The organism is Flagellimonas sp. (assembly GCF_965233845.1).
Taxonomy (GTDB): domain Bacteria; phylum Bacteroidota; class Bacteroidia; order Flavobacteriales; family Flavobacteriaceae; genus Flagellimonas.
The window spans coordinates 2,482,674-2,540,344 of the sequence record NZ_OZ247584.1; the positions used below are offsets into that span (position 1 = coordinate 2,482,674).

The following is a 57,671-nucleotide window of genomic DNA, read 5'->3' on the forward strand; positions in this document are numbered from 1 at the left end:
ATTAGAAAGTACGAGTTACAGTTACAACACCCGTTTGGCATATCAAGGGAAACCCATGTAACCCAGGATACCATGATTGTCTGCCTGTCGCACAAGGGAAAAACAGGATATGGCGAATCCACTTCCAATCCCTATTACCACATTACGGTGGAAAGCATGAAGGCAGAGATAGCGGCAGTCCAAAACCAAATCGAAGCGTATGGGTTTGATACTCCTGAACGCTTCTACAGCCATCTGGAAAAGTTGGGACTGCAAAACTTTACACTTTGTGCCTTGGATTTGGCCGCCCATGACCTTTATGGTAAGTTATTGGACAAACCCCTTTATACTATTTGGGGAACCGATCATTCAAAATATCCTATTACCAACTACACCATTGGAATTGACACGATTTCAAAGATGGTGGAAAAATTGAAGGAAAAGCCATGGCCAGTTTATAAAATAAAGCTGGGAACACCAGATGATGTAGCCATTGTGAGGGAACTCCGCAAACATACCGATAGTGTTTTCCGTATTGATGCCAATTGTGCCTGGACCGCGGAGGAGACCATAGCGAATGCCCCACTGCTAAAAGAGTTGGGGGTGGAATTTTTGGAACAACCCCTTAGGGCGGATGATTGGAAAGGCATGGAAAGGGTTAAAAAGGAAAGTGTGCTTCCCGTCATAGCTGATGAAAGTTGCATAGAAGAAGGCGATGTTGAAAAATGCAACGGTTACTTCGATGGCATCAATATAAAATTGACCAAGTGCGGGGGACTTACCCCTGCCCTACGTATGATTGAGAAGGGTAAGAGACTGGGGCTAAAAATTATGGTGGGCTGTATGACGGAATCTTCCGTGGGTATTTCCGCTATTGCACAATTGCTTCCCCAACTGGATTATGTGGACATGGACGGTGCCATGTTGCTTAAGGAGGACATTGCCCATGGAGTAACCATTAAGAACAATGGGGAAATCGTATTCCCGACCACAGCTGGAAGTGGCATAACTCTAAAGTAGTGGCAATGACCATTGATTCTTACCCTGGGCGAACAATTCATAAAAACGGCAAGGAATATCTCTATTTTGGGGGAACAAGCTATTTGGGCCTTCAATTGGACAAGGAGTTTCAAGACCTGTATATCAAAAATCTAAGGAAGTACGGCACCAATTATGGAGCCTCCCGAAAATCCAATATTCAACTTAAAATCTTTGAAGAAGCCGAGACCCATTTGGCCGAAATGGTGGGGAGTGAATCCTGTATCACACTTTCTTCCGGATATTTGGCCGCGCAGTTAGTGGTGCAGACCCTTGTGAAACAAGGACATCCTGCCATTGCGGTTCCCAATGCCCACATCGCACTTTCAACAGGTAATGTCATTCAAACAGCCAGTTCTGAAGAATTTCATGCAAAGCTTACCGAATTTCTGAACTTGGAAAAGGACATTATCCCGGCCATCCTTTTTGATACTATCGACTTTTCCAAAGGACAGTATCCAGATTTCGAACTTTTACGGCAATTGCCTTTGGATAAAGTTATTTTAGTGGGGGACGATTCGCACGGAATGGGCATTGTAGGCGCAAAAGGGAGCGGCTGCTATAGCATGTTAAAGCAATTAAAGCCCGCCCAACTGATTGTTTGCGCTTCCCTGGGAAAAGGTATGGGTATTCAGGCCGGGGCCGTATTTGGCACCAAAAACACTGTGGACATGCTAAAGAACACTGCTTTTTTTGGTGGGGCAAGTCCTGCGTCTCCTGCTTTCCTGAGCACGCTTGTAAATGCTGGGGAAATCTATAAAAAAAGAAGGGCCCTGTTAATGGAACATCTTGAATACATGGAGGACGTACCCCATTTTAAACAACTCTTCTCTCATATTACAGGACATCCCACATTTGAGTTCTGTAATCCCGAACTGGCCAAATTTTTGGAACAAAACGGGTTTGTTTTCACCAATTTCAACTACCCGGATGATAATGGTCCCATCGTAAGCAGAATTGTGCTGAGTGCCCATCATAAAAAAGAGGATTTACGCAAACTAGTGGATTGTCTACATACTTTTATCCCTTAATGATCGAGTGGTGTCAATTGTGTACCTTGTACGTATCCAATTGAACCATAATTTAAACTGAACTTATGAAGTATCCATTCCTTCGGAAAAAAAGATGGTCTCTAATCATTCTTCTAACCATAATTGGTGTGTCCTGTACGACCGATTCGTCTTCAAAACACAATGGGGTTAAGATGATTATTGACTCGGTAAAAGAAGCACACGTACCCGATAAACGAGTCGCCATCTTTGAAATAGATGCCGAACCGACCAAAAATGGCTACATAGTAAAAGGCGTCACGAATATTCCTGAAGCACTGGAGGCCTTACAAACGGAGCTAAAAAAACAACAAATTGAATATATTGATAGTACCGAGGTTCTTCCGTCCAAAGCGCTTGAAGGTAAGGTACGTGGAGTTATCAAAGTTTCTGTTGCCAACCTGAGGGGACGACCTGCCCATTCTGCCGAAATGGTTACCCAGGCAATTATGGGAACTCCCATTAAAATCTTTCAAAAAGAAGGAAGCTGGTACCGTATACAAACGCCAGACCGGTATTTGGGTTGGGTAGATAGCGGAGGTCTCGCTTTAATGGACAAAACTCAATTTGACGCATGGCAAGGTTCTGATAAATTAATCTACACCAAAACCTTTGGAAATTCCTTTGAGAAAGCAGATAAGGCTTCCCAAGTTGTGTCCGATTTGGTTTTTGGCAACGTTTTGCAATTAACCGCGGAAAAAGATGATTTTTTTGAAGTGAACTACGCTGATGGAAAACAAGCTTACGTTTCCAAATCCGAAGCAGTGCCTTACCAGATATGGAAAACGCAACTCCCTTATAGCAATGAAGCCTTGGTGGCCACATCCAAAAAAATGCTTGGCGTGCCCTACCTCTGGGGAGGAACCTCAGCCAAAGGGGTAGATTGCAGCGGCTTTACCAAAACAGTATACTTTATGAACGGAATGATCATACCCAGGGATGCCTCCCAACAGGTCCATGAAGGGATTTTGGTTGATGTTGATGGAGATTTCAGTAAACTGGCACCTGGAGATTTACTCTTTTTTGGAAGAAAGGCCACGGATTCAACTCTGGAAAAAGCGACCCATGTGGGCATGTGGCTCGGAAATAATGAGTTCATACACTCGGCGGGGGATGTGCATATTAGCAGTATGGAGCCGAATGCTGAGAACTTTGATGAATTCAACCACAATCGATATCTCAGGACCAAACGGCTCTTAAACGAACAGGACGAAGGCATTCTTTATTTGACGGAGCAAAACGTATTCTAATTTTTGACCTTGGTGAACTTCAAAAAATGCAAAAGGCATCCCGTGGGATGCCTTTTTTGTGGTTATACCTCCATTCATCTATTGGTCCCACCATACCGGAACCGTAGGTTCCTCTTTGTTTGCAGAAACATGGTCCGGGTTCCGGGTCTCCTCCGTATCCGGATAGACAGCCCTAACCAGCCATTGGTTCGGGTATTCACTTTCCGCGCTGTCTTCAGGTAGCGCCAGATCCAAGAAAACATCCGTAGAAAAATCATACCGCCTAAAATCCACAAAGGTTTCAGGGTTCAGGAAATTGGCAATGTATTTCTCCTTCATTATATGGTTGAGCATCAATCCGGAAGCGCCCATTGCAATGGTTGGGTCGGCTAAATAATCCGTACCATCCACGCCCAATTTGTCCATGTTGGAGGAAATGCCTGCCAAATAGGCGTTGTAGGCATCATCCGTAGCACCTGTACTGGTCTCGTTACCACCGTTGACCAGAAATTCTGCTTCGGATTTAATGAACATAGCTTCCGCATATGTGATGATGACCAATGGGGAATCCAAGGAAGAGTAGTATCCGTTATCAGCAAAATCGGCATTAGCGGATTCTCCGTCTGAGGATAATCCAAGTCCCCCGGAAACATAACCGCGGTAGGGATCTCCAGGTTCACCCTCATTATCTGCATAAACAGGCAATCTTGGGTCCATGCTTACCGTTCCGCCCGTAAAGGGGTACAAAGTGCCATCCATATAGCTTACCAATTGGTCACCAATTTTATCGTGTGCATTACCGGTCTCAACAGCCAACACTTGTCTGGAGTGCCAAGGGTTTATGTTCCTTTCCTCAAAAAAGATTTGAAAATCGTCATCATTGGACTCAAAACCGTTCTCTATATAGGACAAGGCTTCAGTTGCAGCTGATGCTCCATCCACCTCGGACAAATGAAGGGCAAATCTGGCCCTGAGGGTGTAAGCCGCCCTCATCCATTGTTCAATATTGCCCCTGTACACAATATCGCCAGTTGATGTGGGAGAGAATTCAGATGCGTTGGCTTGGCCCAAGTCCGCTATGGCCTCTGCCAACAAAGCATCTATTTCTTGATAAACGGTTTGCTGGGCATCAAAGGCAGGGGTTGTGTTTTCCACACCCAGAGAAGCCTGGGAAAATGGAACATCATCCCAATTATCGGTTGCCAAGCCCATATTTATGGCCATCAACACCTTGGCAATTCCACTAAAGTGGTTGGAGTTGGATGCTTCTGCTTTTTTCAGGATTGTATTGATATTGGGCAATGCGTACAAATAAATCTGGCTCCATGCGGATGCGTTGGAGGTGGCACCGCTGGATGCTCCACCTTGGCCTGTAAAGTACTGTGTGTAATTGCCAAAGGTACGTTCCGTCCAATATTGGGCCAAAACCGTATGGTATATTGCAGGGCCTAAAAGGTCGTTCATACTAAGTTGTTCTTCCGTGGCCGAACCTGAAGGTGTGTTCACATCAAAATAGTCTTTACTGCAACTATAGGTCAACAAGGCCAAAAAACAGCCTATGGTTTTTATGAATATGTTTCTTTTCATCTTTCTTTTTTTAAAATTCAAAGGTTAGCCCAAGTGAATAACTTTGGGTTAAAGGCGTGGTAAGTCCGGTAAATCCATAGATATTACTTCCAGCACTGAACTGGTTGCCTTCTGGATCAAAACCTTCAAATGGTGTCCATAAAATAATGTTGTTCGCATTTGCATTGATTGCAGCTCTTGTCATCCCCATTCTGTCCAAAAGTTTTGCGGGAAGGTCAAAGCTCAGTCCTAGGGTTCTCAATTTTACCCAAGACCCGTCTTGCAATAAAACTTCCGAGGCCGCATTATAGTTATTGGCGTCTCTATAGAAATCATTGGCAGTGACCAATAACTCTTGGGTATTGGGTGTAAAACCACCATTGCCATCGTCCATAGCCCCCTGCAGAACTTTGGTTTCATCCCTAAACTCGGTCAGTTTCAGATTACCGTTTCTAATACCATTGCGTCTTCCCCTGTCGTACAAATCGCCCCCGGCTTTATATTCTACCAAGAAGTTAAGTCCTAGATTTTTGTACTTAAAGTAGTTGGAAAGTGTAAGGACATAATCTGGGAATGCGTTGCCCACCACCACTTTTTGATTGTCGCCCTCAGTATAAAAACCAGTGTTTTCCGATCCTGTGACCACCCACTTTCCTTCGGGTCCTACATAGCGTTGGCCATCTGGAGTGGTTTGGAACACCCATCCGTATAAAGTGCCCAATTCATCTCCTACCTTTGCTTTGGCCGTAATCCAATCATCAAAGAAAACTATTTCGTCCAGATCGTTTGGAACAGCGGTCACCTCGCTCCCATTGGTGAAGAAATTGGTAATGGCCTCCCAATCAAAGTCTTCGCTGTCTATAATCTTGTAGCTCAGCAGTAATTCATGTCCCCAAGTCTCAAAATCTCCTGCATTCCTAACCACGCTGGACAAGCCAGAAGAATATGCGGCGCCAACTGGAAATATTTGATCTGAGACCTTGGATTTATAGTACGAATAATCCAATCGTAACCGATTTTTCAAAAACCTAAGATCTGTGCCAATTTCCAAGGTATTGTTCCTTTCCGGAATCAAATCCGGGTCGCCAAACTGTGTACTGGCCCTAAATCCTCCTGCACCACTGAACGGAAAATCACTATCATTAATGAAATATTGGCCAATCTGCCCAAAATTTGGGCCTTTACCTACCTGCGCCCAGGAAGCCCTAAGCTTACCAAATGTGAAAAAATCACCATTGGGGTCTATCATATTATGGAACAAGTAAGATAGGCTGGCACTTGGATAAAAGAAGGATCTATTTTGTGGAGGCATCACCGAAATCCAATCGTTACGCCCGGTAAGGGTTAAAAACAAGACATCCTTATACTCAAATCTTAAATCTCCAAAGACACCCATGTTTCTTAACTGGGTAACTGTGGTATTGCCAAAAAGGTTCAAGGTATTGCTAATCTCATTGATTCCTGGAACGTTCAGACCTTCTCCCCTTATAAAGGAATAGTCGGTTTTTATATCGGAGAGTTGATGGCCCAAGGTCATTGATACCCCAAAGTCATCAGAAAAACTCGTGGTGAAGGTTGCCAAGAAGTTGGACTCGAGTCCTAAAAAATTGATGTTCTCATTTACGATAAAACCACCAACCTGACTTCCTACATCCACATCAGCAGGTACAAAACGGTTACGTAGATCCGAATAGTTGTCCACTTGTGCAGCATAGGTAATGTTGGCCCAAGCAGCGGGCTTCCAGTTAAAAGTTGCATTACCAACCCATCTGTTCACCTCGTCCTTGAGGTTACTTTTCTCGGCCAGGTATCTTGGATTATCTATAATTCCGTCCGAGTAATTTTTCTCTGACCCATCTGGTAGCAAATAGTCATTAATGTCAAAGGTTGCTGCCCAATAAGACAATGAGCTAAAGACAGACTTATCTCCTCCAACACCTCTGGCACCACCAGAGTTGGCATACGTTATGGAAGCCTTTATCCCAAACTTGTCATTAACCTTATGCCCCCCTTTTAATCTGAAATTGTGCTTGTCGTAAAAAGTATTGGGCAAGATACCTTCATCACTGCTTTTTCCGGCGGAAAAATAATAATCAAACGTATCGGAAGCACCACTAATGTTAACGTTTACTTGAGTGTTTACGCCAGTCTTGAACAAGTTGTAGGGGCTATGGAACTTATCATTGCTCAAGTCTACAACAGTGTCATCTTCCAAAGTGAAGCTATCATCTGTATACGGAACCCCCCATGCGTAGAAAGAGAATCCAGCATATCTGGTATATCCATCTGGGCTATTGGGGTCATCCACAGCAGGTATTTTTGTAGTCCTGTGGCCTTCCCTATAAATGGTTTGTAATTCTGGGGTCTTTTTTACCTCCCTTAAGGATGTTGATGCGCTAACCCCCACCCTGGTACGGCCTTGCCTTCCTTTTTTAGTAGTGATCACAATGGCTCCGTTGGATGCCCTTATCCCATAAAGGGATGTGGCCGCAGCACCTTTAAGTACGTTAAAACTCTCAATATCTTCTGGATTAATATCACTTGCCCTGTTGGAAAAGGCAAACTGTTCATTGCTCCCGGTTGCGTTAGATCCCGCACTGGGTAAAACGTTTCCCGCAAAGGTGTCATTGTTAAGGGCAATTCCATCCAAAATGATCAAGGGTTGGTTGTCCCTTCCCGGATTCACTGAGGTAACTCCTCTAATCAGGATATCCACACCACCACCGGCCGATCCTGATGTTCTATTGATTTGAACTCCAGCCACCCTTCCGCTCAATGTTTCCAGCGGGTTTACGTTGCCCGCGAGATTCAATTCCCCTACATCCACTTTTTGTACGGAATATCCGAGGGATTTTTCCTTTTTCTCAACACCAAAAGCAGTGACCACCACTTCGTCCAATTGTGTTGAATCTTCTTCCATGACAACATCGAGCCTGGTCTGCGAACCCAAGGTAATTTCTTGGGTCAGCATACCCAAGTACGAAAATCGCAGTACTTGTCCGCTTGAAGCGGAGATGGAATAATTTCCATCAAAATCTGTTGTTGTTCCATTGGCTGTTCCCTGAACAACCACCGAGACCCCGGGTAACGGTGCTCCCAATTCATCTGTAACACTACCTGAGATTGTTTGTCCGTAGGTAAGTGCTACAAAGAAAAATGCATAGCCTGCATACAATAGTTTCTTCATAAATGTAAGATTTGGTAATTCTACTTAGACCATAACCGCTGCATACACATTTCAATACTGAATGCCGTGCGCGTTAAGGGTCACTAAAAAAGAGATTGAACTATTTTCTTTTCATGTTTCATGAAAGCGGTATTTGAGGTAAGAATAACCGCAGAAAGGCGTAAAATAGTTATAAAATTCTACAATACATCCAAAAATGTTGTAAAAATATTGCTTCAATGGGTTTAAGAAAGAGCTATCATCTTCACCGGCTGGCTCTTACGTCTTTTCCTGGTTTTTCAGAAATTGAAAAATGTAGGGAAAAGTGAAATGACCCAAAAATCGAAAAAATGCCTCGGGCCTGGGATTTATTTAGGTGATTTTGATACTATCAATTTTAAGGGGTATTTATTGATTAGTTGTTAAAAAAATCATACCTTATATGTGGAAAACTGAATTCTAACACTAAACGCAATGCCATGAAAAAAATACTCGGATTGGCTCTGTTGATGTTCTTTCTGATATCAGCGTCAAAATTTGGCTCACCAAAAGCTCCAGCAATGCATTCAATTGAAGGGACTTGGGAACTTCAGAGTTTTTACAATTATGATGACGGTGTAAATATTTCTGATACCATTCCAACAGCGGATGGATATAGACAGGTAAAAATGTATTATAATGGAAAAGTTATGTGGTCCAGATATGCTCCCCAAGATTCCTTGGAATGGTTTGGGTATGGCACTTACCGAATTACGGCAGATTCCCTTATAGAAACCTTGGAGTATGCATCATCGCCCATGATGCGGGCCATGGATACCCTGCGCGTTTTTAATTTTGAACTAAACCTGACCAATGACACCTATAGCCAAATCAGTTTTGACGAAGAGGGTCAACGGACGTTTTCAGAAAACTATAAGCGCATTGATTAATTGAATTAGCGCTCCACTAAAAAAGGCACCGCTTTTTTGCGGTGCCTTTTTTATTATCACATATCTATCTTTTTTGGATATCAACAGCTATGATGCCACAGCCTCTTTGCTCTCCACAGCGGCCAAATAACGCTCAGCATCAAGGGCAGCCATACAACCTGTACCGGCCGCGGTAACTGCCTGGCGGTATTCCTTGTCCTGAACATCTCCACTCGCAAAAACACCTGGCTTATTGGTCTTGGTGGACTTCCCTTCGGTAATGATATATCCGGTTTCATCCATATCCAATTGACCTTTGAAAATATCGGTGTTGGGTTTGTGCCCAATGGCTATGAACAGCCCTGTAATAGCAATATCCTCTTTCTCCCCAGTTTGGTTATTGACCATGCGAAGTCCTTCAACCACTTGATCACCCAAAACCTCATCAACCTCCGTATTGTATTTAATCTCGATATTGTCCAGGCTATTTACCCTATGTTGCATGGCTTTGGAAGCCCTCATATAGTCCTTGCGCACCAACATGGTCACCTTTTTACAGATGTTGGCCAAATAAGAGGCTTCTTCCGCTGCGGTATCGCCCGCCCCAACAATGGCCACTTCCTGGTCTTTATAAAAGAACCCATCACAAACGGCACAGGCTGATACACCTCCACCTCTAAGGCGTTGTTCACTGGGAATGTTCAAGTATTTCGCTGTGGCTCCAGTGGAAATGATAACTGTTTCAGCCTCAATTTGCTTGCTATCATCCACAGTGATTTTATGTATTCCTCCTGGTTCATCACTAAATTCAACGGCAGTCACCATTCCAATTCGTACTTCAGTTCCAAATCGTTCCGCCTGCTGCTGCAATTGGACCATCATGGTAGGCCCATCAACTCCTTCTGGATATCCTGGAAAGTTATCTACTTCTGTGGTAGTGGTTAACTGGCCTCCTGGCTCCATTCCCGTATACATTACGGGTTTCAAGTCCGCTCTTGAAGCATAAATAGCCGCAGTATATCCAGCAGGACCTGAGCCTATAATTAATGTTTTTAATCTTTCTATCTGTTCTGACATAACAAAAATTCTCCTAAAATTTGTTCTACAAAAGTAGGTTTTTTGTACAGAAACTTACATTTCACTTTAGATTGAATTGGAATAGTTGTGCACAAATTTGTTGGAAAAATGTTGATGCAGGATAATGGGTAAAAAAAGGAAAAGAGTCCGGGTCTCGACTCTTTGTCCAAACATGCAGGTTAAGTGAATGAAGATATATTGTATGCTGATCCAAAACCGTCGGCCAAGGGGCTCAACCTCAAAACCCCTCAGCACAACGGAAACCTCGTAGTTGTCAGAATTAGGTAAGGAACGCTTGAAAAGTGTTCTCAAAATACTTTGTATCTGACTGTTCGGAGGTTTGAACCTAAATGTCTATGACCTTTCATTAATTCGTGAACAAACATAATACGCCCATCCATGAAAATGGCCTCCCAATGGACGGATGCCCCTTCTGCGTTTACGGATGACCGTTCTGGATCAATATTTACAAAATTGATCGTAGTATCTTTAGCAACTGAATGATGTAAAATTCCAACCCAATAGTTCAAAAGATTCGCTTACATAACTTATCATGAAGGAACATAAGTACCAAATAGATCTTAAATGGATAGGAAGTCAGGGAGTGGGTACTTTAGATTACCGTTCCTATAGTCGGGATTTTGAAGTAAGTGCTCCCTTAAAGAGCCACCTGATCCAAGGGTCTTCGGATCCAAGTTTCAGAGGAGATAAAACAAGATATAATCCTGAGGACGTTTTTCTATCTTCAATTGCATCCTGTCATATGCTGTGGTTTCTGCATTTGTGCAGCACGAAAAAAATTGTGGTGTTGGAATACCAAGACCAGGCAACAGGTACCATGACCGAGGAAAAGGATGGCAGCGGAAGGTTTAAGGAGGTGACACTACATCCAGAAATCGTTGTGGCAGCATCCGTGGATTTGGAACTTGTGGAAGAACTGCATAAAAAGGCCAACGAAATGTGTTTTATTGCCAATTCCTGCAATTTCCCAATTGGACATAAACCCAAGGTTAAAGTACTAGGAGAATATTGAGATATTTGGGTGGCGTACTCCGTTTATCTACCCATCCAGCCACCATCCACCACTATAATACTCCCATTCATGTAAGCGGCCGCTTCTGACGAAAGAAATACCACGGGGCCTGCAAAATCCTCGGGTTTTCCCCATCGTTCTGCCGGAATCCTTGCCATAATGGCTTTGGATCTTTCCGAATTTTCCCGAAGATCTTCCGTGATATCCGTGCTAATATACCCTGGTGCTATCGCATTTACGTTTACCCCGTGTTTGGCCCATTCATTGGCGAATGCCATGGTGAGCTGGCCTATGGCACCCTTACTGGCCGCGTACCCAGGAACGGTAATACCTCCTTGAAAAGTCAAGAGTGAAGCCGTAAACACAATTTTACCAGCTCCCCTTTTAACCATCTCCTTTCCTATTTCCCTGGTCAGGATAAATTGGGCATTCTGATTCACTTCAATCACTTCATCCCACAAGGCATCTGAGTGCTCCGTCACTGGGGCGCGCTTTATGGTTCCTGCATTGTTTATAAGAATATCGATGACAGGAAAATCCGATTTCACCTTGTTTATAAAGTTGTAGAGGGAATCCCGTTGGCCAAAATCACAGCTGTAAGCCGTAAAGTTTCTTCCAATGGACTGCACCTCCCGTTCCACATCGCTCCCAGAGGCCTCCAATGTAGCGCTCACCCCAATAATATCTGCTCCCGCTTCCGCCAAACCCAAGGCCATGGCTTTTCCAATACCTCGTTTACATCCTGTAACCAATGCAGTTTTACCCGCTAAGCTAAACTTGTTCAATATTCCCATACGCTTTTTTGAAACTTAAGATTGAATCCTATTCTTTATAATTCCTACCAAAGAAACCTAAAAAAGTCTATCTGTAGAAAACTTACGGCATTATTCCGTTGTCCATGGTAGAGTTAAGTTCGAAAATAAGCTGATTTTCAACATTTAAAAGCATCACTTTGGAAGAATCCTGTTCATCCAATCCAAATAAAACACAAAGCCAATGGCATGTTATAATCGGAACAACATCCCAAACAACTTTTATAATTGTGAAGAATGGGAAATTAGCCCATTGTTTTTTGTAAATTGGAATCCAACCAAACAAACAACCCATTCTTCGAATGAAAAAAAACCTCAACCTAATTTTAGGATTGGCATTCCTTTTATTGATGGTTGGATGTTCACCTAAAAAAGATCAACCTGAATTTTTGCTCAGAGCCAGTCACTTGGTAGGTGAAGACCATACGTGGTACAAAGCTTTCCAATATTTTGGGGAAATCCTGGAAGAACGTTCCAACGGGCGAATTGTACTGCAAAACTACCACTCGGAACAGTTGGCAAAGGAAGTAGAGGCCATTCGCATGATTCAGGCCGAAGTGATTGACATGACCATTACCAGTGCCATGTTAAGCAGCTGGGTGGAGGTGATGGTTTTCTGTGAAATGCCTTTCATGCTGCAAGATCCAAATGATGTTGACAAATTGGTCAACGGCCCGCTTGGGAAACGTATCGAACAAGAAATGATTGCCAAAGCAGGACTGCGACCTGTAGGGTATTTTCGCATGGGTACCAGACACCTAACTTCAAATAGACCCATTAAGCATCCAGATGACCTAAACGGTCTGATCATCAGGGTACCCAATGTTCCAGCTTTTGTAAAGGCATGGGAGGCTTTAGGGGCCAAGGCAACCCCTATGGCATTTTCCGAAGTTTTCACCTCGCTACAGCAAGGTACTATTGAAGCCCAGGAAAATCCCTTCGCCCAAATCAAGGTTTCCGGTTTTTATGAAGTACAGGATTATTTGAACCTCACAGGACATGTGGTCAGTTGGGTATATCCGTTGATTGGGGAAAAACAGTTTCAAAAATTTCCGGATGACCTCAAAGAGATTTTTCTTGAAGCTGCTGCGGACATGCAGGCCTATGAAAAGAAGATCTTCATGGAATACGAGGAAAACGCCCGACAAGAACTTGAAGCCCTGGGGATGACTTTTGTGGAGGTAGACAACAAAGCCTTTATAGACAAATGCGGAGATGCCATTTTCGATACTCTATCTCCAGAAATGCAGGAAATCTACACCCAACTAAGAAACGATCTAAAACAATGAAAATAGTACAAAGACAGGTTGGAAAATTGTTGAAGTGGGGTACGCTTCTGAGCACGCTGGGCTTTGTGGCCTCTACGCTTATACAAATCTATGCCCGTTTTTTTATGGCCAAAGCTCCTTCTTGGACAGAGGAGGCCGCTCGCCTCTTTTTCATTTTTGCCATTGGTTGCGCTTCAGGTTTGGCCATGCGGGGCAGTTACTATGTCCATTTCGATTTCCTATACGAAAAGCTCCCATCAAAATTGAAATTGCTGATCATGAAGGCCATTTATATATTGATTGTGGTTCTCTTCGTGATTTTCACCTATCACAGCTTTCAATTTGTAATGGACGGTTGGATTGAAAAATCGCCAAGTCTGCGATTTCCTATGGCCGTGGCCTTTATTGGGGTTACGATTATGGGGCTGGCCATCTCCTATTATGCCCTAGCTAAATTGATTTCCCTTTTCAAAAAATAAAAAATGATCTGGATTCTACTTGCTGTTTTTATCATCTGTCTTTTATTGCGTTTTCCGATTGCATTCTGTCTGGGTCTCTCTTGCTTGGTTTTTCTATTGCTGAAAGGCATTCCCCTTATAGTAATGCCCATGAAAATGTATTCGGGCATCGACGTATTTGTGCTTTTGAGTATACCGGGTTTCATAATTGCGGGAAATTTGATGAACCATGGGGGATTGACGGAAAAAATCATAGGCTTCTGTAACCATCTGATTGGTCATGTTCGAGGCGGCCTTGCGCTGGGTAATATTGGAGCTTCCATGCTTTTTGCCGGAATTTCGGGCACAGCAATTTCGGATACGGCCAGTATTGGTTCGGTAATGATACCTGCTATGAAAAAGGAAGGCTATGATGCCGCCTTCTCTGCCGCTGTCACTGCTTCCTCTTCTACAGTAGGGCCAATCATACCTCCCAGTGTTCCCATGATCATTGCTGCAACTTTAAGCGGACTTTCTGTTGGGAAATTGTTTTTGGCAGGTGCCTTGCCAGGTTTCCTATTGGGTTTTAGCTTAATGGTCCTCACCTATTTCATCGCCAAAAAAAGAAATTATCCCAAATTGGAACGGAGTACGGCCAAGCAAATACTGAAAGGGTTTGTAGAAACTTTTTGGTCGCTGTTAATGACCTTCATCATTCTTTTTGGAATTATTGGTGGAGTATTTACCCCAACAGAGGCTTCAATTATTGCTGTGATCTACGCTTTTTTGGTGGGCAGTTTAGTGTACAAAAAACTCACCTTCAAAACGACCATGGTCGTAATCCTGGATTCCATGAAAACTTCCGCTTCGTTGATGGTGCTTATAGGTTTTGCCAATCTGTTTGGCTGGATTCTGATTACAGAACAGCTCCCTCAATTGATCTCCTCGGAAATCATCAATTTTTCGGAGAACAAATATGTGGTCCTGTTGCTGATCAATCTCTTGCTGATTTTTGTAGGCACCTTTATGGAAACTATTGCCGCCCTCTTAATCCTATTTCCCATTCTGCTGAAAGTTGCCACGGCCGTGGATGTGGATCCTATTCATTTTGCCGTGATAGCCCTGCTCAACCTCATGATCGGTCTGACCACCCCTCCTTTGGGTGTGTGTCTTTTTGTATCCTCCAGTATTGGCAAGGTTTCCATAGGAAAAGTGAGCAAAGCAGGCTTCCCCTTTTTATTGGTAAGCCTGTTGATCTTAACTTTGGTAACCCTTTTCCCCGATCTATCCCTATATCTCCCTAGGCTGTTTATGGACTAGTAGCTGGATGTATCTGGATACCCATTACTTTTCAGACAAAACATTGATTTGGTGTTTGGCGTCGCTAAGCATTTGTTCCAATTCCCCCGGTTTTTCGGTTATGTTGAATTGATTGACCAGTGTATTCAAAGTCGCCAATTCTTGCTCCATATTTCTACTTATGAAATCCTCTCTTAAAACCCGGACTTTCTCAGCATCTTGAATGCCTTCCCTCAAAGTCTCAAAACGAATGGAACTTCTATTACCTGGATAAACCAAGTACGTATCACCTGCTGGCCAAGTCTTGAAGCGCGAATCCTGAAGTGGGTTTTCCACCCAACTGTTGTACGACCAGTGCAAGAAACCATCAAATTCAGCTGCTATGCTGTACCAGCCGATAAACACCCCTTCTGATGGGTCGGAAAAGGTAAACACATTGGGGAATTTGTCCGCACAGCAAACATAGTGTGTACTAATATATCCCCTTTGCTTGCGGAGGGATAAATCTTCGGCATCAACGGTAGCGCCAAAAGCCACGGAAAGATCCTTCATCTGGTCTGGATAGAGCTTATAGCTTTTGTGATTGTCCGCTAACGAAAAACCAAGTTCCGGTGCATGTTCCTCCAAAATCCCCAACATGGCTTTCATTTCTTCGGGCCCTCGTTCATCCATGGCCATTCGGGCAATACCGTACCATCCCTTTTCCATCAGATGTGATTTGAACTGTTCCAGGAATGGTGCCCAAATTTCTTCATATATCTTTGTTCCTGGAGCTGCCTTAACCTTGATTTCTTTGTTTTCCCTTTCATCAAAGTAGTAAATCTCATTGCCCCAAGGCACCATGGAATAGCAGTTGATTTGTTGTTTGATACCTAAATCCATCATAAACTGCACCCAGTTATCAAATATTGTAAAGTCGTAATGCCACGTACCGTCCGCTTTTTTTCTCCAATCAATCATCGCTTCAAAGGGATCAAATGTTTGACCTCCCCAAGGTCTTTTGTTCAAAGAAACCGTGATTACCTTTTGCCCTGCATTTGCCAATCGTTCCATCCCAGGTTTCACCAAGGCCCAGTGTTCATCGGACCATGCCTCAACGCCGAAGTACCTAGCTACCGCGTAGGGGTTTTGCCATAAATCCAAATGAAACTTCCATTCTTCAGGTTTGGGTAAAACCCGATCTTGCACGGTCAACTCTAGCGTAAAGTCTTTATTTTTCTGTCCTTCAACCTCTAATTCCAATGTACTTTTATAAAGTCCAGGTTTCGCATCAGATGGTACGTCAATGGTCAACCATAGAGGTCGTGTTTCGCCAGCCTTTACTGCATAAGAAGCAACGGTATCCAAGGCATCGGCAGCCAAGGAAGCCGCATAATCCTCCGGTTTTCTATGGCCGCATCCATCTGCAAATTCATCCGTGATCACGTATTTCACAAAACGAGCTTTAGAGGATTCAACACCAATTTTATCACCTGACCCAGACTCAAACTCGGATATATTTGCCCTTACATTGGAAATGGAATCGTTGGACCAGAGCACCAACTGTGCGGATACCCGTTCTCCTCTCCAAGCTGTGGCCTCCCAGGCGTTCTTAGGGGCTACATTGGGCATCTTACTTTTTACGAAGCGAATTCCAGTGGATGCAAAACTGGCATTTAACCCTTGTGGTGCCTTAGACCAATCAGATGCGGTATCCGGTGATGGATCTGCCGGCTCCTCATAAGTGGAGGCAACCGCTATTTTCGTTTGCTGTTGGCATGCGGTAAAACCAATTAGAAAAAATGAAAAAACGGAAAATAATAAAACCCTCATTATTAGTGATTTATGATTTGTGTTAACGTTACCACCAAAGATGGTGAATTACCACTACTTCTGCAATTTTCAGATGAAAAAAATGAGTGCTTTGCAGGAATTCCACACAGGTCCTGACCCCAGCCTATTTATTGGGTGAGGTGTCATTTTATTTTGTAACCTTTGCAAGATGCAGCAAACGAAGGTTTACTCCATAAGAAAAATAAAAGGTGTCGAACCCTCAACGACTTTCCCTAACAACAACTTATGGAAGTCTGCGGAAAGTCTACATGCCTTTCATCAACCCTGGGGACAAGAAAAATGCCCAGAAATCTTGTTCAAGGCACTACATGACGATGAATATCTGTACTTAAAGTACGTAGTGCAGGATGCCCATGTTCTTTTATACGATGGGGATAACGGAAAAATGGACGTAACCCAGTCCGATCGTGTTGAGATTTTCATTAGCGCAGACCCACAATTACAGACCTATTATTGTTTGGAAATTGATCCATCGGGAAGAATCTTGGATTATTCGGCCTCCTATCATAGGGAATTTGACTACCAATGGACTTGGCCTGACGGACATATTTTTGTTACCGCAGATATTGGTTCAACCGATTATCAGGTGGACATCAGAATCAGCAAACATTCCTTGAACCAACTAGGCTTGATACATAACAACGCATTTTATGCAGGTATCTATCTAGGCCATTGTGTTGCACTTCCAGATGAAGGAAAGCAGAATGCCAGATTAAATTGGCTCACCTGGATCGATCCTTTGGTGGAGGATCCAGATTTTCATGTGCCCTCATCCTTTGGCATCTTGGAACTCACATAGAGACCCCTACCTTACAGATAACTTTTTACGTTCTCGGAATTTATGATGTCAATGGGTAAAAGCTCAACCTTGGCCAACTCCTTATTGAATAAAAGTTTCTCCACAAGGCTACGAAGCCCCAAATAAGCTTGTTGTCTAGGAGCTTGATGTATTAAAAACTGTACTTGATCATTTTGCAAACAATCTACATTTTCCCGTAGAAGGTCATATCCAATTACCGGTTTTTTTATTCCCAATTTATGTAGCGCATTGGCTACTTCATAAGTCCTTGACGTGGTTACAAAATAAGCTTCAATATTGGGGTGTTTCCTAACGGTTGCACCAAAGTTGTTTCTAATTTCTTTGGAACTTAGAATGAGGGTTAAAATTTTATTTTCCTCATGCCGCTCTTCAAAAAAGGATCTAAACCCATTTTCCTTTTCCTGCATGTGGGTCGCGTTGTTGTACGCTTCTTCCACATGAATAATAGCTATCTCTCCAGGTTGGTCAATAAGATTGGACACCAATTTGGCGCCGACCCGTCCACTTAAAAACAAGTCTTGGCCTACATGATGGTGAACATGATCCCATACCGGACTATTGAAGGTGGTAGATAAAATATTCCTATCGTTCAACTCCTTTTGCAGTTGGGTACTTTCCTTGCCAAACAGGGGAACAAATAGCAGTGCATCAGGATTTTCTCCAAGGATTTTATTTCCTGCCCCTAAAAAAGATTTTGGTTCGGAAGGATCAAAAGTGTGCAGGGAAAAATTTAGGTCGAAAGCCGAAAATTCATCCATCAGTTCGGAAACCCCTTTCATGCAGGGTTCCCAATAAGGATCCTGTTTGGCGTCCGGGATAAGTATGTGGATGGTGTACACCACATTATTCCTTAAAGACCGAGCTATGGGATTAGGGGTGTATTCCAATTCCTTAAGTGCTTGGTTAACCTTGTCCAAGGCTTTTTTTGAAACCCTGCCCCTATTGTGTAACACACGATCCACCGTGCCGATAGAGACCCCAGCCAGCTTGGCAATATCCTTGATTGTGGTGTTTTTTTTCATCCTTGTGACAAATATATCCAAAAAAGAAACCGATGTATTGTGTACCTTAACACTAAAATTATGTTAACGTACACATTTTTTCCTATCTTGCCCCAAAATTGACCGTGTAAGTCCGATTTTTTGCCAAAAAGTAGGACCATGCAAAATCAGTATTGAACCGTTGCGAATGAAGGAAAAAATCATTGCTATAGCGCCTGGAAGAACATGTTTATTTGGGGATCACCAAGATTATTTGGGACTCCCTGTAATAGCCTGTGCTTTTGACCGGCATATAAGATTGGAGGCCAGTAAGAACAGTACGGACAAATTGGTCATCAACATGCCTGATATTGGAAAACAACGTATCCTTGAATTCGATGTTCAGGACAAGGAGGTTTCCAAAGGAGATCATCTATTGGCCACCTTAAAAATCCTTAATAATTATGGTTGCGTACCAAACTCCGGCTACGATCTAACCATTTCTGGAAACGTTGCCATCAATGCGGGAACCTCCAGTTCCAGTGCCCTTATCCTTACTTGGGCTCTGTTTCTGGTGCATGCCTATGGTTGCAACGTCCCTATAACAAAAGAATTTATCTCACAAGTTGCTTATGAGGCCGAGGTGACATTTCATGGTGCACCGGGAGGTAAAATGGATCAGTTTAGCATTGGCTTGGGCGGCATTATTTATTTGGAAACCGGCGATCAATTGGAATACGAAGTGTTTCACAAACCACTGTCAGGCTTAATTGTGGCCGAGTCCGGAATTCCCAAGGATACTACTGGTGTCCTAGGGGAACTAAAAGAAAAAGCTTTGCTCGCCATCAACAAGGTGAAGGAAAAATTACCCTCGTTCGACGTTGGCAAAATTTCCAAGGATGATCTTCCCAAATACAGAAACTATGTCCCGGACGACCTAAAAATATACTTGGACGCAGCCATATTGAACCATGATGTGACGCAACAAGCCTTGATTGAATTCCAGCTGCAAGAGTTGGATCCGGTTAAAATTGGGAAGCTTATGAGCCAGCATCATAACATCTTAAGAGATTATTTGGATATCACTGTTCCCCGTATTGATACTATGATCGAGGGAGCCTTGGGTGCAGGTGCTCTTGGAGCCAAGATCGTGGGTTCGGGCAGAGGAGGCAGTATTGTGGTCTTGGCAAAGGATGGAGAACAAGACAAGGTCATTAAAGCGTTAATGCAATCAGGCGCCAAGGATGCCTATGCTGTTCAGATAGATGAAGGCGCAAGAATTTTAGAACCTCAAACCAAAACATTGTAATTAATGAAAGAACACTCAAATCTTATTGTCTTAGCGGGCGGCGCATCTTCCAGAATGAAGAAACAGGTCTCTCCTGATAAAGGGCTTAGTGCCGAAGACATTAAACAAGCCAACGAACGCAGCAAAGGCCTTATTGCTGTGGGCAACGAAGGTAGACCCATGATGGATTATGTCCTATACAACGCCAAACGCGCAGGATACACCCATATTTATATTGTAATTGGGGAGCAGGGTGGCCTATTCAGGGAATTTTATGGTAACAAGGATAGGGACAATGAATTCCACGGGCTCAAGATTTCTTTTGCCATCCAATATATCCCAGAAGGAAGGGTGAAACCTTTTGGTACGGCAGATGCGGTTTTTCAGGCTTTGGAGCAATTTCCAGAGTTGAACAACACTTCCTATACGGTTTGCAATAGTGATAACCTTTATTCGGTAGAAGCATTGACCGCGCTTAGAAAGACCGATAGTCCCAACGCTTTTATAGGCTATGATAGGGATGCCATGTTATTTCCCATGGAACGCATTTCGCGCTTTGCCTTGGCCAAACTGGATAATGACGGGCATCTGTTGGACATTATTGAGAAACCCTCAGAAAGCGAGGTGGAGCGATATCGGGATGCTTCCGGTAAACTTCGGGTAAGTATGAATGCCTTTACGTTTAACGGGGCAATGATGCATCCCTATATCAAGAATTGCCCTGTGCATCCAGAAAGAAACGAAAAGGAACTTCCCACTGCCCTATTGAATATGCTGAAAGATCATCCTGGTTCTGCCATCGGGATTCCATTTTCTGAACATGTCCCTGACCTTACCGCAAAGGAAGATATTCTTGAGGTCAAGGAGTTTTTAAGAGAAAACTATCCAGAATTGGATTGGGAGTCGGCCTAAAAATATGAATGCAAAATTTCCAAAAGGAATTGAACAAAATGAATATAACATGCACGGTTTAACCAACAAAAAAACAGCACACAACAAGCAGATTACTGCTCCCATGGCCAATTTAAAAGATTTGGCCAGAATTTCAGGATTTTCCATTTCTACCGTGTCCAAGGCACTGAACAACAGTGATGAAATCAGTTCGCTTACCAAAAAGAAATTGCGAAAACTTGCAACAGATCACAACTACATTCCAAACAAAACAGCCTGTGCCTTGCGAAAGCAAAAAACGGACGTACTCATGGTTTGCCTACCGAAACAACAGTTGTGCAAATATTCAGCTGTAATTGAAGGAATTATTGATAAATCCCAAAACCTTGGGTATCAAACCTTGATTCATCAATTTGACCCCAAAACGTTACACCGAACACTGAAGCGGCTGGAACCCCAGAGAACCGTGGACGGTTTGATATTTCTTTTGGAACAAACAAATCCCACCACTGAAAACTTGCTTGATCAGCATGTGAAAGAAGGATTGGCTTTGATCAAACACACCCAAACCCTACCGCCCAATTCTGACATAAAAAAACAGCGTGGTATTGGCAGGAAACTTGGCAAGGCATTAATAGAACGAATTGACTGGAAAAACAATGCTCCAGAACAATTCTCCATAGTTTAAGAAATAGGTTTCAGCACATTTTACAAGATTCAGAATTTACTGCTGACTCACTATAAACTTCAGTATTTCCAAGAATCTGCTGTCCCATTTTAGCTTTCCATTTAACTCCTTCATCCTCCTCTCGTCCTGATCGTACACTGCCAACAAGCCCGCCGCTGTTTGGTTGTCTTCAGATTCCTTTTGGATTTGGGACAATACGGTGTCCCTATCTTTTTCCTTATCTAATTTTCCCAAAGACATTAGTTTGAACATGCTATTTCTAACGACATTCTGGTTGGAGTCATTACGGTAATCGGCAACCTGCTCAAAATAGCTACTAGCCTTATCCGTATTTTGAAGCTTTTCGTGGCAAAGGCCCAAAAGATAGTCGGCCATTCGGGTATCCGGGTTAAAAGGAGCACCCACTCCCAAGTTTTCAGGCCACTCTTTTGAGGCTTCCAGTAGGGGAATGGCTTTACTGAACTGTCCTTTGTCCATAAACTGTTTGGCTCTATAGATGTGCGCGTGGTCATAGATTTTTTTGCTCTCGGAAGCGTGTTCAAAAGGCAAAACATTCAAGCTTTCCAGTACTGCTATTGCCTTGGAATAATCTTCTGTGGACACCAAGGCCTTGGCATAGCTCAATCCTATGTTGTAATTGCTTGGGAATTTCTTGTAACCTTTCTTGGCAAGTACCGCCGCCTCAACGTTTTTATCATGATCCAAATAGAATAGAATGAAATCATCCCAACGTTTCCAATTGCCCTTGTTCAAAGCAAGGGAAGTTTCAAAATCCTTATGTAAATCCTCATAAGGAGCATCGCCCAGAATCTTGGCCCTGAAGCTGTAGAAGGTGTCGTTATCTGGTAAATCGCCACATTTCTTCAATAATTCAATGGCCTTATCTTCTAGTCCAACCGCCAAATAGTTTTGGGCCAAGTAGTATTTAAACTTCCAATGATCATGGGTAGAAACGGCCCATTCCAACACTGGTATGGTCTCCCGTCTATATGGAAAAACAAAATCAGGGGACTGGCTTGCCAATCCAGAAAGCAGTTGTTTACTCTTTTCCGAATTTTTGGAAGCATAGGCCAAATAAAGTTTTGATTTTATATCCGTGGAATTAAAATCCAATAAGTGCTCGACTATCTGATTTTGTCCCAAGTTCCGATATTCCATAGCCAGATCCAACAAAGTCTCTTTCGGAAATTCATTTTGGATGCCCTCTGCAACATGGTTTGAGGAACCCTGTTTGAAAAGAAATTCCTCATAAGTGGCGAAATGGTTTATAGGACTAATTTTAAATACTTTTTGTAGCTGTCTATTAAACGCTTCGGTATTGTTGTACTTTCTATACACTACCAATAAAACCTGCCTGGCATTTAGGTTATAGGAGTTGAATGCCAAGGCTTTTTTTGCATAACTCTCGGCTTTATCCAATTCGTTCCTGTACAGGTGTATTTCTGCCATTTGGGCATAGGAAACCGAGCGAAATTGTATGGATCTTGCCGCCCAACCAAAAGATTCCAAAGCGTTGAGCGCATCTTTTTGGGCCCAATAGGAAATTCCCGCCAGGTAATTGGCCTCAGGGTTGTAGGTATCCAATTGTAAAGCCGTATTGGCAAATTCCAGGGCTTTGTCATATCTGGTTTTTCTATATGCCGACTCAGCAGCTAGAATCAGGGCGCCGGGATGTGTCTTATCCAAGATGAACAATTCGGCCAATTTTTCATCCGCCAATGCATATTCGCGATACTTCATGGCTTCCGAAGCTTCATGATACAACTGCTCTACCTTGGAAGGCTTGATTTCTGGCTTATAAACAAAATCCCTTTGGAGCAAGGTTTTACTTACTGATGTATACTCCAATTTATCGGCACCAACAGCAATATCCAACGTATCTGTGTCTTTGCACGGGAAGGTTTTGGTGAAAATCTGCATGGGCTGCATTTCTAGGGATTCTCTCAAAACCTCCTTCTTATTCACAAAAATTTGAAGCGGTTCCTTAAATGCTTGTAGCGCATTAATTCCCAACGTAGCCGTCTCTCCATTCCGTTCCACGTTTAACACTCCATATGCGGAAGCGGCTTCCATCCCTCCTATTTCTTTGATAGGAAACCAGAGTTCCTGCCAGGAATCCATGACATAAGGGTCAAAATTGGCTTGGGAAACCGGATTTTTGGCTCCCGGGAAATATTGATTGAACAATCTTCCTGCCTGAAATTCAATATACTGACCATCGGCATCCGTGAGAAGATCTTCCCATATACCACCCGATCTTGACAATGCCCATAGCCATAATTTTTGTCCTGGCATTTCCTCATAAGGTGATAAATGTCCAAAGCCAACATTTCGGTCATGATAATAACCTCCAAAGTAATTTTTGTAATCCCCAACAATATGATAGGATTTTGAGGTGCCAAAATTGTTGTTTTTGTACATGGCCAGGTTTCTGCCCTTCTCATCAATGGGCCAATTTTTCCAAGTGCCATCGTGCTCCAGATATCCGTTGCCCGGGATAAAAAATTCCAAATCATTGGTTGCAGGGGCCGCGCCGGTCATCCAGTTGTAATAGGATTGATTTAATGGGGTTCCATTGTACCAAGAGGCATTGGTCTCAAAATATGCCTTGTCCTTCTCCAGTTTAATTTCCACCTGCCAATATGTTCCTGATGGCAAGTCCATATTACCTACAAAACAACTTACACTTCCGTCTTCGTTGGTCGCTGTTTTATAATCCACGGCAGTTGCTGTCCCAGGATGATGTCCTATAATCCCAAAGTTAAATTCTATACCACCAGAAGTCCATGGACCTCTCATGGCAATATTCCGAAACTTGACCACCTCATTCCGATACAAAAACTCATTGCCCGTGCTCTTTTCAATGGCTCCCCAGACCTTTCCCCCAATTTCCGGTAGCACATAGACCTCAATGTATTCGTTTTCCAATTTAACCACTTTCCATCCCTTTTTTTGGGATGTATGGGCGTATTCCTCAAATTTGAAGTAAGGGAATATTTTAGGGTTTTCCGTTAAAATGGGAACTGGGTTTGGTGCTCCAAATCCGTACGTATCCAATTGTCTTATCTCTTCACTTATTGTGGCGTTTTGTGCCATGGTGCTCAAAGAGACAATCCATAAAAGTGTAGTTATTTTTTTCAAAATTCTAGTTTTAGTGCTAGTCTTCAGCGGTTGCTCTGTAAACCAGCACAGGTTGATTGTTTCTTGCAAATAGTAGTAGCGGAGCTTCCGAATTTCCATTGATCATCACCAAATCGCGGACCTCACCAGCTACATTGAGGCCACTTTCGACATCTGCGACAGCTTGAAAGTCTCCTTGGCCATTGCCCAACAACAAAAGCCCATTGTTGGCATCATAACGGCCATATTTAACTCTGGTTCCGTAGAAATTCCCTGCCAAAACCAAATCTAGATTTCCATCTTTGTTCACATCCTTTGCCAGAATTGCGTAGATGGGTGAAAATTGGGTTTGGATAGGAAGTGGGGTCAGCTTGAACTTGCCATCCCCAAGATTTTCCATATAACTGGTAGAAAAATTGTTGGCTTCCAAAAGGTAGGCGTCTTCCAACTCTTCGGGAGAAAAAATATCGGTTATTTTCTGGCTGGCATAGTCTGAGTAGTTAACATATTTGGCTTTCAATCCGGCTAGCTGTTCCACCAAATCATCTTTTGAGAATACGGGATAGCTTTCCCCCATGAGGTAGGAACACAAAATGGGATCAATAGCTCCATTATCATCAAAATCCTTGGCGTACAATTGAACGGGTTCATCCGGTGAAGCTTTTAATTGCGAATTCCATCCGAAGTTGCCGATTATATAGTCTTGATCGCCATCATTGTCGAAGTCCCCTTCAACAATTTTGTTCCACCAGCCTTTGGAATTTTGGGTGTCGACAGCATCGGTTGCTTCTATTAATTTTCCATTCTCATTGCTAAAAAAGCGGATGGACATAAACTCGCCCACTAAAATCAAATCTTTAATTCCGTCTCCGTTGAAATCAGTCCATAGGGCATCTGTTACCATACCGATACGGGACAAATCCTTGTTTACCTCGTTAGTACTATCCTTGAAATTGCCATTTCCATCGTTCTCCAAAACATAACTTCTGGCTGCCATAGGATATTGGCCAGGTACTGACCTACCACCAACAAACAGATCTTGATCACCGTCCTGATCGTAATCATAGGCTCTCACGCAGGATCCATTGGTCAGCATTTTGGGCAAGGCGGACATCTTTTTGGTAAAGCTCCCGTTGTTGTTAATGTACAATCGGTCCTGAAGTTCAGGAGCCTCCTCTTCAAACTCATGACTTCCACTAACCACATAGAGATCCATATCCTTATCGTTGTCTGCATCAAAAAACAATGCTGCAGTATCTTCAGATGGCTCATCATCTTTGAACGTAAGTGCATTAGTCTCAGTAAAATCACCGGTTCTTCGCTGTACCAAAATTTTTCCAACACTACCTTTGGCCCCACCTATAAAAATATCCTCAAGGCCATCATTATTGATGTCCGATTTGGCAATTTTGGGCCCTTGGGTGGAAAGTTGGTGAGGAATAAGCGATTCCCTCTTGAAGTCCACAAACATATTTTCGATATGGTTAAAAACCAATAAGCTATCGGAAGTTATATCTGAAAAATACTGGGTTTGTGAGGTTTCCTCAGTAGCTTCTGCGACAGCTGCATCCGTTTGCGCCAACTGCAGCGTTTGATTGGCCTCAATGTTACTTTTTACGGTAACCGTCCCATCAGGCCATATGACCTTTAGATTATCTACCATCTGTACGCTTCCCAAACCAAAAATTAGGGAAGGATCTACGGAGGATTGAAACCCCCTGGCAGGATACAACTCCTGATGCAATAGCAAGGTATCTGATTTAAGAATTACTTTGGCTCCCACCGCCAAGGTATTCCCGTCCTTGCCTTGAAGCTGTATTTTTAGGTAGTTGTTGTTCTCTAGAAGCTCACTGTTATTACGATAAATGAAAGCTTCATCGTCTGTATTGTTGACCACCAAGTCATAATCCCCATCATTGTCCAAATCCACATAAGCCGCGCCGTTGGAAAGGGATTTCCCATCCAGCCCCCAATCTGCCGTCACTTTTCCAAAAGTTAAATCCCCTTTGTTCCGGTAGGCGTAATTTTCTTCGATGGTGGAAGGAATGTTTTCCAATAAATCCTTAATGGCGGTTTCCACGCCAGAATCCATTTCTTCCAAGCGCTTTTGAACCGCAAAATTCATGAAATCCATATTGGTATAGTCCCGCTTAACACCGTTGGTCACGAATAAGTCCTTGTAACCGTCATTATCAAAATCCGCAAAGAGTGGTGCCCAGCTCCAATCGGTGGCATGTATTCCCGCCAACTGCCCAATTTCTGCAAAGGAATTCCCCTGGTTCAAATGCAGCATGTTTCGCATATACTGATGATGAAAATCGGAATCCACAAGAAATTGGTGCTTGTCATAGTTATCCGGGCCAGAGACCATTTTTTGTCTGAAGTTCCCCTCTGGAAGCATATCCAAGGTTACAACATCCGGCTTCCCGTCGTTATTGATATCCGAAATATCAGACCCCATGGAAAAATGCGAGGTGTGCCCTATAAAGTCCTTTAGACTTTCGGTGAACGTTCCATCCCCATTATTCAAATACAAAAAGTCATGCTCGTGAAAATCATTGGAAATATAAATATCGGGCCATGTGTCGTCATTGATGTCGCTGACGGAAACACTTAATCCAAATCCCAATACACTGGACATGATTCCAGCCTCTTGGCTGACATCAACAAATTTTCCATTGTCATTTCGGTACAAACGATCCGCATAATCCGGATATGACTTATCCCTTAGTTTATTGGAGGCATTTTTAAGGCTCGAATACGGCTGCACGGAATGATTTAGTACAAAGACATCCATGTCTCCGTCCTTGTCATAATCGAAAAAATTGCCCTGGGTCGAATACCCAAAGTCGTCCAGACCATATTCCGCTCCCCTTTCTGTAAAGGTTAAATCCCCATTGTTGATAAAGAGCAGGTTTCTCCTCTTTTCCTTGTCCTTGGCTGCTGAGCGGCAGACATAAATATCCAAAAGACCATCCCCATTTACATCTGCCATTGAAGTTCCGGTATTCCAGAGCCCTTCTGCAAATACGCCAGCTTTTTCAGCAATTTCCTCAAATTTAAAATCCCCTTTGTTCAGATATAGTCGGCTTCCAACCATACTTCCTGTAAAGTATAAGTCTTGCAGCCCGTCATTGTTGATATCACCGACGGCCACTCCTCCCCCATTGTAAATATTACCATAGGTAAGAATGTTGAACTCATCCGTTTCGGTGACCAGGTTTTTAAATTTAATGCCGGTATGGCTCGAGGGCATTTTGGAAAACAATTTGCTGGAATCTATTTTTTTGCATGAAACAAGCATACAGAACACCAGCAGCAAAGCTTTATAATGGGAACTCATATATTTTGGATTGGTTTATGTCTTTTAAGATAGTACAATAAAAAACCTGTGGGGTCGCCACAGGTTTTTTTTCTCCCCTTTTTAGAAATTAGGTCCTCCGGTATCCCACCAGAGTCGCGTTCCTATTTCATCGGGGCCACCTAACTTAGTCGTTGCATCAGCGACACCTTCAGGATTGTTGGTCCGTTCGCTGTCTATAAATGTCATTCTTCTTAAGAAATCATCATCTGCGATAACCCCCCAATCCGAGTTACTATCGTTCTGATAATTGAACGGAAGTTTGGGATAATCGGTTCTACGATGGTCTACCCAAGGTTCCATGGAATCTGTGTAAGCAGCAATCCATTTTTGGGTAATGATTTTCTCCAATTTGGTTTCATTATCAGCTGCTTCATCCCAAGCAATAGTGTTTGTGATTCTGTTTGTGAATGCATTAACACCAGCATCTGCCTTTGGATCTGTATAATCCCATGGAATGCTGGTATCATCCGCCAAATAGTCGTCTACGCCACCTGCACCCCAGAGCTCAAAGGAAGTCCGGACTCCCATTTCATAGTTCGCTCCAGCATCTCCTGCTCCAGCCCAACCGCGTAGTGCGGCTTCCGCCATAAGGAAATATACTTCATCTGCACTGATCATTTTACGATCTGTTACTACTGCAGGATCGTTGAACGAAAGATCAATAGTGGAATAACTCAGCCTATCATCCTTGGCTCCCAAAGTGGCACCGTTACGGATTCCTTTGTAAGGCCAATCTGGGTGATCGGCAACAACAGCGGGATCGGTTGCCTCATCAAAAAAGGCACTTACCCTTGGGTCTCCATACCCACCTAAGATGGATTCCATACTTGCACTCATTCGGGTATCGTTCCACTCAAAGCAGATGACCGCTGGGTGATACTTTCTTCCATAATTGGAAATATTGAAGTTCTCCGCATTGGTCAAAATTAGCCCTGCGGAATCTGCCAAGGCTTTTTCTCCCTCAGCTTGCGCCTTGGCTGGATCTACCTTGGATATCCTGATGGCCAAACGAAGCCTCAAGGTGTTTGCCATCTTGGCCCAAGCGGCAATGTCACCACCATAACTGGCATCAAAAGCGCTGAAACCTCCAAAATCGGTATTAGCTTTCAAGACACCTATTATACGATCCAAATCTGAGAAGAACGCATTGTAGAGCACTTGCTCGCTATCATACTCCCCTGTTTTACCCAAACCGAATTCAGTATAAATAATAGGCCCTTGGTACACTGTTAGACGGTGCATGGACAGGATCTTGATCAAATTGGCCAATTCGATAAACACCTCATTACCCTCTTCTTGCGAAGCAATGTCAATTACCTGGTTGGCAGGGGCCATTACGTTGTTGTACTGCACGCTCCAGTACCTGTTCCAACGCAAGTAATAGGTCGTATTGTTCACCCCACCCACAAAAGGTGTTGGAGTGGCCAAATGTCTTGCAAAGGAATCATTGGTCAAATTATGGTCAATCTGAATACCATAAAGGTTGGACAACAAGCCCGGGAAGAAAGCACCAATATTGTTGAAATCCTGTTTTAATGATTCATCAGAAATCTCGTATGGATTGGTATTGGTCTCTTCAAAGTCGCTGGTACAGGCACCTAGTGCCAGCACCATTGATAATACATATATATACTTCTTCATATCCATTTTTTAAAAAGTTACTTTAAGGTTCAGTCCATAATTCCTTGTAGAAGGTAGATTGAAGTTATCCAATCCAACAGAATTTCTATTGGTACTCATGGCCAATTCCGGATCAAATGGTGCATCTTTTTTGAAAAAGAATAAGTTGTTACCAATAAAGGCAATGGAAGCTGACTGTATGAAAGGCATATTCAATTTGGCCAAGTTAATATCATAAGCCAAAGACAATTGTGCCAATCTAATATTGGTTCTATCATACACATAAGCTTCACCTACACCATTACGGTCTCCGATGAAACGGAACCATTGTTCTGGGTCTACGCTGGTTACCGCAGCTCCCGAAGATTCCACAACACCATTAACCGCAACACTTCCTGCATCACGTGCATCCGCTGTACGCTGTGAAACTCCTGCACCGTCCAACATGGATTCTGTTTGGCTAAATACCTCACCACCAAATACTGCGTTGATCAAGGCACTTGCACTCCATCTTCCAAAGGATACTGTATTGTTCCAACCTAAGGTAAAGTCCGGATCAAGGTTACCTATCAATTCATAATCTTGGGTTCTTAGCGGATTACCGTTATCGTCGAACAGGATTCTTCCTTGATCATCCCTACGGAATTTCAATACATACAAATCATTGAATCGTCCACCTTCAACCAATCTAGATCTATAGCCTTCAGATGATCCCAAATCAATAATCCTTTCGTCATCTGGACCTATATCCACAATCTCACTTCTGTTCCTTGTAATGTTGAAAGCTGTATTCCACTCCAAGTTGTCATTTCGAATTGGAGTACCATTCAACGAAACCTCAATTCCTTTGTTTACAATTTCACCAGCATTAATGAATTTCTGGGTGTATCTACCTTCAGACTCTGGGTCAGATGCATCTAAAGGAACGGTAATAAACTGATCCTCGGACTTAATATGATAATAGGTGAAATCAATTCCCAGTCTATTACCAAAGAAGCGCCAATCTGCACCAATCTCGGTACTTGTAATGATTTCCGGTTCAGCATCTGTAAATGGCTTGGTCGTATTACGTGTTAAACTACCAACTGGATCGGAAATACTGTTCTGAGGGTTGATCCTGTTAAAAGGCACCTCATTGGCCACCTGGGTTTGGGAAACCCTGAATTTTGCAAAACTGATGGCCTCTGGCATTTCAAACATTTCACTGACAATAGCCGTTAAACCTACGGATGGATAGAAGTAGGAATCATTTCCTGTAAGTGCCAAGGTCGAAGCCCAGTCATTTCTTCCACCCAAATCCAAGAACAACATTTCTTTATAACCCAATGTGGCATTGGCAAACAAACCTTGCTTCTTGATCACTCCATTGGTTACCGAACGAACCGGTGTCTGAGTCAAGGCCAAATTCTGGAAATTAAATTCATTTGGATAAATGAGTCCGTTACCACTACTTGGGGTTACCCGTACACCATCTCCATAATCAGTTTCCGTATAACTACCTCCCACAAGTGCCGTTAGACTAAAGTCATCAGATAAATCGGAATCATAAGTCAAAATGGCATCAGTATAGATCAAACGATCTTCGTATTTGTGATAATCCCAAGTACCATTGATGTTTACATTGGTTGGGTTGGAAGTAGCAGCGTGCTTTTGCTCCCTTGTAACATTGGCATAATCATAATTACCCCTAACCTGAAGGTTAAGTGCATCCGCCAACTGATAGTTCAACGTTAAGTTGGCAATAACCCTTCTGTTGTTCTGGTCCCTAGGTTGGTTGTTAATTATCCAATACGGATTGGACTGGTGGTGATCATTTACAAACCAGTTTTGGGCCATTAGATTTCTACTTTCATCAAAAATCTGGTAGTTGACCCTGGTATCTTCAAAATCACGATTCCTTGGGAAGAAATACAGACCTGTCAATGGGTTGAGGTAATATCCTGAAGGTAATCTGTTTTCGGAATTCTCTATGGACAAGATAATATTCGAACTTACGGTCAACTTATCATCCAATAGTTTGGTAGATTGTTTAAAGGATACATTATTTCTAGAATACGTGTTATCTGGAGTAATCCCGGTAGCTGTTGTATTGGAATACGAGAAATAAGCCGTAGTCCTGTCGTTTCCACCACTCACGGAAAGTGAATTAATAAAGTTGGCTCCTGTAGAAAAGAAATCATCCACGTAGTTACTGGCATAGTTACCAGGAGTTGTATCCCAGCTTTCCTTGGCTTCTCCTACCGCGCCATACTTAAATTGAAGATCTGGCGTCTCAATAACACTTTCAAATGTAACACCTGAGTTCAGGGATACCGTAGTTTTACCAGCTTGTCCTTCTTTGGTGGTAATCAATACCACTCCATTGGCACCAGCACTACCATAAAGTAGGGCTGCGTTTGCTCCCCTTAGGATACTGATACTTGCAATATCATCTGGGTTTAAGGCTGAAATACCGTCTCCGGAATCAGTTCCACCCCACATACCAGGTTGACCGCCACGATTGTTTGCCAATGGAATACCATCGATTACAAATAAGGGGGTACTGTCCCCAGTCAAAGATTTGTTACCTCTCAGTACAATTTTGGTGGATCCACCAGCACCTGAGCTACTTTTCTTGATTTCCACACCAGCGGTTTTACCGTTGATACTATTAAGGAAGTTTACATCTCTTGTTTTTGTAATCTCATCGGCGCTTACAGTTTGTTGGGCGTAAGTCAGGGTTTTTTCTTCCCTTTTGATACCCAAAGCGGTTACCACCACTTCTCCTAATTGCTCTGCGTCTTCACCCATAGATACATTAATGGTTGATTGTCCGCCCACAGCAACTTCTTGGGCAGTGAACCCTAAGGAAGTAAACACTAGTACTGCACCACTTGAAACCGAAATGGTATAGTTTCCATCAAAATCGGTAGATGTACCATTTGATGTTCCCTTTTCCACAACGTTTACCCCAGGTAAAGGTGCTCCCGTGTCATCTGTAACGTTTCCTGTCACGGTTTGTTGAACGACTTTTTCAATAATTTCAGGAGCAGCTTCTTCAAGTCTTGGCGTCACAGCAATAGTGCTGTTCATCCTTCTAAAATTCAAGGAAGCCTCTTTACTTATCTGCTCCAACAAGTCGTACACGGAATGTGTTCCCAGGGCAATTTGGAACTTTGTCCTCTTGTTCACATCATTCTCGTCATAATTGAATTTGAATGCAGATTGGTTCTCGATTTCTTCAAAGACATCCAATACCTTCACCTGTCGGTCTGAGTTCCACTCAAGGTAGGTGTCCTTCATACTTTGCGTATACCCCTCATTAGCCATTGCAAAATAGCAGAACACCATTTGCAAAATAAATATCCTAGAGAGCATAGCGACTGTTTTAGATAGTTTAAATTTCATACTTTTACATCGGTTTAGTTGATATACTTTAATTGAACTTTTGATGATAAGTTTGCCTCCATCGAAAGTGCCATTTTCTTTGGAGCAAACTTATTTTTTACGGGTAGCTTTTCATTTTCATACGTTTAAGTTTTAGTGGTTATTATTTCAAATTGTTTAAGTTCCATTTTTCGCTACTTAAAATAGATCGTTACCTCCCTTTCATCTTCCTCATCTATCCTAAATGAGAATTTTTCCACGAAGGCTATCCTCGCCAAAACACTTTCCAGGCTTTCGCTTGGAAATTCACCTGTATAGGTAACACGCCTCTTCAGATTGCGAACAGTAATGTTCACGTCGTACCAGTTTTCCAGGGTCTCCTCAATTTCATCAAAACCAGCGGCCTTAAAGACCAAAGTTCGCTTGGTCCACTTATAAAAATCCATATCGGCATAGGCCGAAAAGTTAAGTTCCCCATCTTCCGAGGTAAAAGTGGCTTTACCTCCAGGGCTATCAATGATTCCAACTTTCTTGTCCTCGAGCACAGGAGCAACGGAAATTTTACCTTCCACCAATCCAACTTCCACTTTTTTCCCTTTGTGAGCCTTTACATTAAAAGCAGTACCCAAGGCCTTGGTCACCAATCCATTGGATTTAACCAAAAAAGGTTTGGTTGGGTCCTTTTCTACCTCAAAGTAGGCCTCACCTTCCAAATAAACCTGTCTGTCATTGACAAATCTGGAAGCATATTTGATTCTACTATTATTATTAAGGTATACGGTTGTACCATCGGGAAGGGTAATCCTTGATTTTTTTCCCCTCAGGTTTTCTTTTTCCAAATAGGTAATGGACTGGGTGGTTGGCACCAACTCTGTTGTTGCGGACATCCGCATTCCTATAACCAAACCGAAGAACAACAATCCACATGCTACCAAGGGAAGAGCAAAGGACATTAAACTACTCCCGTTACTTTTTGGAATAAGGTTTCTTTTGCCCAAAATGGACGTTAAAAGTTGCTCCCTGGCCTTATCATCCAACTCATTGTCCAGATGAAAGCTAAGGGAAAGAAGAATCTCCTTGGCCGCTAATACCGTATCTTTTTTAGAAGGGTTTGCAGCCAACCAGTTTTTCCAGAAAAAATGCGAAGATCTATTTGGTTTAGTTACCCAATCCCGAAATTCAGAATCGGCTAAAAAATCCTCAAGTTCATACTCGTGATAGTCCATTTGGTGTTCTCCTGTATTATAAAGACTTAAGAAAAGGTTAAATGACATCAAAAAAAATTGCCTTTTTTGCAAAAATTTAAGACTTATGTTGTCAATTTGTATGCTTCCTTACTGTTAACTATTGATTATTAGGCAACTACAGTTTTTAATTGGAAATAAAAAAAGTTGCTTGAAATTTGAATTAAATGGTGCCGAACAACGCTTTATCCTATTTTTTTGGGTTCCCCCAAAATCTCCACCTGTTTTTTTAACTCGGTCAGAGATCTGTAAATTAGGTTTCGGGCCGCCCTTACACTGGCAAAACCCATTACATCCTTTATTTGGGCATAGGTAAGCCCATTATAATAGAGGTAATATATAGCCTCTCTTTGCCTCCGGGTAAGTTTGTTGAGGGAATCTTGAATCAATTTTATTTGATCGGACTCAAAGCGTCTATTGATCAGGACACTTTCATGTGATGGGGTTAAATGGAACGCGTAAGGTGTTGCTGAAAAATTCAAGGTCATATTCTTTTTCCGCTTTTTCTGTTCGGACAGAATGTTGTTTCTATAGCATTTAATGAGAAACTCCTTTGCTGAAACTACTTTATGAAGTTTGCCCCTTTTTTCCCGGATCTTGATAAACGTTTCCTGTAATACATCCTTTAATAATTCCGTATCTCCAGAGAATTGCCTGCCAAGATTGTAGAGCATTTGAAAATAGTGATTGTAGATTTTTACGAATGCAGCTTCGCTACCATCACAAAACAATTTCCATTCCTTGGGAGCATCAAAATTACAGGTATCCGGTTTTGTTTTCGAATTGCCCGTTATCCGATGAATTTTTGCAGCTGCACTGAGGTTAGGTGAAGCCATGTTAAGTTAGTTAGTTAGTTGTGGTGTTCAGTCAGTTATTGTCAAAAGTCTTCCCCTGTTTTTATAGGATACTTTATTGACGACCTGAATTGTACACATATAAGGTACTCAAAAAAATGGTCATCAAAGTTCAATTTCGCTATTAGTTTTATAATTTATGTTTTTAGTAGGAGCTTTCGCACCCAATTGTGCTTTCACTTTTTCCAATTCATTCAGTAGCTCCCCAAGCTTTTCAGGATGTACCTCTGCCAAGTCGTTCTGCTCTCCAATATCCTCTTTCAAATTGTACAGTTCCACTCGGTTTTCCTCATAGAATTGAATCACCTTCCACTCTCCTTTCCTAAGTGCACATCCAGGGGTCCAAGCACTCCCATGATAATGCGGGAAATCCCAAAAAAGCACATCATGAACCGCTTCTGCTCCATTTTCCCATAGCCCACTTAGATCCACCCCATCCTGGTGTTGTTCCGGTCTAGTCTCTAATTTTAATGTGCCAAGAACCGTGGGATATAAGTCCATACTAATGACCGGGGTTTCTATAACCATACCATCATCGCTGTTGGGTTTTTTGATAATCAACGGGACACGGATGCCACCTTCATAGGCCCATCCTTTGCCGGCACGCAAGGGCAGAACATCCGTGGGTGCCACCCAATTTGCGTTAGCCACGGTTGACAAACCTCCATTGTCCGAGGTAAAAACCAGCAGTGTATTGTCCATCAAGTTAAGCTCTTCCAGTCGGTCCAAAACCCTACCAACATTTTCGTCCATGGCGTAAACCATGGAAGCATATTCCGCATTGGTTTGGCCTTGGGTTGTAAAGCCTTTTCCCTCATTTGCAATCCGCGGAATGGAATCGGCAAGGGTCTGTCGTTTTATCCTGAACTTTTCCAAATGTCTTTTACTAGCTTGAATTGGCGTGTGTACCGTATATAAGGATAAGTACAACAAAAACGGATTCTCCTTATTGACCTCCATGAATTCCAAGGATTCGTCCACTAATCTATCCGTTAAGTACTCTCCTTCCGGGCCGTCAGAAAGTTTGGGGTTTTTATAGGGCGAATAATACCCTCCCGGAGGTTGCCCCATATGGTGCCCTCCCTTGTTAATGTCGAATCCCTGGTCTTCCGGAAAAAACCCTTCATCACCTAAATGCCACTTACCTGCAAAAAAGGTCTGATATCCTTCTTGCTTCAGGGCTTCTGCCCAAGTTGTTTCTTCCAAGGGCAATTGATGCAAATCATTGGGTCCCAAAAGTGTCCTGTCCTTGGGGTCAAACCCCGGAATCCAATCCGTGATTCCAACCCTTGTAGGATGCTTACCTGTCAAAATCGCGGCCCGGGTTGGGGAGCAAACAGGGCTTGCTGCATAGGCGTTTGTGAAAACGGCACTTGATTGTGCTAGTTTGTCAATATTGGGAGTCTCATAAAATGTACTGCCATAACAGCCCAGGTCTTTCCACCCTAGATCATCCACCAAAATAAATACAACATTCGTCCTTTTGGCGACTTTGTTTTGGTTCGGTTTGCACCCAACCAGCAATGCCATAAGACATATTATTATTTTGATGGATTTTATTAGCATTTTCTTGTTTTTTCTCTTAGTTTATTTCTACCATTGCCAACCTAAAGTGTTGGCCAAATCAATCTAAAAGCTCCAAGGTCACCAAATACGCACAGTGATCGGAAGCATAGGTATCCACAATAATTTCTTTGTCCACTACCCTCCATTTGTTTCTAGGGTAAAACATGATATAATCAATCTTTGATTTGGGATCATGCGAAGGAGAAGTAGGCTCTGGGTTTTCCCTGTTATAAGTAGGTTCCCAAAACTCTTCCAAAATTGTTATGATTTTGCTTCCTGGTCTTGCATTTAGATCACCGGCCAAAATGGTCGGGTATTTATTTTTAGTAAAAACTTCATTCAACGCCTTGGCCTGAAGCTCTCTTCCTGCCGGTCCTTCATGTGCAAAATGGGTGCCCACAAAGGCTATGGTATCCCTTGATGGTAGCTCAACAACCACTTCCAAAGCTGTGCGAGGTTCCTGTCCTTCAATATTCGGAAGCGGAACGCTCCGGGTTGTCAAGAAAGAATATCTTGACAATACTCCCTCCCCATATTCTCCTCCGTCATAGTACATGGCGCGGGCAAATATGGGTATGAGTTTGGTTCGCCAGCCCAACTCGGTAGCCAAATCCACCTTTCTAGATCGATTAACATTATAATCCACCTCCTGCAAGGCTACCAAATCTGGGTTCACGTCCCGAATTACCTTGGCCACAACTTCAAAATTCAAATCCCCTTTTGTGGTTCTACCACCAAAGACATTGAACGAAAGCACTTTGACAGTTTTTGAAGCTTTGGTGTTGGTTTGTGCGGCCAGCGGTAAAGTCACCGAAATTGCCACTATAACCAAAAGGATTCTAAAACCCATTTTTCCTATTTCCATTTAGAATTTAATTAATTGATAAAAGAAGACAGAAATAATTAGACCGAAGGCACTAATGGAGACATCAATAACAACTGTGGAGCTATTGTTGTTCCCAATTTCCATGAGTTATCTTCTGGAATACGTTTCTTAATTTGGTTGATTTAGTGCAAGAATTCTTGCTCCAAAGTCAAGGTTTGCATGCAATATAAGAAAAAATGTGTACGTTAACATATATTACATATCAAACAGTATCAGAGTTCTAGGAAATGTAGCTTCACTGCCCTAATTCAACTAGGCTCAGCTCCAGAAAAGGAATTTTATGGCACAAATAGGAAACGTAATGAAAAAACTATTTCCCAGACCACTAAAGATGATGAGGTAATCCAAACCAAAAGTCTTTCAATTATTGAAAAGAACGTCATCTTTGAAAGAAGAGGTTGGGTCAAACCACTATGAGCAATACTCTTGTTGAGTTGACAGTGTTGTAGAGTATCAATTTGACCCTTTTGGTCCTAGTTATATTCTTTAGGAATAGGATTTCATCGATTATTCATGTTCTACCATGAAAGTAATTTCCTCGCTGAATATTTTCTTCTATTTTAGTGCCAAACTACAGAACCTACGACAACCTCTATGTTTCAAAACCCGTTTTCCTTTGAGGGCCGTATAAGACGTCTTGAATATGGAATAAGCTATGTTATTTATGTCCTTTTTTATTTAATTATCATTTTAGTGTGGGAAGAAGTACTGGTTGGAGTCGCATTTTTCTATTTACTATTGGCTGCCATGGTGTGGTTTCTTGTTGCCCAAGGGGCTAAACGTTGCCATGATTTGGGAACTAGTGGTTTTTTTCAGTTTATTCCTTTTTACGGTATTCTAATGCTTTTCCAGAAAGGAGAAGATGGAGTTAACAAGTATGGTAACAACCCAAAAGAAACAGCTCCGCCCATATCAGAATCGGACGTTTTTACAAAACCTAAAAGTCCAAACCATTCTCTAGGTCATAACATGCTTAAAATTAGTAGTCCTGTCTTGCTCAATGTTTTTGCCGCTGTAATCCTGTGGGAATACCTTCCCATTTCTGATTTTCATCTTTCTTTGGTGCTTTTGGTTTCTTCAATCCCTTTTTATTTTTTGGCTTTGCTAATTAACTATCGGGGGTTTGCCCTAAATGCCAATCAAAAGGAACTATTCAAAGAAAGAATTCTCTACGCAACCATATTTTTTATCTCCATAAGGCTTTACACCTTCTGTTTTAGAAGTACGGAAATTGACATTCAATTGGTTTTCTTTGAGTTTATTCTAATAGCCGTTTTCCTCGGACTTACGTACATCCCGTATGCCCTTTATAAAATTGTCTTTAAAAAACCTTCTCTGGAAATATGAAAACAAAAAACCAAATCATCCTTTCCAGTTTTCTTCTTACTGCCATAATCATATTTGGTTTCACACATAGGACAGGCATGGGAAACAAGGATATGATCATGTGGTCAGAAAAACCTCTGGTCTGGGAAGATTTTGAACTGGTAAGATATCTCGAGAAAAACTATGTAGCAACGGTTTATTCCGATATAGCTTGTCCAAATTTGATTACGGAAAACGACTCAAAAGTGTATGCCTTCATGAACCCGAATCAATCGGAACGGTTAAGAGGCCAATATGATTCTGAAAATGTGCTCATCCATGAACAATACCATTTTAACATCACCGAATATTGCGCAAGACTTTTAAGAAAAGAAATTGTAAATAAAGGCCTTGGCGGCTTATCCTTAAAAGCAATTAAAGAATTGAAGTCCAAGTACTCCATTAAACTGGACAGTCTCCAAACTGCGTATGACGATAGCACAGATCATAATGCCAATTGGGAAATTCAAAAACTGTGGGAACGAAGAATTGACGATTGGCTTCGACAAACCTCCTACTACAAGAATGAGGACATCTATAGTTACTACGATTTCACCAAAAACCAAACTCGTTTTTTTCGTCGCATATATTTCACCCATACCCTTAACGTATTAACCTCATACGCCGTTGGTGAAAAGGATATTGAATTCGGAAACACCTACGAAGTTTCATATAAGGGAACAAAGGAAAAAATCGTCAAATTCTACAAGAATGGGAAATTGTTGAACGGAGGTTACTTCGACACGGCAGTTACCAAAATTATAGAAGACAATAAGGGCAATTTCGAAATTCACTATTTGAACCCTGATGAAACATATAACCAGGATTTGAAATCATGCTTAACAAAAATCCGTATACAAGAAAACCAGAATAGGATTGTGCGGTATTTTGATTATAGAGGTGATAGGATAGTAAAGCAATCCATTTATGAAACAGTATGGGAATACAATTCAAACGAGAAATCATACTATGCAACATACCTAAATAAAGCTGGGAAAATCATTCCAAATAAGGAAGGCATATTTCATGAGAAAAGAGTGCTTGATGAGAAGGACAGGACTGTTGTTTTCGAAAATTACGATCGACATAAAAAATTAAAAAATGATACCGAGTATATAGCTCGTCGTGAATTGGAATTCAATCAAAAACATCAAAAAATCTACTATCGCCTTTTTGATGAAAGTGAAGAATTTGCATTTCATTTAGCGGACTACCATCTAGCTTATGACTACGATGAACGTGGCAATACCATTAGAGTGACATCTTTGGACAAAAATGGTGAAAAAACATATGACGACAATGGAGCATCAGTTTACGAGTACACCTACGATCTTTATGATAGGGATGTTGAGGTCAAACGGTTTAATAAGAATCATCTTCCCGTAGTTGCGAACGATGATTACTTTCAAAAAATAACGGAATACGATTCCCTGGGCCGAATTGAATTTGAAGCCAAGTATTACCCGGAAAAAGTGCTCAAATACAATGATTTATTATGGGGAGCAACCAAATTTGTTTATGAAGGAGATAGCGTCATCAAAGAATTCAATCTTGATGCCTACGGTGATTTAATTGAGAATAAAAACCAAATTGCCATAATCAAAAAGAAACTTAACCAGAAAAAGGAAACTGTTTCGGAAACCTATTTCGGTGCCGACGGCAATTTTGCAAAAATTGAGGATGGAATAGTTGAATATCGTTATCGATATAATACAGTAGGGAATAAAATTGAGACAGCATCATACGATTCCATAGGTAGGTTAAAACCCTTTGAGGCGGACGTTGCCATTATTCGCTGGGATTATGACATCAACGGACACAAATCTAGGACAACGTATTTGAATGCCAACAATCAACTGGCGGTCACAGCTGATAGTGTTACCTATAATGTTTACAAATATAATAAAGCGGGCAACTTGTTGGAGCGAACAAATTACGATATAGATATGAAGCCTGCCCTGATCGAAGGAGTGTTTAAAACTCGGTTTCTTTTAAACAAGGTAGGACTCGACTCCATCAAATATGAATACAATTCTCAAGGGAAGTTAAATTCTGGTGTCGCCGAAACCCGATTCTATTACAATAAGTACAACCATAAAATAAGAACCGAGTATTTCGATTCATTTGGAAGAAGGGCAAAAAACCCTGAAGGTATTAGTGCTATAAACACCATCTATGACAAAAGGCAGTTTAGAATTGGTATTGAATACTTCAATGAATTTGATCAATACGCGAACAGTACTAGCGGAATTTCCATTCAAAAATGGAAGTTGGATGAGTTAGGCCATACCTTGTCCTTTGTTTATTTGGACAAAAGCCTTAATCCAGTTATTGGTCCATCAGGATATCATAAAATTGAGTATCAATGGGCAGCAATGGGAGAATCTTCAAGAATAGCGACTTTGGATGTGGATTTATCTCCAATTGAAGATAAATATGGCACGGCAATTTATGAATACAATTTAAGGCCGTGTGGGCTGTACAAAGAGGTAAGAAGGTTTAACGAAGAAGGGGAACTTTCTGAGAACAATCTTGGGGTTGCAATTTCTCAATATACCCCCTATCTGGATGGACTCTATTATTTGGATAAAGAGCTGGATGCCAATGGCAATGAGATAGAAGAACCCGACATGCAATAATTCCGGTGAGGGCAATGGATTTCAAAGTTAGTTTTGTATCTGAAAATTATGCGTTGCCCTATACCTACCAACCATTAGAAAAATCTAATTATTAGACACTCATAGGATTTTGATTAATTTTAATCGAAACTCCGTCTTCCAATTACATTTTGGAAAGCACAGTTTATAAATCAATCTAAAAATGAAGCATCTTCCCATCTATTTATTTTTGGCAATCACCATACCCTTTTATGCCCAAACCACAGAAGTAACCATTTCGGGGAAGGTTACCGATGTATGGGAAACCCCTATTCCCAATGCCAATATATTGATCAAAAATACACAGCTTGGTACTAATTCCGACGCCCAAGGACAGTTTGTCATACAAGCGACGATAGGTGAAGTTTTGGTCATCTCCTCGATTGGTTTTGGTACTATTGAGCTAGTTGCTGACGAGCAAATGGAAGATTTGAAAGTGGTCCTTTCCCCACAAACTACCAAATTAAGGGAAGTGGTTGTTCAAAAAAGGAAGCGGAAAAGGCAAAAAGATCTGCTCGCGGATTATCAAGAAAACACCAATCTAATCAAGACATCTTTCGGAATTCTGGATAAAGATCGTTCTTCCACTGCCATGCGCTTTGTGGAAGGTAAAGATCTTATCAATGTAGGAACAGATTTTCTGGCCTCATTGAAGAATCACGTCCCCAGCATGCGGGTTGTGAGGCCGCCCCATGTACCTGATGTAGAAGTATATCTGAGAAGAATAGCCTATGTCGATTCTATCAATCCTCCCAAAGCCATATTTGATGTGGACGGGATGATTTTTGAAAGCACACCAACTTACCTTTCCGCAGCAGATATAGACCGTTTGGTTGTTTTGGAGCGCAATGCCGCAATTTCCAGATACGGCCCTCGAGGGGTTGGCGGTGTTATTATCGTCAATACCAAGGGTAAAAACCGAATGGACGAAATGGGAATTATCAGACGATACGACAATTCGGAAATGCGGGATAGCCTATACAGCCTATTCGATAGCAAAAGCAGCTATGTGCCCGAGAATCCTGAATATATGGATGTCTTTGGCCGAGCTACATCCCATCGAGAAGCAAAGGCATTACTGAAAACCCATACCGATGCTTATGCAACGCAACCTTATTTTTTCTTGGACTTGGCGCAGTATTTTAGGGGACGCTGGGATGATGGAAAAACAGCCAACCAATTGCTCAAGGATGTCCCCAAATCGTTCGGGCAAAACATTCCGGCTTTACGATCACTCGCTTACAACCAGGAAACACTAGGGCTAAATGCTCAGGCTTTGGAAATCTACCTTCAAATTTTGCAACAGGATTCTTTGACTCCCCAATCCTATATTGATCTTGCCAATGCCTACCTCGCCCATGGAAACAGGGATAAAGCGGCAGAGGTATACAATCAATATAATGACCAGGTGGCAAATGGCAGTATTCCTGAAAATGCTGAAATAAATGGGCTATTTAAGCCTGGGATGTCAAGCAAGCTTGGTTCAGGAACAACAGAATCACCATTGATATCTCCCACCAGAATTGTAATGACCTGGAGTAATCCCGAGATCAATTTGGGTATTCAGATCATCAATCCTGAATCGCAATACAAAACCTGGAACAATAGCGAAAATCCGCAGGGTTTAACCACGAAGCAATTCTTTTTTGAGGAAGAACCCAAAGGCGAATGGCAGATAAACTTGCAGCTCTTTGAAGGTACCACAACATATCTTCGGGTAACAGTCTATTTTGATTTTGGGCTTCCCTCCCAAGATCGAAAACAGATGCTATTTAAACTTACCCCAAATTACCAGGGAAATCATTTATTCTCCGTAAACACCCAAAAAGATTCAATTATTGAATAACCGTTTATCATCAGCGGTTCAACGATAAGTTATCCACGCCCAATCTAGCATTTATTCTTCGGTTCCATAACTGTAGGGCTTCCTGATCTGCCCCTCTTTGCGTCTCTCTTTGCATTTTTTTGACCTCAATGGCTGCACCCTGATATATTTCATCAAATATGGCCTTTGCCTCATCAGAATTCATGCTTTCAGTGATACGGGAAGACGCCAATTGACGGTAAACCTCATAAATATCAAAAATTATGTTGATGTAGGCCAACCTGTTTCTAGAGCCATCATTGTTAAATTGGGAAGCATTGAGATCCAATAAGGTTCGGCTTACCGTGTTGTTTTTTCCTTCCCCATCCAGATATCTATCTACCATATAGGTAATGTTAAGTCCCTTACCATTTTTAACGCTTGTGCTCTGTATGTGTGCAGCTACAGGCGAATCAAAGGATTTGCCCACGGTTACATCCCTTTTGCCTCTTGCATTTTTCCGAGCTGTTTTGTCTTCTTGCACAGGCATAAAGTTTGTGAGATGTTCCCACTGCAAACGATAGTTCTTGTCCCAGGACAATACAGAGGGTTTTGCGTATATAAGATCGCTTAGTGGAATATAGCTGTTGTAGTTGATCAGATAGCCATGTTCCTTCATAAAGTTCATGGAACGATTGTCCTTAAAGCTTTTGGGGAATTGATAGTTTGATTCCCAAAAATGATCGGAGGCCTGCAAAGCAATAATTTTATCGTAATCATTGTTGAAGGATAATTCTTCGGTAAAATATGGCATCTCAAAAGTGGAATCATAGTCATAAGTATAGAGAAAAGTGCGGGAATCTATGATTTCAGAAATGTCATCGAATCTGTAATCCATTCGCAATGTTAGATCCAGGTATTGGATCTTATCCAAATCCATTGGGTCAAAGGCAATATCAAGTTGCATTTCCATGGGTATAAGCTCAATGTCTTCATTAATGGAAGCCAAATCGGTAATGTTCGGTTCCTTAACGCCCAATTCAATTCTTTTGACGGTCAACAGGGCATGGTCCACTATGAGTTTACCATAAAACAACCTGCCATTGGGTCTCTTGGGGAAAAAGGCAATGGCCACATCCTGCTCATTACAAGAAGAACAGGGGTCAATCCTTACTTTGTACTTTCTGGAAATCGCCTCGTAATTCATATTACCTGGATAATTTGGCAATAATTGGCTCGTGGTTCCAAACAGTTCAAAATCACTTAGAATTTTGGTGTTGTCAAGACTATAAAAGGCAAACTTTTTATTCTGTCCGAACCGGCCGCTTTTTACCTTCAGATCCAAGATACCTCCGGACAAGCTTTGATCACTATTGTAAAAACCTTCAATTTGTTCTATAGGGATGTTCCGGGCTGATGAACTCAACTTAAGAAAGGCCTTGCTGTGGGTCACTTTAGTTCTGGCTCGGTACTTTTCCACGACTTGGGCCAACAATTTATACGGATATTCTTTGTCCTTCCCTGCGGTGAGGATCACTTCATCCAAAGCGGAGACGTCCGTCTCAAGGTACAGTCTGGATTCGGATTTAAAATAAGATAAGGCTTCTTTTTTAGGTTTGAATCCAATATGCCTTATTTCTAGGGAATCATTGGCAAGCTCCTGACCAATGGCAAACTTCCCATCTTCATTTGTAATGGTGTAATCTTCCTTGGATCCAAATATTTTGATGGAACAATAAGGTAAGGGTGTGTTGGTGTCCTTATCATATATATGGCCTTCAATCTTGGACTGGGACCAAACCGAGGTGCAAATCACCAATACTAACCACAGATTGATTTTTTTCATCATCCCAATGTATTTTCCAACACATTTAGCTCATAATGAAAGTGTTGGACACTGTAAGATAAGTCACATTTTACTTGTATCCATAAGTAGACGGCGTCTTTTATTGGAATGCCGATAAAAGATGCTGCCAACTTTGTCCTTAAAAACTGGGTTTAAGGTCGTAATAACTTGACTTTTAAGTTATCGTAAACGCCTTTCTCGAGACTCATTTTTCCAGCTTAATTGGTGTATCTGTTTTGAAACGGTTTTAGAATAACTCCTGCACCAAAAATAAATCCATCCGTTGGGGCATAAATCTCCTAAAAAGTGGGGGGTTCCTCGGAGATAAGACCAACGGAGTGAAACGACTCTATCTTCGGTCTGAGAAATTCTCTAAGCTTACAAAGATGCTTCCTTGATCAGGTGGGAGGGGCAGTTATCCCACGTTTCTTGAATCCATGCCATTGTCCGCAAAGTGTATTTCAGTTTCTTTTGGGTTCTTTACAAAATACGCCGGCATCTTCTTATCTTGTTGTTGTTTTTTATACTACCTTCAAATCGTTTGCAAGAAGTAAAGCATGGCAAAAACCCAAACCGAAATACTTTTAACGATAATATTAATAGTAAGTACAATCCTATTTATTGCGATTGTAAAAGGTGCCATCAAACGTTTTGGTAGGTTGGCAGCCATTGATGTCAATAGTAGAAAGGTGGTATTTTATATTAGCTATCTATTGATTTATCTCTTTTCCATAACTGTGTTGCTCATCATTTGGGGTGTGAACCTGGAGGATTTTGCAGTATTTATTGCTTCTGTACTTGCAGTATTGGGGGTTGGCTTTTTTGCGCAATGGTCCATATTGTCCAATATAACCGCCAGTATAATCTTGTTTTTTAGCCACCCGCTGCGTCTTGGAGATAGAATTAGGATCTTGGACAAAGATTTTGACTGGACCGGTGTGGTTGAAGATATTAGTGCCTTCTATCTTTTTATGAAAACCGACGATGGCAGAAAAGTGACCATCCCTACAAATCTGGTCATCCAAAAAGGCATTGAAATACTTGAAAAAAAAACAGGTGAAGGCTAGAAAAAAATCCAATTATTATACCAAGACCTTAAAGAAAAGGACCAGCTCAAAGGCGACCATTGGTCAAGTTCCGGGGACACCTGTATATGTTGGCCAAAAATTGGACAAAGACCTATTTATTGAAGCATTTGATTACGATCAGGATGTACTGGAAGAGGACAGATCAAGCAACATTGAAAAGGTGTTTGGTTATATAGATTCCAAACCTATCACTTGGATCAACATCAATGGTCTTCACCATACCTCGGAAATCCAGAAAATAGGCAATTATTGCGGTCTGCATCCCTTGGTCATTGAGGATATTGTAAATACCAATCAAAGACCAAAATTTGAAGAGTACGGGGAATATCTGTTTGTGGTTCTAAAGATGTTACATCTGGACAATGAAAACAGTTTGGTGGTGGAGCATGTCAGTCTGGTACTTGGGAAAGGTTTTGTAATCTCGTTTCAAGAAGCCGAGGGAGATGTGTTCGACCCAGTTCGCAATAGGTTAAGGGCGAGCAAGGGGATTCTAAGAACCATGGGGGCGGATTACCTTTTATATGCATTAATGGATGCCATTGTTGACCATTATTTTTATTTGATAGACGAGATTGGAAACAAAGTGGAACAGTTTGAGGATAGATTGTTTGAAATGGACTCCAATGAAGGTTTCACTTTGGAAGTACAAGCCTTAAAAAGAGAGGTTCTAAGAATACGAAGGGCGGTAATGCCATTACGTGATGTAGTGAACAAGATTGAAAAGAGTACCCATTCGGTGATTTCCGAGAAAATCATTATTTACCTCAGGGACCTTCAGGACCACGTTGTGCAGGTGAACGAAAGTATTGAAATATATAGGGAGATGACCTGGAGCCTTATGGAAATGTACATGACTGCCATCAGCAACAAAATGAACTTGGTTATGAAAGTATTGACCATCATAGCCACCATCTTTATACCCCTGACCTTTATTGCTGGTATTTATGGAATGAACTTTGAAAACATGCCAGAGCTCAAATTCAAATACGGCTATTATATCCTACTTGGGGCCATGGCATTGATTTTTATTTTTTTGGTCTATTACTTCAAAAAAAAGAAATGGTTGTAATAGGCAAAATACTTCCAAGTCTCACCTAGTAATTTGTCATGTTGCATTGTAATGGTAGGTTTCAACCTCTTTTCCGCGGTTTTTATCATCACATGGCAATACCCATTTCTGTAGCGTTCTCAATTTCATTCAAACCTAGGTAGGGATTCACCTCCAACAACAAGGATGCATTACAACACCCAAATGGGCAAAGCCACATATGCCACCTCCTCCCAAAGCCAAGCCGTTTTTTTAGGGTTTTCTCTTAAGCCTGTCAATAAATCATGTTAGGAACATTCCTTACGGTTGAGCTAGGATGATATCAAAGAGACCAGACAAAAATTATGTGCTGGCTTATACCTTGTCAAAACGGTACAATTGGATAAATACAGCCATTCTTCATTTGTATTTATATAGTTTTCAAAAGAAACCCTTAAAGCAGTGTTAATTCTGTTAAATCCTGTTAAACACTTGATATTCTGCAATATATCTGTATATTGATTATATGAATCATTCACTGATACTTCTTAAGCCTTTAGTCTTCTAAGCCAATTAATTGGCTTATCATATTTCATTGGGAACTTCATTCCCAAGCCTTTTTTCTAATCACAAATAAATCAAAGCAGCAAACTTTATCCGTAAGGATATTGGCTGTTTATTGATTGCATAAAATGAATAAAAAATCTAAAACACATCACTATGGAAATCATAAAAACACAAAATAAAATTGCTAAAAACAAAGAGTTCAAAAAACTAGGCTTCACCTATCTAGAAACGGCAGAGATAGTGGTACATCTAAATACGTTGATGGCCAATTATCAAGTCCATTATAATAAATTGAGGAATTTTCATTGGAATATTGAAGGCCCGGAGTTTTTTGAGCTACATGATGAATTTGAAAAAGAATACAACACTGTAAAAAAGAACATCGATGTTGTTGCTGAACGTATCCGGGTATTTGGAATCAAACCCAATTTTACCTTAAAGAAAACCCTGGAACTTTCCGAACTTAAGGAAACAGAGCAACATTTATCCGCTATTGAAATGGTGCGGGAAGTACTCAAAGATTTTGAAGTCCTTCATGAAAACATGATGTCTGCACTAGGAGCCTCTTTAGATATTGGCGACGTCGCCACAGAGCAGATGCTCACAGACTTCTTGAGGGCATTGGAAAAAAGAAACTGGATGTTTACCTCCTACCTTAAATAAGACTGGAGCCCACAACCAAAAAAGTATTTGTTAATCCTAAAAATTTTATACACATGAAAAATATATTCAACATACTAAGTTTATCCCTTATCACCTTATTTGGCCTTCAGGCACAAAATACAAATCCGGGTCAACTCAATGCCTCCCTAAACAAAACCTTTACCATCCAATCAGATGGAACAAAGACTGTATACAACATCAAGGTTATGGAGCACCGCAACTATCCCATTCAAATGGATGATATGGACAAGGGAAAGGTAAATCAAGACAGGGAAACCTCGGCGGCCAAAGTCACTAAATTGATTGCTGTAGACACGAATAATGATGACAAATTTGATCAATATTTTGTCTTGAAATATAGAAAGTCAATAACCGACAAGTTTGAAGTAATTCCTACAGCAGATGGGTTTGCCGTGAAAGTGGATGACCAAATGATACAGCATTTTAAAAGGGATGGTATCTATTTCATCAATAATGATGACCAAGATTTCTTCACTGTGGAAGAATTTAGAGAAATTGTATAGTTCCCAAACTGTTCGTTTTTTGATTGATAAGAAGCAGGGCTATATGCCCTGTTTTTACTTTCTGACCACTTTGCCACCCCATAAGGCAATCGCCATTACAATGTTGTAGAAGCATCTAGACCTGGAATGAGGATATCCTGACCCAAAAATTTACCCTGGCTTTTATGGCTGGAATTCCAAGCATGTCCAAACTACACCATTCCCAGCTCCCCAGGATTTTTTTGATTGTTCAAAAAGGTGATTTTTAATTGATTGTTCGCGTGATGAAGAGATCGAGCACTTCCACCAAAATCAAAATGATGATCACCCATTCCAACCGACTACTTTCACGATGCTCCATAATGTCCTTAAAAAGACTAAGATTCTCTTTGATGATATGGCCCTGCTCCTTGATGGTACGGTAGCGTTCCTTTAGATCGAACAAGTGTTTTAGGCTTTTGTCCAATTGATCAAGTGTTTCATCCTCCCAAACCACTTCATGGGAATCAAAAATGTACAAGTGCTCAGAAATTTGGTTATTGATGTTCAATACACGCCCAATGTGCTTTTTCAGTTTTTTGCCCCCAATGTCCAACTTTCCAAAAAGTTCTAGATGAGTGGTATGCTTTCTTGTTTCCTTCAAAATCTGCTCGGAAAGCCGTGCAAAGTGATCCAAAGCCACAGACTGGGATAAATGTAAGAGAGTCAACCGTACAGCTTCCGTATTGGCAATTGGCAGCACTACTTTATCATTTGCCACTCTTGGGGCTAAGAGCTCTTGTTGCAGAACTATTGTAACCTCTTCTTTTAAATCGGAAGTTTTCCACCCATTTCCAAAATGCTGGAGCTTCTTTAATATGGTACTGACCTTGGTTTCATCAAATCCAAATAAGGAAACCGTGCCATATCTAAAAATGGAAATAAAACCATCAGATTCCTGGTAGAACAGTTCGTCCCTATCCCCAAAAACAAGCTTACTCCCAAATTCGCTTCTGCAACCACTTATATCAATACTTTTGGCAACATGAAACGCAATGGCCCTATCTTTCATTTATGTGGCAAAAATTTCATCATTGTCCTTAAAACTTTTAAACTCCAGCATGTATCCATTGGGATCTTGAATAAAGAAGGACAGATGCTCTCCCTTTTTATCCTGCATAAATGTGGCTTCCGTTGTTACTTCCAAATCCATTTTGAAAAGTCGGGAATATAGTTCCCCCCATGTCTCTACAGGTACAATCACTCCAAAATGAAAGGACGGCAATATATAGTCGTCCAATTTGTAGTTCTTAAACTCAAAATTAAAGTGACCTGTATAGGTGAATGTGAGCTGATTGCCGTACAAATTGATATCCAACCACTTCTCCGTGTTTCTGCCCAGTTGAGCCTTTATGACGTCCACATAGAATTCCCTGGTCTCTTCAATGTTTTTACATGGCAATGCGAGATGAAATTTGGTGTTCATTGTGCTTTTTGTTTTTTTCTTTTCTTCGTATGCTTTTGAAATAGGCCGTTACGGCCAATCTATCGGATTTATCCATAAATTCTCTAGCCATTTTCCAGTTTTCCCATTTTATGGAATCGAATTTATGTGTTTCCTTTACCGCTATTTTTTGTGGTTTTAGGAAAGTATAGAAGTAATTCTTATTGATCTGCTCCTTGTTGGCCATTTTTGTAAGGGACAGATAAAATTGTACTTGATCTTTGGTTAATTTCAATTTTATCTCTTCAGAGGTTTCACGAACCAATGCCTGTGCTTCGGTCTCTTTTCCCTTTTTTATCCCCCCGGGCAAAGTGTACTTTCTCGGTTTTCCATTTTTTTTGAGTACCATCACTTTTGTGCCATGGACAGCTACCAATCGGGATTTGATTACTTTCTTCATATGTTTTTTTTGGTAAAGGGCAGGAGATTCCTGCCCTTCTTTGCATCAATCAATCAGAACTAGGCCTACGATGTAATTGACATCGTACTCCTCATCATTTTCATCAATCTCTGTATCAATCTCATAGGTCACCTTAAATTTCCGGCCAACAAAATCCCCCGAATCCAAATCATATTTCTTCGAAACTTTTGCATCAATATCAGAGAATTCATGTTCTTCCCCGTACTCATCAACAAAGGTGTAAATACCCTCTTCGAAGCCAAGATAGGTAGCTTCCAAGCTAAGTTCCTGTGACACTTCGCCTTGGAAAAAAGCGGTCATGGCAACAAAAAGGACAATAAGTGTTTTCATAGTCTTTAAAATAATGGTTATAACTTTAGTTACAATAATTTACTCCTCTTCCAAATCCATTGGATCTTCATCCGGAATCCCATCTTTTTCATCATCATTGGAAAATTCATAATCTTCCATGGCCATGGTGAGCCGTTTGCTTACCTTGACCAGATAAACGGTGTCCTCGGTCCGAACCTCAATACATTCCACCCATTCCCCCAGTGAGTTCCTAAAACTGATAATGTCCCTGTCATCGTACCCATCCGGGTATCTGTCCACCAAAAGGTCGAGTATGGCATTATTGAGCTTTTTGTAGTCAACGATTACTCTTTTTAAATTCATTGTAGCTGTATTGTTTTTCATTTTTACATGTTTAGGAGGTAGGCAAAAATTAAAGGGGCCACTATAGTGGCATCTGATTCGATGATGAATTTTGGGGTGTCGATATCCAATTTTCCCCAAGTGATCTTCTCATTGGGCACCGCGCCGGAATACGAGCCATAACTGGTCGTTGAATCACTGATCTGGCAGAAATAACTCCAAAAGGGAGTATCTGTCTCTTCCATATCCTGATAGAGCATGGGCACCACACAAATGGGGAAATCTCCGGCAATGCCACCGCCAATTTGAAAAAACCCGACCCCGTCTCCGGAATTCCAACTGTACCAGTCGGCAAGCATTGTCATATATTCTATACCGGATTTAACCGTGCTGGCTTTCAGTTCCCCTTTCATCACATAGCTGGCAAAAATGTTGCCCATGGTGCTGTCCTCCCAACCGGGCACCACCATTGGAAGGTTCTTTTTTGCAGCGGCATACATCCAGGAGTCCTTGATATCAATTTCATAATGTTCCTCCAGAACCCCGGAAAGTAGTAATTGGTACATATACTCATGAGGAAAGTACCGCTTCCCTTCTTGTTCGGCTTTTTTCCAGAGTTTAAAAATGTGCTCTTGCAACCGTCTAAAGGCTTCCTCCTCCGGAATACAGGTATCCGTTACCCGGTTAAGCCCCCGTTCCAATAGTTTCCATTCGTCTTTTGGGGTCAAATCCCTGTAATTGGGCACCCTTTCGTAATGGGAATGAGCGACCAAGTTCATGACATCTTCTTCTAAATTGGCCCCTGTACACGATACGATATGCACTTTTTCGGTCCGTATCATTTTTGAGAAGATCTTTCCAAGTTCCGCAGTGCTCATTGCCCCTGCCAAAGAGACCAACATCTTTGATCCCTGCTCTAATTGATCTTGGTATCCCTTTGCGGCATCTACCAATGCCGCTGCATTGAAATGAAGGAAATAGTTTTCCAAAAACCTTGATATTTCTCCCTTTTTACCTGTCATAATCCTCGGATATATATCCCTCTTTTTTAAATTGTTCTTTCATTTCACTAAAATCCCCATCATCTTCTACCTCCGGTTTTTGGCAATATTTATAACCCAACATTTTGTAATAGAGTTTTGCCGCCAAAAAATCAGAAGATTTATCATGCCGATTAGGACAGAGTTCCACAATATCAAATCCCACCACATTGCATTCCCCAAACACCCTTTTCAAGAATTCCAGGGTTTCGTACCAAAGAAGTCCACCAGGTTCCGGGGTTCCTGTAGAAGGTAAAATTGATGGGTCAAATGCATCAAGGTCAAAGGTGATATACACGTTGTCAGTCATCAATTCAATCACATTGTCCATCCAAAAATCATCTGACACCATGTCATGGGCAAAAAAGACATTGTCAGGGTTCATCACCAAGGTTTCGGAATGATCCATGCTCCGAATGCCCACTTGGACCAAATTGGTATTCTGAGAGGCCTCATAAAGTGCACAGGCATGGTTGTAACGTGAACCATTGTATTCTTTGCGAAGGTCGGCATGGGCATCAATCTGAAGTACAGTCAAGTCCTGATAGGACTCATTGAATGCCCTGATTGAACCAATGGAAATCGAATGTTCCCCGCCAATCAGGGTAACCATTTTTTTTCTAGCGATATATTCTTTTACGATATTATGCACACTGACCACCATTTCGTTAGGTGAGCCATAATCTTCCAAGGTTTCGGTCAAGTAAATGCCTTTCCTGTACACCTCGCTCTTGGTCTCAATGTCATAGAGTTCCATATTTTCTGAAGCCTCCAAAAACGCACCAGGTCCTTTGTCGGCTCCCTTTCCCCATGTGCTGGTACCGTCATAAGCGACCGGGATCAGCACCACTTTTGATTTTTCCGAAGTGGCGTATTCCATGGGAATTCCTGCATATGTCCGTTTTAATTTTGATTCCATTTTCCTTTTACTGTCAATTCTGGTGATATTTCAAGTTTTCATTAATAAAGACCGCCTTTTCCCTAAGCTCAGGCTTGTTATAGCCCAAAATGGACAGAAAATCAGAGGCCGTTTGTTGCTCCGAGAACACTTCGGTCCAAAAGTTGCCCTCAGCATCCCTATCAATTAAAATATGTTTGGGCTGTGGTATTAGACAATGTTGCAGCCCACCAAAGCCACCTATCGTTTCCTGATAGGCCCCTGTGTTGAAAAAACCGATATAAAGGGGCTTGTCCTTTTTGAACTTAGGTAGATAGATGGCATTCATGTGCTGTTCTGAATTATAGTAGTCATCACTGTCACACGTCAATCCCCCCAATAGCACACGCTCGTATTCATCATTCCATCTATTGATGGCCATCATAATGAACCGTTTGTTGATGGCCCAAGTATCGGGTATAGTGGTGATGAACGATGAATTGATCATGTTCCATTTTTCCCTGTCATTTTGTTGTTTTTGATAGAGTACCTCATAAATGGCTCCCCCGCTTTCCCCTACTGTAAAGCTTCCAAATTCGGTAAAAATGTGCGGTACATCCACCCCAGCCTCCTTACAGGCCTGACCAATCTGGTTGATGATCTCGTCCACTATATAATCGTACTCATAGTCAAAAGCCAATGAATTCTTGATGGGGAACCCTCCGCCAATGTTTAAACTATCCAGTGAAGGACAAATTTTCTTTAAGTTGACGTAAACCTTGAGGCATTTTAGAAGTTCGTTCCAATAATAAGCCGTATCCCGAATGCCCGTATTGATAAAAAAATGCAACATTTTTAGCTCCACATTGGGATTGTCCTTAATGTTCTTGGTATAAAATGGAACAATGTTCTTGTATCCAATCCCCAAACGGGAAGTGTAGAACTCAAATTTGGGTTCTTCCTCGGATGCTATCCGGATACCTATTTTAAAATTGCCTTTTATGTTATCGCCCAACAATCCGAGCTCCTCATAATTATCAATGATTGGAATACAGTTTTGGTGGCCGTTATTGATCAATCGGGCAATATTCTGGATATATTGGTCCCTTTTGAATCCATTGCAGAGCACATAAGCACTATCCGAAATTCTTCCCGAATCCTTTAAGTTTTCAACAATATCAATATCAAATGCTGAAGAAGTCTCTATATGGATATCATTTTTCAAAGCCTCATTCAACACATGTTCAAAGTGTGAGCTTTTGGTGCAATAGCAATAGTGGTATTTACCCAAATATCCATGCTTTTCCATGGCAGTGCCAAACCACTTTTTGGCTCTTTGAATATTCTCGGAAATTTTGGGCAGATATGTGAATTTAAGCGGTGCCCCAAAACGTTCAACCAGCCTGGATAGGTCAATGTTGTGAAATTGTAGTTTTCCTTCCCTTACATGAAATTCTTCTTGTGGGAATTCATAGGTCTGTTCGATCAGATCGATGTATTTTGTTTTCATTTGTATTTCGCATTATTAACTTTTTGATAAAGAATCGATAGAAAAGACCACGACTCAAATGCGAAACACGAACACGGTATGTGCTAAAAAGGAAAAGCTTCGTGAGAAATCACGAACCTGAAGATACATTTCGGAAGCCAGCCCAATTGTTCGGTGCCTTATCCCTAAGACGGCTTTCTGGGTAGACCTCCTTATCCCCATAAGCCCGAACTTGAAAAAATATTTCAAATTAAAAGGCAATGCGTCCCAGTGATGGACTCATTTACGGCGTAAACATACTCAAAAAATGAATCCAACAAATTTTTTTATAAAAAAAGTTTGCTTTGTGTTTAATTAAAAACCAAGTACTTATCTCAAAATCCACACAAACTGCAAGCTTTGACACTTTCATTAAGAGTCCCAGGTGCTTCGTGGCACCTCTATTTGTACAAGTTTTTGCTTCTTTTTAGGTACATATTTCCCCATGAAAGTCTCAAAATTCATGATGAACTTATAATTCAGTTGGATAAGGTTTATCTCATTTGTTTTCCATGGGTTTTGTCGCCTTTGCACATGGGACCATCCCTAGTAGGTTTAGTTCTAGCTGCCATTTATTAAAGGAAATCCATCTGTGGATACCGTACTTTGAGGATGGTTCCTTTTTCAAACCAAAAACTTGTTCTCCAAAGTGCTGTCTTTCGGTGTGCTGGTTTGCCGAGGTGACTTGATTCACTTTGTGCCTCCGGAACGGGTTGGTCTAAAGTGGGCCTGTAATCTTTTGCTTCGGTTCAAATTTTTCGCTGTTGCCTATTTTAATGCTTATATTACTATTTTTATTCAAAGCAAAAGAATGCACCTCGACGATTTAGTTGTACGTTTTCAAAAAAAGGATGTTCAAGCCTTTGAGCAATTGTACAATTTATATGCTGAAAACATTTGTGGGGTCATCAATGCAATTGTTCAAAACAGTGCCTTGGCTGAAGAAATTTGCCAAGACGTATTTGTAAAGATTTGGAACAGGGCTGCAAGCTATAATAGTTCCAAAGGGCGGTTTTTTACCTGGATATTGAACATAGCAAGAAACGCTGCGATAGATGAATTGAGGTCAAAATCCCATAAAAACCAAAAACTGAACCTTTCCACGGAATACTTCGTAGGTATTTTGGAAAACCCTGAAGATGGTGAAGAAAATAGTGTGAATATTGAACGCATAGGACGTTTCATCAATAAATTGAAACAAAAATGTATTGAATTGATCGACCTTCTCTATTTTAAGGGATATACCCAGAAGGAAGTTTCTGAAACCCTGAACATTCCCGTGGGAACCGTTAAAACAAGAAATAGAAGCTGTATATCCCAATTAAGGGAGAACATGAAAAACACCTAATGGATACAAAGGCATACATAACATCGGGCATTTTGGAGCTCTACGTTGCCGGGCAACTTTCTGAAAAGGAAAATCAGGAAGTGGCCAACTATGCCAATGAATATCCAGAGATCAAGGCAGAAATCATTGAGATTGAAAAAGCGATCCTTGACCTGTCGGCAGCTTTGGCACCTAACAATGTTCCTTCCTTTGATTCCATTAAGAATAGGTTAGATGGAGCTTCAGAGACCAAAATAATATCTTTGGACAGTAAAAAGAGGTCATGGATGCCATATGTGGGTTGGGCGGCTTCCGTAATATTTGCGGTTGGTCTTGCCTATTTGTATAATCAAAATCAAGAACTCAGCTCGGAAATCAAAATTGCGGAAACGGAAATGCGCCAAATGGAACTTCAGATTGCCGAAGCCAACAATTCCCTTGAAAAATCCAAGCAGCTTTTGTCCACATTGCGTGATAAGAATGTGACCGTAATCCCGTTGGGCGGGCAAAATGTATCGCCAGATTCCTATGCCAAGGCCTATTGGAACAAGGAACAGCAACAGCTTTTTATAGATGCCCAAGGCTTGCCAGAACCTCCTGAGGGAATGGCTTATCAAGTTTGGTCATTGACCCTAGATCCACTTACGCCAACCAGTGTGGGTCTGCTGGAAGATTTTATGAACGATGACAATAAGGTATTTGCCCTAGCAAATCCCAATGAGTCCCAAGCTTTTGGAATTACCTTGGAGCCAGCTGGCGGAAGTGAGTTCCCAACTCTGGAACAATTGTACGTACTCGGTACCGTTTCCTCCTGATTTAATTGTTTTTACGGGATTTGAGGCTTAAAACCACACCTAGCTGCTTTTAAAAAGTAATCAAAGAGAATTTGATTTAGGAAAACAAATATCAATTTGATTTTCAATAAATTACAAAATTTTCAAGTCGAGTTGTTATCCTGAGTATGTCGAATGGCAAAATCTACGTTAATCATTCAAGTTTAAAAAACCTCTCGACTGAGCTCGAGGAGACATTCATTGATAATATTGGTTTTATCACTATAACAAATGGACTTTATGTCGAACCCATTATTAATTAGGCTGGTGAAAATATCTTAAATATTGAAAAGTTTATTCCCTAAAAAGTATATTGAATACTTCCCTTGATAAAGAATGGGTTTCCTGGAGTAAAATGTATCTCTTCTATGGGTTGTGGCTCATTGCGTAGGCGTGAAACGGTTGCAAATTGGGTCTCGTTCCATGCTGTATCGAACAAATTTTGAACGGCAACACCCAAAACCAATCCTTTGTCCAATTTGTAGTTTACATTCATATCCACAATAAAATATCCCTCTGCAACAATGGAATTGTCCTCATTGGCAGGTCTGTCATCCAAATACCGATAACGTATTCCTCCAGATAATTTGTTCAATCCATTGATTGTTACTCCACCTGACATGGTCAA

At 41.5% G+C, this 57,671-nt stretch carries 45 protein-coding genes (2 of these 45 cut by a window edge); 21 read left to right on the forward strand and 24 right to left on the reverse strand.

Going from position 1 to position 57,671, the window contains the following annotated elements; all coding sequences use genetic code 11:
* From ACO6S0_RS10920 to ACO6S0_RS10930, 3 genes are all read left to right on the forward strand, one after another.
* Positions 1 to 999 carry the 3' portion of a dipeptide epimerase gene (locus ACO6S0_RS10920; protein WP_422348414.1) on the forward strand. Its footprint begins 12 nt before the window's first position, so 999 of the gene's 1,011 nt are visible here — the last part of the coding sequence; the start codon falls outside the window, past its left edge; the stop codon is at positions 997 to 999.
* A gap of 5 nt (positions 1,000 to 1,004) precedes the next feature.
* Positions 1,005 to 2,048, forward strand: a complete 1,044-nt coding sequence (locus tag ACO6S0_RS10925) for a pyridoxal phosphate-dependent aminotransferase family protein (RefSeq protein ID WP_422348415.1) — start codon at positions 1,005 to 1,007, stop codon at positions 2,046 to 2,048.
* 65 nt (positions 2,049 to 2,113) lie between these two features.
* A complete protein-coding gene (locus ACO6S0_RS10930) occupies positions 2,114 to 3,316 on the forward strand; it encodes an NlpC/P60 family protein (RefSeq protein WP_422348416.1) in 1,203 nt (400 codons plus the stop codon).
* 78 nt (positions 3,317 to 3,394) lie between these two features.
* On the opposite strand, the gene ACO6S0_RS10935 is transcribed toward ACO6S0_RS10930, so the two are convergent.
* Together ACO6S0_RS10935 and ACO6S0_RS10940 are read right to left on the reverse strand one after the other, a co-directional pair.
* Entirely contained in the window at positions 3,395 to 4,882 is a 1,488-nt protein-coding gene (locus ACO6S0_RS10935) for a SusD/RagB family nutrient-binding outer membrane lipoprotein (RefSeq protein WP_422348417.1), read from the reverse strand.
* Positions 4,883 to 4,892: 10 nt separating this feature from the next.
* Positions 4,893 to 8,048, reverse strand: coding sequence for a SusC/RagA family TonB-linked outer membrane protein (locus tag ACO6S0_RS10940; RefSeq protein WP_422348418.1), 3,156 nt, complete (start codon positions 8,046 to 8,048; stop codon positions 4,893 to 4,895).
* Positions 8,049 to 8,506: 458 nt separating this feature from the next.
* Between ACO6S0_RS10940 and ACO6S0_RS10945 the strand changes: the two genes are divergently transcribed.
* Positions 8,507 to 8,956 (forward strand): hypothetical protein, encoded by a 450-nt coding sequence (locus ACO6S0_RS10945; protein WP_422348419.1) that lies wholly within the window; start codon positions 8,507 to 8,509, stop codon positions 8,954 to 8,956.
* Between the two features lie 87 nt (positions 8,957 to 9,043).
* On the opposite strand, the gene trxB is transcribed toward ACO6S0_RS10945, so the two are convergent.
* Complete coding sequence (trxB, locus tag ACO6S0_RS10950) at positions 9,044 to 10,012, reverse strand: thioredoxin-disulfide reductase (RefSeq protein WP_422348420.1); 969 nt, start codon at positions 10,010 to 10,012, stop codon at positions 9,044 to 9,046.
* 553 nt (positions 10,013 to 10,565) lie between these two features.
* Between trxB and ACO6S0_RS10955 the strand changes: the two genes are divergently transcribed.
* On the forward strand, positions 10,566 to 11,045 hold the full coding sequence (locus ACO6S0_RS10955; RefSeq protein WP_422348421.1) for an OsmC family protein: 480 nt from the start codon (positions 10,566 to 10,568) through the stop codon (positions 11,043 to 11,045).
* Between the two features lie 23 nt (positions 11,046 to 11,068).
* Here the strand turns inward: ACO6S0_RS10955 and ACO6S0_RS10960 are convergent, their stop codons facing one another.
* Positions 11,069 to 11,833: an SDR family NAD(P)-dependent oxidoreductase gene (locus ACO6S0_RS10960; protein WP_422351819.1), complete on the reverse strand. Its 765-nt coding sequence runs from the start codon at positions 11,831 to 11,833 to the stop codon at positions 11,069 to 11,071.
* A 326-nt stretch (positions 11,834 to 12,159) separates the two neighbouring features.
* Here ACO6S0_RS10960 and ACO6S0_RS10965 point away from each other — a divergent pair, with 326 nt between their 5' ends.
* The 3 genes from ACO6S0_RS10965 to ACO6S0_RS10975 are packed head-to-tail and all read left to right on the forward strand — an operon-like array spanning position 12,160 to position 14,882.
* On the forward strand, positions 12,160 to 13,146 hold the full coding sequence (locus ACO6S0_RS10965; protein WP_422348422.1) for a TRAP transporter substrate-binding protein: 987 nt from the start codon (positions 12,160 to 12,162) through the stop codon (positions 13,144 to 13,146).
* Positions 13,143 to 13,604: a TRAP transporter small permease gene (locus ACO6S0_RS10970; RefSeq protein WP_422348423.1), complete on the forward strand. Its 462-nt coding sequence runs from the start codon at positions 13,143 to 13,145 to the stop codon at positions 13,602 to 13,604. The genes ACO6S0_RS10965 and ACO6S0_RS10970 overlap by 4 nt, the downstream gene beginning before the upstream one ends.
* A 3-nt stretch (positions 13,605 to 13,607) precedes the next feature.
* Entirely contained in the window at positions 13,608 to 14,882 is a 1,275-nt protein-coding gene (locus ACO6S0_RS10975; RefSeq protein WP_420400180.1) for a TRAP transporter large permease, read from the forward strand.
* A gap of 24 nt (positions 14,883 to 14,906) precedes the next feature.
* On the opposite strand, the gene ACO6S0_RS10980 is transcribed toward ACO6S0_RS10975, so the two are convergent.
* On the reverse strand, positions 14,907 to 16,673 hold the full coding sequence (locus ACO6S0_RS10980) for a glycoside hydrolase domain-containing protein (RefSeq protein WP_422348424.1): 1,767 nt from the start codon (positions 16,671 to 16,673) through the stop codon (positions 14,907 to 14,909).
* 169 nt (positions 16,674 to 16,842) lie between these two features.
* Here ACO6S0_RS10980 and ACO6S0_RS10985 point away from each other — a divergent pair, with 169 nt between their 5' ends.
* Entirely contained in the window at positions 16,843 to 17,493 is a 651-nt protein-coding gene (locus ACO6S0_RS10985) for a carbohydrate-binding family 9-like protein (protein WP_422348425.1), read from the forward strand.
* A gap of 11 nt (positions 17,494 to 17,504) precedes the next feature.
* Here ACO6S0_RS10985 and ACO6S0_RS10990 read toward each other — a convergent pair whose 3' ends face one another.
* Positions 17,505 to 18,536 (reverse strand): substrate-binding domain-containing protein, encoded by a 1,032-nt coding sequence (locus ACO6S0_RS10990; RefSeq protein WP_422348426.1) that lies wholly within the window; start codon positions 18,534 to 18,536, stop codon positions 17,505 to 17,507.
* Between the two features lie 166 nt (positions 18,537 to 18,702).
* On the opposite strand from ACO6S0_RS10990, the gene ACO6S0_RS10995 reads away from it, so the two are divergent.
* From ACO6S0_RS10995 to ACO6S0_RS11005, 3 genes are read left to right on the forward strand one after another with little or no spacing between them, the layout of a single operon-like run.
* On the forward strand, positions 18,703 to 19,803 hold the full coding sequence (locus ACO6S0_RS10995) for a galactokinase family protein (protein WP_422348427.1): 1,101 nt from the start codon (positions 18,703 to 18,705) through the stop codon (positions 19,801 to 19,803).
* A gap of 3 nt (positions 19,804 to 19,806) precedes the next feature.
* Positions 19,807 to 20,694 carry a sugar phosphate nucleotidyltransferase gene (locus tag ACO6S0_RS11000; protein WP_422348428.1) on the forward strand — a complete coding sequence of 296 codons (888 nt, stop codon included), beginning with the start codon at positions 19,807 to 19,809 and terminating at the stop codon, positions 20,692 to 20,694.
* A gap of 4 nt (positions 20,695 to 20,698) precedes the next feature.
* Positions 20,699 to 21,361, forward strand: a complete 663-nt coding sequence (locus ACO6S0_RS11005) for a LacI family DNA-binding transcriptional regulator (protein ID WP_422348429.1) — start codon at positions 20,699 to 20,701, stop codon at positions 21,359 to 21,361.
* A 36-nt stretch (positions 21,362 to 21,397) separates the two neighbouring features.
* Here the strand turns inward: ACO6S0_RS11005 and ACO6S0_RS11010 are convergent, their stop codons facing one another.
* The 8 genes from ACO6S0_RS11010 to ACO6S0_RS11045 all read right to left on the reverse strand — a co-directional run bounded on the left by ACO6S0_RS11010 (position 21,398) and on the right by ACO6S0_RS11045 (position 37,360).
* Positions 21,398 to 24,502, reverse strand: a complete 3,105-nt coding sequence (locus ACO6S0_RS11010) for a DUF5107 domain-containing protein (protein WP_422348430.1) — start codon at positions 24,500 to 24,502, stop codon at positions 21,398 to 21,400.
* 16 nt (positions 24,503 to 24,518) lie between these two features.
* Positions 24,519 to 27,824, reverse strand: a complete 3,306-nt coding sequence (locus tag ACO6S0_RS11015; RefSeq protein ID WP_422348431.1) for a VCBS repeat-containing protein — start codon at positions 27,822 to 27,824, stop codon at positions 24,519 to 24,521.
* A gap of 81 nt (positions 27,825 to 27,905) precedes the next feature.
* Complete coding sequence (locus ACO6S0_RS11020; protein WP_422348432.1) at positions 27,906 to 29,486, reverse strand: SusD/RagB family nutrient-binding outer membrane lipoprotein; 1,581 nt, start codon at positions 29,484 to 29,486, stop codon at positions 27,906 to 27,908.
* Between the two features lie 9 nt (positions 29,487 to 29,495).
* On the reverse strand, positions 29,496 to 32,852 hold the full coding sequence (locus ACO6S0_RS11025; RefSeq protein WP_422348433.1) for a SusC/RagA family TonB-linked outer membrane protein: 3,357 nt from the start codon (positions 32,850 to 32,852) through the stop codon (positions 29,496 to 29,498).
* A gap of 173 nt (positions 32,853 to 33,025) precedes the next feature.
* Positions 33,026 to 34,105 carry a FecR family protein gene (locus ACO6S0_RS11030; RefSeq protein WP_422348434.1) on the reverse strand — a complete coding sequence of 360 codons (1,080 nt, stop codon included), beginning with the start codon at positions 34,103 to 34,105 and terminating at the stop codon, positions 33,026 to 33,028.
* Between the two features lie 155 nt (positions 34,106 to 34,260).
* Positions 34,261 to 34,911 (reverse strand): RNA polymerase sigma factor, encoded by a 651-nt coding sequence (locus ACO6S0_RS11035; RefSeq protein ID WP_422348435.1) that lies wholly within the window; start codon positions 34,909 to 34,911, stop codon positions 34,261 to 34,263.
* 123 nt (positions 34,912 to 35,034) lie between these two features.
* The gene (locus ACO6S0_RS11040; RefSeq protein ID WP_422348436.1) at positions 35,035 to 36,459 is read right to left on the reverse strand and encodes a sulfatase; all 1,425 of its coding nucleotides are present in this window, start codon (positions 36,457 to 36,459) and stop codon (positions 35,035 to 35,037) included.
* A 94-nt stretch (positions 36,460 to 36,553) separates the two neighbouring features.
* Complete coding sequence (locus ACO6S0_RS11045; protein WP_422348437.1) at positions 36,554 to 37,360, reverse strand: endonuclease/exonuclease/phosphatase family protein; 807 nt, start codon at positions 37,358 to 37,360, stop codon at positions 36,554 to 36,556.
* Positions 37,361 to 37,975: 615 nt separating this feature from the next.
* Between ACO6S0_RS11045 and ACO6S0_RS11050 the strand changes: the two genes are divergently transcribed.
* The 3 genes from ACO6S0_RS11050 to ACO6S0_RS11060 all read left to right on the forward strand — a co-directional run bounded on the left by ACO6S0_RS11050 (position 37,976) and on the right by ACO6S0_RS11060 (position 43,249).
* Positions 37,976 to 38,728 (forward strand): DUF805 domain-containing protein, encoded by a 753-nt coding sequence (locus ACO6S0_RS11050; RefSeq protein WP_422348438.1) that lies wholly within the window; start codon positions 37,976 to 37,978, stop codon positions 38,726 to 38,728.
* Complete coding sequence (locus ACO6S0_RS11055) at positions 38,725 to 41,385, forward strand: hypothetical protein (protein ID WP_422348439.1); 2,661 nt, start codon at positions 38,725 to 38,727, stop codon at positions 41,383 to 41,385. The genes ACO6S0_RS11050 and ACO6S0_RS11055 overlap by 4 nt, the downstream gene beginning before the upstream one ends.
* A 181-nt stretch (positions 41,386 to 41,566) precedes the next feature.
* Positions 41,567 to 43,249 carry a carboxypeptidase-like regulatory domain-containing protein gene (locus tag ACO6S0_RS11060; protein WP_422348440.1) on the forward strand — a complete coding sequence of 561 codons (1,683 nt, stop codon included), beginning with the start codon at positions 41,567 to 41,569 and terminating at the stop codon, positions 43,247 to 43,249.
* A 10-nt stretch (positions 43,250 to 43,259) separates the two neighbouring features.
* Here the strand turns inward: ACO6S0_RS11060 and ACO6S0_RS11065 are convergent, their stop codons facing one another.
* Positions 43,260 to 45,056 (reverse strand): carboxypeptidase-like regulatory domain-containing protein, encoded by a 1,797-nt coding sequence (locus tag ACO6S0_RS11065; protein ID WP_422348441.1) that lies wholly within the window; start codon positions 45,054 to 45,056, stop codon positions 43,260 to 43,262.
* Positions 45,057 to 45,610: 554 nt separating this feature from the next.
* Here ACO6S0_RS11065 and ACO6S0_RS11070 point away from each other — a divergent pair.
* The 4 genes from ACO6S0_RS11070 (at position 45,611) to ACO6S0_RS11085 (ending at position 48,922) form a co-directional block, all read left to right on the forward strand.
* The gene (locus ACO6S0_RS11070) at positions 45,611 to 46,120 is read left to right on the forward strand and encodes a mechanosensitive ion channel domain-containing protein (protein WP_422348442.1); all 510 of its coding nucleotides are present in this window, start codon (positions 45,611 to 45,613) and stop codon (positions 46,118 to 46,120) included.
* On the forward strand, positions 46,095 to 47,210 hold the full coding sequence (gene corA, locus ACO6S0_RS11075) for a magnesium/cobalt transporter CorA (protein WP_422348443.1): 1,116 nt from the start codon (positions 46,095 to 46,097) through the stop codon (positions 47,208 to 47,210). Before ACO6S0_RS11070 ends, corA begins: the two co-directional genes overlap by 26 nt.
* 678 nt (positions 47,211 to 47,888) lie before the next feature.
* Positions 47,889 to 48,398, forward strand: a complete 510-nt coding sequence (locus ACO6S0_RS11080) for a Dps family protein (protein ID WP_422348444.1) — start codon at positions 47,889 to 47,891, stop codon at positions 48,396 to 48,398.
* A 53-nt stretch (positions 48,399 to 48,451) separates the two neighbouring features.
* Positions 48,452 to 48,922 (forward strand): hypothetical protein, encoded by a 471-nt coding sequence (locus ACO6S0_RS11085; protein WP_422348445.1) that lies wholly within the window; start codon positions 48,452 to 48,454, stop codon positions 48,920 to 48,922.
* A gap of 244 nt (positions 48,923 to 49,166) precedes the next feature.
* Here ACO6S0_RS11085 and ACO6S0_RS11090 read toward each other — a convergent pair whose 3' ends face one another.
* Genes ACO6S0_RS11090 through ACO6S0_RS11125 form a run of 8 tightly spaced genes read right to left on the reverse strand, consistent with a single transcriptional unit; the run spans position 49,167 to position 54,865 of the window.
* Positions 49,167 to 49,952 carry an RMD1 family protein gene (locus tag ACO6S0_RS11090; protein WP_422348446.1) on the reverse strand — a complete coding sequence of 262 codons (786 nt, stop codon included), beginning with the start codon at positions 49,950 to 49,952 and terminating at the stop codon, positions 49,167 to 49,169.
* Entirely contained in the window at positions 49,953 to 50,366 is a 414-nt protein-coding gene (locus tag ACO6S0_RS11095; RefSeq protein ID WP_422348447.1) for a VOC family protein, read from the reverse strand.
* Positions 50,332 to 50,784 carry an NUDIX domain-containing protein gene (locus ACO6S0_RS11100; RefSeq protein ID WP_422348448.1) on the reverse strand — a complete coding sequence of 151 codons (453 nt, stop codon included), beginning with the start codon at positions 50,782 to 50,784 and terminating at the stop codon, positions 50,332 to 50,334. The genes ACO6S0_RS11095 and ACO6S0_RS11100 overlap by 35 nt, the downstream gene beginning before the upstream one ends.
* 45 nt (positions 50,785 to 50,829) lie before the next feature.
* Positions 50,830 to 51,135, reverse strand: a complete 306-nt coding sequence (locus ACO6S0_RS11105) for a hypothetical protein (RefSeq protein WP_422348449.1) — start codon at positions 51,133 to 51,135, stop codon at positions 50,830 to 50,832.
* A 39-nt stretch (positions 51,136 to 51,174) separates the two neighbouring features.
* Complete coding sequence (locus tag ACO6S0_RS11110) at positions 51,175 to 51,480, reverse strand: hypothetical protein (RefSeq protein ID WP_422348450.1); 306 nt, start codon at positions 51,478 to 51,480, stop codon at positions 51,175 to 51,177.
* Between the two features lie 2 nt (positions 51,481 to 51,482).
* Complete coding sequence (locus ACO6S0_RS11115) at positions 51,483 to 52,460, reverse strand: deoxyhypusine synthase family protein (RefSeq protein ID WP_422348451.1); 978 nt, start codon at positions 52,458 to 52,460, stop codon at positions 51,483 to 51,485.
* Positions 52,450 to 53,397, reverse strand: coding sequence for an agmatinase (speB, locus tag ACO6S0_RS11120; protein WP_422348452.1), 948 nt, complete (start codon positions 53,395 to 53,397; stop codon positions 52,450 to 52,452). The genes ACO6S0_RS11115 and speB overlap by 11 nt, the downstream gene beginning before the upstream one ends.
* A gap of 13 nt (positions 53,398 to 53,410) precedes the next feature.
* Positions 53,411 to 54,865, reverse strand: coding sequence for an arginine decarboxylase (locus ACO6S0_RS11125; RefSeq protein ID WP_422348453.1), 1,455 nt, complete (start codon positions 54,863 to 54,865; stop codon positions 53,411 to 53,413).
* A 655-nt stretch (positions 54,866 to 55,520) separates the two neighbouring features.
* On the opposite strand from ACO6S0_RS11125, the gene ACO6S0_RS11130 reads away from it, so the two are divergent.
* Positions 55,521 to 56,231: an RNA polymerase sigma factor gene (locus ACO6S0_RS11130; RefSeq protein WP_422348454.1), complete on the forward strand. Its 711-nt coding sequence runs from the start codon at positions 55,521 to 55,523 to the stop codon at positions 56,229 to 56,231.
* Entirely contained in the window at positions 56,231 to 57,025 is a 795-nt protein-coding gene (locus ACO6S0_RS11135; RefSeq protein ID WP_422348455.1) for an anti-sigma factor, read from the forward strand. The genes ACO6S0_RS11130 and ACO6S0_RS11135 overlap by 1 nt, the downstream gene beginning before the upstream one ends.
* Positions 57,026 to 57,344: 319 nt before the next feature.
* On the opposite strand, the gene ACO6S0_RS11140 is transcribed toward ACO6S0_RS11135, so the two are convergent.
* Positions 57,345 to 57,671: the 3' end of a TonB-dependent receptor gene (locus tag ACO6S0_RS11140; protein ID WP_422348456.1), read on the reverse strand. It continues 1,899 nt past the right edge of the window; 327 of the gene's 2,226 nt are visible here — the last part of the coding sequence; its start codon lies off the right edge, out of view; its stop codon occupies positions 57,345 to 57,347.

Bases quoted from the DNA above. Each gene is read 5' to 3' on its own strand.
- ACO6S0_RS11045 (WP_422348437.1), bottom strand. From the start codon at position 37,360: ATGGAAATAGGAAAAATGGGTTTTAGAATCCTTTTGGTTATAGTGGCA.
- ACO6S0_RS11000 (WP_422348428.1), top strand. From the start codon at position 19,807: ATGAAAGAACACTCAAATCTTATTGTCTTAGCGGGCGGCGCATCTTCC.
- ACO6S0_RS10965 (WP_422348422.1), top strand. From the start codon at position 12,160: ATGAAAAAAAACCTCAACCTAATTTTAGGATTGGCATTCCTTTTATTG.
- ACO6S0_RS11105 (WP_422348449.1), bottom strand. From the start codon at position 51,135: ATGAAAACACTTATTGTCCTTTTTGTTGCCATGACCGCTTTTTTCCAA.
- ACO6S0_RS11080 (WP_422348444.1), top strand. From the start codon at position 47,889: ATGGAAATCATAAAAACACAAAATAAAATTGCTAAAAACAAAGAGTTC.
- ACO6S0_RS10945 (WP_422348419.1), top strand. From the start codon at position 8,507: ATGAAAAAAATACTCGGATTGGCTCTGTTGATGTTCTTTCTGATATCA.
- ACO6S0_RS11070 (WP_422348442.1), top strand. From the start codon at position 45,611: ATGGCAAAAACCCAAACCGAAATACTTTTAACGATAATATTAATAGTA.
- ACO6S0_RS10975 (WP_420400180.1), top strand. From the start codon at position 13,608: ATGATCTGGATTCTACTTGCTGTTTTTATCATCTGTCTTTTATTGCGT.
- ACO6S0_RS10995 (WP_422348427.1), top strand. From the start codon at position 18,703: ATGAAGGAAAAAATCATTGCTATAGCGCCTGGAAGAACATGTTTATTT.
- ACO6S0_RS11085 (WP_422348445.1), top strand. From the start codon at position 48,452: ATGAAAAATATATTCAACATACTAAGTTTATCCCTTATCACCTTATTT.
- ACO6S0_RS11110 (WP_422348450.1), bottom strand. From the start codon at position 51,480: ATGAAAAACAATACAGCTACAATGAATTTAAAAAGAGTAATCGTTGAC.
- ACO6S0_RS11055 (WP_422348439.1), top strand. From the start codon at position 38,725: ATGAAAACAAAAAACCAAATCATCCTTTCCAGTTTTCTTCTTACTGCC.
- ACO6S0_RS11060 (WP_422348440.1), top strand. From the start codon at position 41,567: ATGAAGCATCTTCCCATCTATTTATTTTTGGCAATCACCATACCCTTT.
- ACO6S0_RS11020 (WP_422348432.1), bottom strand. From the start codon at position 29,486: ATGAAGAAGTATATATATGTATTATCAATGGTGCTGGCACTAGGTGCC.
- ACO6S0_RS10980 (WP_422348424.1), bottom strand. From the start codon at position 16,673: ATGAGGGTTTTATTATTTTCCGTTTTTTCATTTTTTCTAATTGGTTTT.
- ACO6S0_RS10985 (WP_422348425.1), top strand. From the start codon at position 16,843: ATGCAGCAAACGAAGGTTTACTCCATAAGAAAAATAAAAGGTGTCGAA.
- ACO6S0_RS10990 (WP_422348426.1), bottom strand. From the start codon at position 18,536: ATGAAAAAAAACACCACAATCAAGGATATTGCCAAGCTGGCTGGGGTC.
- ACO6S0_RS10935 (WP_422348417.1), bottom strand. From the start codon at position 4,882: ATGAAAAGAAACATATTCATAAAAACCATAGGCTGTTTTTTGGCCTTG.
- ACO6S0_RS11090 (WP_422348446.1), bottom strand. From the start codon at position 49,952: ATGAAAGATAGGGCCATTGCGTTTCATGTTGCCAAAAGTATTGATATA.
- ACO6S0_RS11035 (WP_422348435.1), bottom strand. From the start codon at position 34,911: ATGGCTTCACCTAACCTCAGTGCAGCTGCAAAAATTCATCGGATAACG.
- ACO6S0_RS11125 (WP_422348453.1), bottom strand. From the start codon at position 54,865: ATGAAAACAAAATACATCGATCTGATCGAACAGACCTATGAATTCCCA.
- ACO6S0_RS11065 (WP_422348441.1), bottom strand. From the start codon at position 45,056: ATGATGAAAAAAATCAATCTGTGGTTAGTATTGGTGATTTGCACCTCG.
- trxB (WP_422348420.1), bottom strand. From the start codon at position 10,012: ATGTCAGAACAGATAGAAAGATTAAAAACATTAATTATAGGCTCAGGT.
- ACO6S0_RS10970 (WP_422348423.1), top strand. From the start codon at position 13,143: ATGAAAATAGTACAAAGACAGGTTGGAAAATTGTTGAAGTGGGGTACG.
- ACO6S0_RS11030 (WP_422348434.1), bottom strand. From the start codon at position 34,105: ATGTCATTTAACCTTTTCTTAAGTCTTTATAATACAGGAGAACACCAA.
- ACO6S0_RS11025 (WP_422348433.1), bottom strand. From the start codon at position 32,852: ATGAAATTTAAACTATCTAAAACAGTCGCTATGCTCTCTAGGATATTT.
- ACO6S0_RS10940 (WP_422348418.1), bottom strand. From the start codon at position 8,048: ATGAAGAAACTATTGTATGCAGGCTATGCATTTTTCTTTGTAGCACTT.
- ACO6S0_RS10955 (WP_422348421.1), top strand. From the start codon at position 10,566: ATGAAGGAACATAAGTACCAAATAGATCTTAAATGGATAGGAAGTCAG.
- ACO6S0_RS11050 (WP_422348438.1), top strand. From the start codon at position 37,976: ATGTTTCAAAACCCGTTTTCCTTTGAGGGCCGTATAAGACGTCTTGAA.
- ACO6S0_RS11100 (WP_422348448.1), bottom strand. From the start codon at position 50,784: ATGAAGAAAGTAATCAAATCCCGATTGGTAGCTGTCCATGGCACAAAA.
- ACO6S0_RS11005 (WP_422348429.1), top strand. From the start codon at position 20,699: ATGAATGCAAAATTTCCAAAAGGAATTGAACAAAATGAATATAACATG.
- ACO6S0_RS10925 (WP_422348415.1), top strand. From the start codon at position 1,005: ATGACCATTGATTCTTACCCTGGGCGAACAATTCATAAAAACGGCAAG.
- ACO6S0_RS11040 (WP_422348436.1), bottom strand. From the start codon at position 36,459: ATGGCATTGCTGGTTGGGTGCAAACCGAACCAAAACAAAGTCGCCAAA.
- ACO6S0_RS11135 (WP_422348455.1), top strand. From the start codon at position 56,231: ATGGATACAAAGGCATACATAACATCGGGCATTTTGGAGCTCTACGTT.
- ACO6S0_RS11015 (WP_422348431.1), bottom strand. From the start codon at position 27,824: ATGAGTTCCCATTATAAAGCTTTGCTGCTGGTGTTCTGTATGCTTGTT.
- ACO6S0_RS11115 (WP_422348451.1), bottom strand. From the start codon at position 52,460: ATGACAGGTAAAAAGGGAGAAATATCAAGGTTTTTGGAAAACTATTTC.
- ACO6S0_RS11095 (WP_422348447.1), bottom strand. From the start codon at position 50,366: ATGAACACCAAATTTCATCTCGCATTGCCATGTAAAAACATTGAAGAG.
- ACO6S0_RS10930 (WP_422348416.1), top strand. From the start codon at position 2,114: ATGAAGTATCCATTCCTTCGGAAAAAAAGATGGTCTCTAATCATTCTT.
- speB (WP_422348452.1), bottom strand. From the start codon at position 53,397: ATGGAATCAAAATTAAAACGGACATATGCAGGAATTCCCATGGAATAC.